Below are 40,409 nucleotides of genomic sequence, written 5' to 3' on the forward strand. Positions count from 1 at the left end.
TCGCTTTGGATAAATTAGTAAATCAACATGGAGCTGATATTTTAAGATTATGGGTGGCATCGACTGATTATCGTCATGAAGTGAGTATTTCTGAGGAAATTATTAAGCGCAATGCCGATGCTTACCGGAGAATTCGTAACACAGCCCGCTTTTTATTAGCTAACTTATTTGATTTTAATCCAGATACTGATTGTGTTAATGCCAAGGATTTGTTGGAGCTGGATAGATGGGCTCTAATGCGTTGCCAGCTTTTACAGGAAGAAATTATTGCAGCCTACGAAAATTATCATTTCCATTTGATTTATCAGAAAATCCATAATTTTTGTGCTGTCGATATGGGCAGCTTCTATTTGGATTTGATTAAAGATAGACAATATACGACTGCAAAAAACAGTATCGCGAGACGTTCATGCCAAACAGCAATGTATCATTTAGTTAAAGCCTTTGCTGTTTGGTTAGCTCCTATCTTATCGTTTACTGCAGAAGAAATATGGCAAGCGATTCCTGGATATAATAATGAATCCATTTTCATTGAACATTGGTATGATGCGTGGCCAATGATTACTGATGTGAATATGGAAGATTGGGAGCAACTACATTTAATTCGTGATGAAGTCAATAAGGCTTTGGAGGAAACCAGGCAGAAAGGCGAAATAGGTTCTGCTTTAGCTGCTGAGGTGACTCTTTATGCTGATGATAAGATATTACCCAAACTGACGAGATTAAATGAGGAATTGCGTTTTTTATTGATAACATCGGATGCAACAGTTTATCCCATCAATCAATCTCCCAAAGGATTACCCGTCACTGAATGTGGCGCCTCTATACAGGTAGTTGCCAGTGCTTATGAGAAATGTACTCGTTGTTGGCATAGACGCGCAGACGTTGGTCAGAATAAAGAGCATCCTGAGTTGTGTTCACGCTGTGTAGGTAATATTAGCGGGCAGAATGAAGAGAGATTTTACATATGAAAAAATGGCCTTGGTTTGCACTCAGTATTTTGGTAATTATCTGTGATCAGGTAAGTAAGTATTGGGTTGGGGTATTGTTAATTCCCTATAAACCGATGCCAGTTATTCCTATGTTGAATTTTACCTTGGCGTTTAATACAGGGGCTGCCTTTAGCTTCTTAAGTGGTGCTGGTGATTGGCATAGATGGTTTTTTGCCGGGTTTAGCCTCTTAATGAGCATTATTTTAGTGATTTGGCTGCTTCGCACTCCAGAACGAGCAAAATTTCAGGCTTTAGGCATAAGCCTCATTTTAGGTGGGGCCTTAGGTAATTTGATTGACAGGGGATTGCATGGTTATGTCGTTGATTTCATAGACGTCTATTATAAACACTATCATTTTGCTACTTTTAATTTGGCAGATAGTGCTATTTGCATTGGAGCTGCAATTCTGGTTCTGGATTTACTGATCCGCAGAGGATAATGGAAGCGTAGTTGCTCCATCGTATTTTCTCCCTGCCTTGATATTAGATAATTGAGTGCGCCAAGTTCGCTAAGGCATTCAATTGTTTTTTATCCGGGTTATGAATAACCACTGCTGCAACAGTAGGTATGTTTAGGTAATGCTCTGCTTCATTCCACTCAATTTCGGTAGGGAACAAACTTAATTTCGGTAAGTATTTATTTAACATATTGCAAAATACCTGGTTAGCGGGACAGGGGCGTACTTGTTGGAATCCAAGGTGTATTGCAGCCATCGCTTCTGAAAGCGTAGCAACGCCTGGGAAATAACACATGGAATAAACACTGGCTGTTTGGGCAACGGGAGGTAAAAAACCAGGGCTGGAGGCAAAAAGGACGCCAGCTTGATAACATTGTTCTAGCTGCTGGGTATCAATAATGCCGCTGGCTCCAATTTTTAGTGTAGGGTATTGATCTTTAATTTTTGCTAAAAGATTAGCATCCGTTGAATTAATTTCAACTAAATCAAAACCAGAATCAGAAATATGATCCAGGCGATCAAATAAGAAATTATCAATATCCAGAGCTATTATTACAGATTGATTACCCAACAGTTTTTCTATAATCATGTTTAATTCCGAAATTCTGCAATAACTTTTAATGGTAGAAGACTTATTGCCAATTGGCAAGTATCTTGATAAGAAAAACATCAACTTGAATGATGTTTGTATGGATTTTGAAAGTTGTTTTGTCAATGTTTGATTGAAAAATCTTCCCGGATCACGGTTTTTGCCTAATCCGGGCTAGGAAATAAACCCCTCTAAAATTTTCATTAAGAAGCTTTAAATGGGGTAGGGGTAATATCAAACGGGTTATATCGTTGCTCCTGAGCTTTGTCCGTTTCGCTTTGTATTGAGGTAACGCTAGGTTTTGTAGTATCTACTCCAAATCTTTCTAAGTTTCTCAATAGGCTCTGCATCATTTGAAAGGGGATTGGCCCTTTACGAGGCAACTGATTCATTGCGAGTGTATAGTAATTACGGGCTGGTCCAGCAGGAATTTGATTTTGAAGTTGGAGTTTCTTTAGTTGATCACGAGTGAGGCCAGAAGTTTCCGAATTCTTCATTTCTTCTATTTTGGCTTTGAAAAACATAGTAACCGAAGCGAGGCTTGGAGTTGGCTTCGGTGATGAAGCGCTTGTACTGCCTCCAGATGGGGACAGAGTGGGTGTATCCTGACTCAAATTAGGTTGATTCATTTGGCTTAAAGCGTTACTCATGGTGGCTTGATATTTACTAATGCTATTGGCAATTTCGAGCCCTTCTTTTTTATTGTCTTGTACTTGCTGCCTTGCTTCTTCAACACGTCCTTTATGTACAGTAGTTTCAAGCCCTCTGTTATGATGTACCAATTTCTTAACCGTCATTGGTGTTTCGTATTTAAGGCGATCAAAAGCTTGTTCCGCTTGCTTTTGTTTTTCCGGGCTGTGTTCTATTGATTCCCAGTTTTCATTTTGGTTCAAGAGATAAAATTTACCATCTTTTTCAAGAATCCGTTGTTCTTGATGGATAGGATAAAATTTGCCATCTATTTCAGCAAGCTTTTGCTCTTTCCCTATAACAAATTCGGCCTCTTTTAATGAGTCAACAGGATTGCCTTTAGCATCAATGAAGCGTTTTTCTCCTCGGTGCACTGCAAGCATATCCTGAAGGTTAGCTAATTTTAAATTCGCCCCATTATGACGCTGCATCAATTCAGGTACTTTTTCATTATCGGCTGGATCTCGACTAATAATAAAATTATTAAGCTCCTCCAATTGCTCTTCCATTTTCAAGGTAAGCCTTTGAATTGTTGCTTCGAGCTTAATTCCTACCATGTCTTTTTGGGCATTAGCATAATCTTTCTCAGCTTTCTCTAATGCTTCAGAGTTCCCTTTAATCGCATCCCACTGACCTTTTTGTACAAGATAAAACTGTCCGTTATGACCAATGACTTCTTGATTTTTATTGATAATTAATTTCGCATCTTTTAATGATGCAGGTTCTCCCTTTTCATTGACAAAAGACTTTTCTCCTTTATGAACATCACGCATAACTTGTAAAGCAGCAAGTTTCATTTTTATGCCATCATGTTCACGTTGCAAAGATTGAGTCATTTGCTCATCGCCTTGATGCTTGCTCATTAATTGCATGAGTTTGTCGCCATCTCTGGAGAAGAATTCCATTCGTTCTTCAATTTCATCAAGAGACAGGTCTTCAGTGTCTACCAAGAAACTGTCTAATTCTTCAGTACTGGCTTCCTGCTCATAGAGATCATATTTATCCTCTATTTCTTTTCCTTGACGTTCCAATTTATTCAGATTTTTCTCTAGATCCTCTCTTTTTGCAGCATTTTCTTGAGCACGTTTGATGAGATCATCATACTCTCTGAGCATACTTTGTAAGGCTTCATTTTGCTGTGTGGAGCTGGGCTGAGTACTGCTTGGAGTGCTTGTTTTTCCGGCATCTTTTATTGCTTTTTCATTTTGATCATGGATGATTTCTTTAACTTTTTCTGCCGCCTCTGATTTTTCAGATAGATACCATAGGAACAAAGCAGCCTTTAAACGGCGCATGAAGAGCTCATGTTCTTGTATTTTTTCCTGATGTTGCAAAAGAATGTTTTTTTCAAGCACTATGTGGTGACTTATTTCATTGACAACTTCTATGCCGGCTGGGGACATAAGAAATTTTTTTACTTGAAAGGAATTTTTTAAGCCTTCTCGGCCCAAATTGATGGTGGAACCACTGTCTTCTTTTGCCTGTGGATCAAGCAAGCTGGATTCAATCCATTTCTCAAATGAAGTTTTGAAAGGTTTGACAGATTCTTTGTCTTTGATTTCTTTTTTAGTATCAGAGGCATACGATTTCTCTTCTCTGTTACTGTCTTTTGCTGAGATTTGCTTATTGTTTTCAATTGGCACTTGTTCAACTGTTGTAGGCTTTTGTGTATGTTCTTTTTCTTGAGATTTAGTATGTGCTTTAGCTGTATGAACTTCAGGTGATTTGCTTTTTTTTACCATAAACAGGATCCTTAAATGCCCATAGTTAATTTATATTATACACAATATTGGTCAATAAAACATCAGTTTATTCATGTTTTGCCGTATTTTACATAATAAATTGCCATTACTTTAATGTTTCATCTTAGGAGTAAGTAATTCAATTTGCAAATAAAAGGTTTAAAAAATTAAAGAGTCAGTATGTTTCCTTCCCTATTCGCTTCAGTATTTTCTGCTGCATTAGTTGCGTTATTGAATAAAGTTGGAAAATGCTGATGTGGAGCAGATCCTTTTTGAGAGAGGTTGAATCTGTTATCACCTAATAAATTACGTAATAAACAATGACTGTCTGAATGCGGAATCAGTTCACAGCGCCTAGGTTCGCTTAAATAATATTGATGATCATCTAGCTTTCTATGCGTCTGCAAGTCTTCTTCATGAAATGCCCAATGATATAATTCGCTGCGATTTACCTCAATGAAAGAGAGTAAATATTGTTTTAATTCTCCGGCCTGATTATCAATTTGGTTGCAAATCAAAGTCAGCCCATGAGCGCCAGCTGAGAATAGGGTACCTACCGAATTATCCCAAAACTGTCCGAAATTATAAAGGATGCTACCGACAGCGTAGGCAATGACTCTTGAAATTGGGTTAATAATAGATAAGGTTATTCTTGTAGTTAATGACAAAGCATCAATCAGAGGGAGAACCAAACAATTTTTAATGAGTTGCAGAGGGGGTAAAAAAATCAATCGGATGCCATTAATACTGCAGTTTCTCAAAATATTGTTGGAAAAATGTCCAAAAGGGGAGGTAAAACCATAAAGAGGTGAGAATTTAAATTCAGAGACAAAGTTGCTTGTAGAGGGTCGTTCTGCGATCTCAATAAGTAATTGACCTATCTTGCTGATATTCCCCATTGTCGCGAGTGTTTTACGAAAAAAATTGGTGATCCCTCTAAAAGGGACATGAATTAAAAGAGAACTCCCTTCCAGTAAAGGGATAGTTAAAATAGCCAAAATAAGATCAGCAGTAGCAGCCACTGTTTGTTTGCTTAACCGTTTTACTAAAATGGCATTTTTTTTCCAGCCATTGATAAAACCATTTTGGTAGCCATAATAAAAACCTTCAAAAAAGGGAGCAAAAGCTAGTTTTCCAATATTAATAATGTTCTTACAGAACCATTTACAAGTTCCAAGTAACCAGTCATCACCTGGATGCATAATGGTATCATAGACAGCTGCTCCGCCTTTACCGCCGAGAGCAGCATAATTAGTGTAGGGAAAATCACCCATTTCATGTTGTAAAGAAGGAATTGCTTTGGTTAAACCATAACCAAGACTGAGCGCTAAAGCGGCAATTATGGCAATTTCTGCTGGATCTTCTTTTAAGATAGAAACAGCATCAACAAAAAATTTATCCAAATTACCGCTAACGACCATGCCTTGCCAGAGTGTTGCAGAGGCTGAGATGGCCTCTGAAGTCGTACCATGGTTCATTAAACGAGCTAATTTTTGAACGGGCTCAATTCCATGAATCAGACCACTTAAATGTAGCTTCGTTAATATATTAGCGAGAACATTAGGGGCAAGTACTGCACCTGCTCCATAGACATAAGCAGCCATAGCTAATGTCCCAATCATTGGATTTCTCTCGCTGGTGTCTATAAAAAATCCTGCCAAATGGCGCACTACTCCCAGGATTCTATGCAACGGGTTTTCATAAGTGTGGGGGCTAGGAAGATGGTTTGCTCGTGCAATTACATAAGGGCTATTATTAATTTGATCTCTAATAAATTCTTCAAGGGTTTGCCCATTTGCAAGGAATCCTTGATTTTCCAGAGCCTTATGTAAAGAATGGCTTTTATTTTTTTTTGATCCTGGATGTTTACCTGTTTCGGAAGAAACGCTCTTGGGAGCATGGCCAGCATGGACATGATTAAAAAATTCTTCATGCAGATCGTGTACAATAAATTGACTCATGCTTGTGTAGAAGCTTTTAAAAAAATCAGGTATTCGGGAAATAAATGCTCTAAGGCGAAGACTAACTCTTTCAGGAAGATAAAGATGTCTTTTACTGATTTGACTTAAAATATATAAATCTTCCCCATCTGGTAAGGGATAAAATAGTTGATCATGAATAAAATATTGGAGGGGAACTAATTTGTTTTCAAGTCGCAACAAGATTGTTTTATCTTTTGGCACAATAACCCAGTTGCCATCAGGTAATAGACTTAGCAGTTTTGTTGCTTTTTTTATACTCTTTGCTGTGATTGGTTCATTACTACTTTCTGTGAAGCTCTTAACCAGTTCAACGAGGTTGGTATAACCTTGTTGAGGGAGCCCTTTGAGTTTATAGTAAGGGGTAATTTGGGTAATCGATACGCCATTTGAGCGTTCTTGGACTTCGATTTTATGGCTAGGTTTGGTAGTAATCGCAAGATAGCGCATCCAATCTTGCCCATCACGCCATAGTTTAGTAATAAATTGCTCCAGTTTGGCAAAGCGATTAGCCGGTAAATCTTTAAGTTCTGGGGCTGGATTAAGTTGGTAAAGCTGACAAATAGACCTTAGGGCATCATCAAGATCTTGATTATTATGTCCAATGTGTATTTCACTATCCCAGATAAAACAAGGGGCGACTGGTTCACCATTTTGTGTTTTGGTGATCTTGGTGAAGTCCATTTGGTCTTGACGGGAAACAGGAAAAACTCGATTAAATTGATAATGCCGTGCTGCTTTTAGGGCACTATAAAGCTCATAACCTAAATTGCCTTCCGATACTACGGGATTATTTGCAATCAAACGATTGCCATCTTGGCAGCGTCCAAGTATGACAATCACTTGTTTTCTTAATTCTTCATGGCCTGTGTAATCGTGAGGTTTTAATTGCCTTTCTTTTTTTAATAATTTACTTAACGCAAGTACACCCGCATTGACTAGATTAATTTTTTCTTGCTGTTCAGGCTTAGCGGTTTTTTATAATTTTCAGCATGAAGTTTATAGCGATTAATGCGATTAATTATATCAGCTACTAACGAGGATGGTCTTTCTCCTGGAAGGGCTTTTAAAAATTCAGGGTTATGGGTAAATAACAATAATTGAACTGTTTTTTTATTATGGTTAGCTATTAAGCGTAATCTGTCGCCTCCTGGAAGGAGATATTCCATGGTATAGCTCCCATATAAAACCGTTCCAGCTTCATAGCTAAAAACACTGCCAGTAATGGTTGGCATGGCTTTATGGGTATATGGTGTAACTCTTAAAGGTACAACAACTTGAGTATGACCATTGTTGGTTTCAAAATCAGGCATAAAGACTTATTGTTTAAAATAAAGTAAAAGACCTGCTGTCATATTGTATACTTGTATAAGTTGTAGATAAGAAACCCTCAGCTATCTACTACAAAAAATCATTTATAATTTAGTGACAGTCAGGCAAAGGTTACTCGAATTAGAACTGAAATATCAAGTATCTATAGTGAAATTTTAGTTTCCATAATTCCTGTATGGAAGTTTTATATCATGACTGTTAAAATGTCTTAAAAATAAACAGGAATTAAGATTAATGAATAGTTATTGCGGATATATTGCTTTGGTAGGTAGACCTAATGTGGGCAAATCAACTTTGCTGAATCGTATTCTACAGCAAAAATTAAGTATTACCTCCAGAAAGCCACAAACTACCCGTCATAGCATTTTAGGTATTCAGACAGAAGGCGAATTTCAGTTTGTTTATGTAGACACTCCAGGTATTCATCAAGGGAATACAAAAGCGATTAATCGAATGATGAATAAAACCGCTATTAGCGTATTGCGTGATGTCGATGTTATTGCTTTTATTGTGGATGGGACCATTGGAAAGACGAAGATGAGTATGTATTGAACTTAATTCGACGTGCAGAAATTCCTTGTATTTTAGTAGTTAACAAGACTGATAAAATTACTGATAAAACAACGCTTCTGCCGTGGATAGAACAAATAAGTCAACGATATGAGTTTGCAGCGATTATTCCGATATCTGCAAAAACAGGTGTGCAAGTAAACGAGTTAGAAGCGAAATTAAAAACTTATTTACCTGAAGGTCCTCATTTATTTCCCGATGATCAGTATACTGATCGATCGACGAAATTTTTATGTGCTGAGCTCCTACGCGAAAAAATTTTCCGTTTTTGCGGCCAAGAGTTACCATATGCTGTGACAGTAGATATTGAATCGTTTAAAGATGAAGGGAATTTGGTTCGTATTCATGCTTTAATTCTGGTAGATAAAGAAAATCATAAGAGAATGGTGATTGGAGATAAAGGTCAAAAACTAAAGGAAATGGCAACTAGTGCTCGTTTGGATATGGAAAAAATGTTAGACAAGAAAGTTTTCCTGCAATGTTGGTGTAAGGTGAAGTCAGGTTGGTCTGATGATGAGCGTATATTAAAACAATTAGGTTATGACCATTAAATCTCTGCATGCCTGGGTGATTCATAAACAATGGTCTGGCGATACTAGTGCCAGAGTCAAGTTTTTTACGAAAGAATTAGGATTAATTAGTTGTCTTTGCAAAGGAGGAAGGACTCCTAAAAAGCAATCCTTACTCCAATCTTTTATTCCCTTATGGGTTAGTATTGAAGAGCGGTATAACCAATATTATTCAAGAACTATAGAAAACACTTCCTCTATGTTGGAGCTGGAAGGGGATTCTCTTTTTTCCGGCTTATACATCAATGAATTGCTTTATCATGCGCTAAGCTCCGACTGTAGTGACCCTGATTTGTTTGATGCCTATCAGTTGACATTAAATGGCTTGGCCTCTACACGTGAAAGGCAGAGCATTGAAGCGTTATTGCGTCGTTTCGAATGGGCATTACTTAAGGCATGTGGATATGCTTTCTCATTTCTTCATGAGGCACGCACAGAAGAATTGATTATTCCTGGGGCCTATTATCAATTCGTGCCTGGCGAAGGTTTCGTTTTGGGTAATGATAAAAATATTCCTGGCGAACATTTACTTGCTATAGCTGTAGATAATTTAAGTGAAGCAACCTATTTAAGATCAGCAAAATTAATAATGCGTCAGGCTATTGATCATCTTTTGGGCGGTCGGGAAATTAAAACACGGGCTTTGTATGGATAACGACCTCTATTGTTCTAGAATAGAGCTCTTGCCCTGTTATACAATATACTTCAATAGAAGTTTGGAAAGAACTTTAATATACTCTTCTTTTTCATATTTTTTGGTGCACAATGAATAAAGAGCTATTATTAGGTGTTAATATTGATCATATAGCCACAATAAGACAAGCTCGTGGAACTCGCTATCCAGATCCTGTTCAGGCAGCGATGGATGCCGAGGAAGCAGGGGCAGATGGCATTACTTTGCATATGAGAGAGGATTTACGTCATATTCAGGCGCGTGATGTGAGGCTAATCAAGCAAGTGCTGCAAACACGCATGAACCTTGAGTTAGCAGTTACTGACGCTATGCTTGATTTTGCAGAAGAAATTTCTCCAGAGCATACTTGTTTAGTACCCGAAAAAAGGGAAGAATTAACTACAGAGGGAGGATTAGATATTCTAACTCACCAAAAGGCTGTAGAAAAAGCAGTGCGCCGTTTACAGTTAATGGGAAGCGAAGTCTCTCTATTTATTGACCCGGATAAAGAGCAAATAAAAGCAGCTGTTGATGTTGGCGCTCCAGCTATTGAATTACATACTGGTTGTTATGCTGATGCTACTTCAGAAGAGCAACAACATTATGAATTACAACGAATTAAAGATGCGGCGGTATTTGCTGCCGGTTTAAATTTGATAGTGAATGCAGGTCATGGGTTACATTATCATAATGTCAAACCTATCGCTGCAATTAAAGAACTCAATGAACTTAACATTGGACATGCTATTATTGCCAGAGCTCTGTTTTGTGGTTTAAAAGAAGCGGTAAAACACATGCGCCAATTAATGCAGGAAGCGAGACACTATGTCAATGACTGACGTGATTGTCATCCGCATCACCGGAGATTCGGGGGACGGAGTGCAGTTGGTAGGTGAACAATTAACTATTAGTGCGGCACTAACAGGTCGTGATGTGCGCACTATGCCTGATTTTCCTGCAGAAATTAGGCTCCAGCAGGAACTGTTGCCGGGGTTTCTGGGTTTCAGCTGGCAATGGCTGAAAGAGCCATTTTTACTGCAGGAGAATCCCTGGATGTTTTGGTGGCTTTAAATCCAGCTGCATTAAAAAATTCTCTACAATATTTGAATCAAGGCGGCTTGTTGATCATTAATGAAGACAGTTTTCAAGAAAAAGATTGGCAAAAAGCTGGGGTCGAGAAGAATTTTCTGGATGGTTGTAAAGAGCATTATCATATCGTTTCCTTCCCATTAATTACTCAAACTCTAGAAGCAGTGGCCTCTGTGGAGCTCACAAAGCCACAAGCTATGAAAGCGAAAAATTTTTATATTTTAGGTCTGGTTTTATGGTTATTTGATTTGCCCACAGAAACATGTCAAAGCTTTATCGCTAAAAAATTCAAAGCTAACCCATCTATAGCCAAAGCTAATGAATTGACTTTGTTGGCAGGATATAATTTTGCTATGACGCTGGAGCTTTCTCGCCGTAATTATATGCTTGGGGAAGTCAACAGACATTCAGGGGAGTATAGGCAACTGACAGGAGTTGAGGCGGTAGGCTTGGCTTTAGCTACTCTAGCTACTTGCACTCAAATTCCTCTATTAGTGTCAGGTTATCCAATAACACCGGCTTCGTCTATTTTGCATGAATGTGCCCGATTATCTGATTATGGAGTCCAATTAATTCAGGCAGAAGACGAAATCGCGGCCATTTGTTCTTGTATTGGAGCAGCTTATGGAGGGCGCTTGGCCTTAACCTGTACTTCTGGGCCTGGGCTTGATTTGAAATGTGAAAGTTTGGGCTTGGCAATAGTGACTGAGTTGCCCCTGGTATTAGTAGATGTGCAAAGAGCTGGTGCCTCAACAGGGTTGCCAACTAAGACTAGTCAGAGTGATTTAAGGCAGGCTTTGTATGGGCGACATGGAGAAGCCCCGTTACCAGTTATTGCTGCCCAATCGCCATCGGACTGTTTTAATACTGTTATTGAAGCATTTAAAATTGCAATTAAATATATGACTCCAGTTATTGTATTGCTTGATGCTTATTTGGCTAATGCAGCAGAACCCTGGGAAATTCCTGATCTGGATACTATAAATCTGCCAAAACTGGAATTTAATCGATTTGACAAGCCTTTTCATAGAGATGAGTTTTTAAGTCGCAGCTGGAATATTCCTGGTACTGCTGGCTTTATTCATCAAATTGGTGGATTAGAAAAGCAGGGCGATGAAGGACGAGTCAGTTATGATGCTGAAAATCATCAGAAAATGGTGACTATGCGGGCTGAAAAAATCAAGGGGGTTGCTAGAGATTATTCTGCATTGATGGTTGAAGGAGACATCAATGCACCTCTGTTGGTTATTGGGTGGGGTAGTACTTTTGGTAGCTTGAAGTCTGCAGTACAGCAGTGCTTAGAGCAAAAAATACCTGTTGCTTATTTGCATTTACGTCATCTTAACCCGTTACCTAATGAGTTAGATTCTTTATTAAAAAAATATGAGAAAGTATTAGTTGCGGAATTAAATTCTGGTCAGTTATGTCAGTTACTCAGAGCGACTTATTTGATAGATGCGCAATCAATTAGTCAATGCAATGGTCAGCCTTTTAGTGTTAATCATTTAGTAAGTGTCATCAAAGCGGAAGCCAATTATGAACAACAATTATAAGCGTGAAGATTTTGTTAATACGAATGAAGTTCGTTGGTGTCCTGGCTGTGGTGATTATGCGATTTTAGCTGCCCTACAAAGAGTACTTCCCGAATTAGGCTTACCTCCTGAGCAGCATGTATTTGTATCAGGTATAGGTTGTGCCGGCAGGCTGCCTTATTATATGAATACCTATGGATTTCACACCATTCATGGCAGAGCAACGGCTGTGGCTACTGGATTAAAGGCCATGAGAGATGACTTATGTGTTTGGGTGATTACTGGTGATGGGGATGCCTTAAGTATAGGAGGTAACCATTTACTCCATATCTTAAGGCGCAATGTCAATGCGAATATTCTTCTGTTTAATAACCAAGTGTATGGTTTAACTAAAGGACAATTTTCTCCTACCTCTCAAAAAGGGCAGGTGACAAAAACATCACCAAAAGGAGTTACTACGGAGCCAATTAATCCCATGATGATAGCTCTGGCTGCAGGAGCTAGTTTTGTTGCACGAGCGGTTGATAAAGATCCTGGACATCTAGGTTCTATTCTTAAAAAAGCTTACGAACATCAAGGGTGTTCTTTTATTGAAATCTATCAGGATTGCAATATTTTTAATCATGGTGCCTTTGATGATTTTGCAGTTAAAAGTAATAGAGCAGAAAACACAATAATACTAGAAGAAGGGCAGCCTTTATTATTTGGTGCGCAAAAGGAAAAGGCATTGCAGTTATGTAACGAGCAGTTTACTCGAGTTTCAGCCGATGAAAAAAATCTTTATAAGCATGATTCAAGTAGCTTCATTGATGCTATGCGTTTAACGCGATTAACTTTCCCGGGTTATCCTGTTCCTCTGGGAATTTATTATCAAAATAGGCGTGAATTTTTTACTTTAAACCAAGAAGTGAAGAAAAAAGCCAGTGATTTGCCAGAACTTTTTAGAGCAAAGGCGAGTTGGCGGCAAGATTAGGGGTATGCACTGTAAATAAATTTAATTATTTTTAAAACATGGAAGTCATTTGTCAAACAATTGAATTTTATAGGGCGTTACGAAAAGCGCGGGATAACGTAGGTCTTATGGTTATTGATGGTGTGTCTCACCGACGAATCATGAAGTACTTATGTCATTGGTGTTTGTGGTGGAGAAGAACTGTAGCGTCGAATTGGAGTATTAACGAATTGCTTCAATGGTTATTAGATTCTTGTTGGAGGCCAAACGCCTATTGCGGTAGAATTTCTAATAGACTTTCGTTTAATTTGTCTTGTTTCTCTTGCATCAGGGACTCTTGGTTGGTTACCTGCATATGGACTTGCATTATACAGTTAATGTAAGTTATGGTCAAATTAGGGCGCGTTATAACCGGATACTGGCATTGTGTTTTTTGCAGGCTCTTTCTTGCTCATTTTGAGGTTATTGCTATAGCATGAATATCGGCGAAGCCTCATTCAAGGGGGAAAGTTCAAGGCGACATAAAAAATCTGTGCTCAATTCAAGATTGAATCGTGTCTAAAAAACTTCAGGGACGTTGCCTAATAATGTGATAAAAAAATCCCGGCATAAGCCGGGACTCAGGTAGAGGAGACGATATTAATTAGTCGCGCCCTGAAAAAGCACTTAGCAGGTTGAGCAAGCTAACAAATAAGTTATAAATAGAGACAAACAAACCAATAGTCGCTACGATGTAATTAGTTTCCCCTTCATGGATGATTGCACTGGTTTGCAATAGGATTAATCCAGATGAAATTAGTATGAATGCTGCAGAGATTACTAATTGCAAGGCAGGGATTTGGATAAATATTCCAGCTATCATGGCTAATAGAGCCACCATAACACCAACAAACAGGAAACCACCTAGATAACTGAAATCTTTTTTAGTGGTAAGAGCATAGCCTGAGAGGGCGAAGAAAATCATACCAGTACCGCCGAGAGCCGTAGCAACAATTTGTGGGCCGTTTGAGAAGCCTGTGATGTAATAGTTAAGTACAGGGCCTATGGTATATCCTAAAAAGCCTGTAAAAGCAAAAACACTAACCAATCCCCAAGCGCTATTTCTTAAGGCTTGGGTTAAAAACATCAAACCATAAACGCCAACGATCATTAGCAGAGGATTCATTGGTCGAGCGCCGCTAATAAAGGACACATAGGCAGTTAATGCGCTAAATAGAAATGTTAAGCTTAGTAATAAATAAGTGTTTCGCAATACTTTATTGGTTGCGATCACCGATTCACTACGTTGAGTAAGTAGGGTAATATCATTTCGGTTCATTGTTCAGAACTCCAGTTATTTATTCTCAGTCTAGCATATCTATGGTCAAGTTTCCTGTTTTCAAGTGAGAACATTTGAAAATTTTGTAATAAACTTTACATATGGACCAATAGACAAGTTATTATTAAGGTGAAATGACTTTCATGTCAATTTTGTTTTTGGGTTAGACAGGACGATATAGTAAGATTGATGATAAAGAATAATTTGAGGCATTAGAATGAATCGAGTCGCACTAGTACAAATGGTCTCTTCAGCCAAAATAGTTGATAACTTGGAATGTGCTGAACACTATTTAATTCAAGCTAAAGAACAAGGTGCTAAATTAATCGTGTTACCCGAGAACTTCGCATTTATGGGAAGGACGGAAGCAGAGAAGTTACAAATTGCGGAAAGTTATGGCCAAGGTCCTATCCAACAAAAAATGAGCGAATTAGCAAAAGATTTAGGATTATGGATAATCGCAGGTACAATTCCATTAAAAGGCCAAGGTTCGAAAGTAAGATCAAGTTGCATTGTTTATGATGATGGGGGGCTAATAGCTGCGCGTTATGATAAAATTCATTTATTTGATGTGAGAGTTTCTGAGCAAGAAGAATACCAGGAATCATTAACCGTAGAGCCAGGGACAGACTTGGCTCTTGTTGATACCCCAGTTGGCAAGATTGGATTAACAGTCTGTTATGATTTGCGTTTCCCAGAATTATATCAACAACTTGTGCAGAGAGGTGCGCAGCTATTTACCGTGCCTTCCGCTTTTACTGCGGTAACTGGTGCAGCCCATTGGGAGGTTTTAGTAAGAGCAAGAGCAATTGAGAACTTATGTTATGTTTTAGCTCCTAATCAGGGCGGAATTCATGAGAATGGGCGTCAAACCTATGGTCATAGTATGATAGTAGAACCATGGGGTAAAATGTTAGCACAAAAACAAGAAAACCAGGGAATAATATTTGCGGATATTGACTTACAAAGATTGCAACAATTAAGGAAGCAATTTCCCTGTGTTGAACATCATGTATTAATATAAAAGGCATTCAAATGGCACAATCTCTTACCATAGCGAAAAATATTTTATTATTGCCAGCTTCACTGGATGAAGCTGAGATAGAAAAGTTATTTAAGACAATGGCTAACCGCAATCTGGATGACGCCGATCTTTATTTCCAAAGTTGTAGTTATGAGTCTTGGTATCTAGAGGATTCGGAAGTTAAAAGTGGTAGCTTTTCTCTGGACAAAGGAGTAGGTATACGTGCTGTGAGTGGTGATAAAACAGGTTTTGCCTATTGTGATGATATATTACTGCCCCCCATGCTTCGGGCAGCAGATGCGGCGCGTTCTATTGCTATTTCTGGTTCTAAAACAGTGCCTTCTGTCCGAGTATCAACCAATCCTACCAAACGATATGAAAACTTAAATCCTCTTGAAGGAATGAGTAAACAGGAAAAAATCGCCTTGTTGGAAGCTATTGATAAAGAAGCCCGTAGCCTTGATCCAAGAGTGATACAAGTGAATGCCTCCTTGAGTGGCTGCTATGAGGTGGTTATGATTGCCAACATGTCAGGCCAGATGATGGCTGATATAAGACCATTAGTCAGCATTAATGTCAGTGTGATTGTAGAAGATAAACAAGGCAGAAGAGAATCGGCGCGTTCAGGTGGTGGGGGAAGAGTTGCTTATTCTTATTTTACAGAAAAGGAAAATGCACTGAACTATGCACGTGATGCAGTGCGCGAGGCGCTGACCAATTTGCAGGCAGAGCCAGCTCCAGCTGGAACTATGCCAGTAGTCCTCGGGCCAGGGTGGCCAGGAGTGCTGCTCCATGAAGCTGTTGGACATGGTTTGGAAGGAGATTTTAATCGTAAGGGATTATCGGCTTTTTCAGGGCGATTAGGACAGAAAGTCGCTGCTACTGGCGTTACAGTGGTAGATGATGGCACTTTATTGAATAGACGTGGTTCTCTTACCATTGATGACGAAGGAACTCCTGCGCAATGCACCACCTTGATTGATAATGGTATTTTGGTTAATTACATGCAAGATAAGTTAAATGCTAAACTAATGGGGATGAAATCAACCGGTAATTGTCGTCGTGAATCATATGCTCATGTTCCTATGCCCAGAATGACGAATACTTACATGTTATCAGGACAATATGCACCTCAGGAAATTATTCGTACAGTCAAGAAAGGACTGTACGCTGTGAATTTTGGAGGTGGCCAGGTCGATATTACTTCAGGCCAGTTTGTATTTTCTGCCAGTGAAGCTTATTTAATTGAAAACGGCAAAGTCACAAAACCAGTTAAGGGAGCTACTCTTATCGGGAATGGTCCAGATGTGATGAAAAAAATAAGCATGATAGGAAATGATTTGACATTAGATAAAGGGATTGGTGTTTGTGGTAAAGAAGGACAATCTGTTCCTGTTGGAGTTGGTCAGCCTACTTTAAAGATCGATGCCTTGACGGTTGGTGGGACTAAATAAGTATCAAAGTATTAAAATAATATCAGACTGTCAACAAGAGCAAGAAATCTCAATAGGGTGAAAATTGCAATTGCGAGTAAAGGTTAATATTTTGTAATTAACTGGTCTAGAATAACAACTAAAGATGCTTAAGGATGAGCCATGCAAAATGATTCCAAAACGAATTCATTATTTCAATTGTTATTGAGAAATGAAAAAGAGGCTGCAGAGCGGGTATATTTAAGACAGCCAAAAAATGGAGTCTGGCATGAATATACCTGGCTGAAGTGATGTTGAAAGCACGAAAAGTAGCCAGTTTTTTACAGCAATTGGGACTAAAAAAAGGAGATCATATCTCTATCATCTCTAAAAATTGTGCTGAGTGGTTTATCACTGATTTTGGAATCCATATCGCAGGCATGGTCAATGTACCTTTATTTGCTAATCAAAATGAGGAAAGTGCTCATTATGTTTTGGAACATGGAGATGTTAAGTTAGTTTTTATCGGAAAATTGGATGACCATCAGCGAGTCAGGCAGTTTATTCCCAAGAGTTACCGTACAATCAGTTTTGATTATCATAAAGATCTACAAGTAGACTATGAATGGTCTGATGTTGTTAAGAGTGAGCCTTTGGCTAATCTGGTGGAGCCGGAATCTGATGAATTATATACCATCATTTATTCATCGGGGACTACAGGTTCTCCCAAAGGAGCTATGTACACTAATCAGTCCATAGCCAATTATTTAACTGTTTTTTCTAAAGATATTCTTAGAATAAGAGATTTGGAGCATTATAAATTAATTTCATACCTTCCTCTCGCTCATGTCTATGAGCGTTCTGCGATTCAATTGGGGAGCGTCGCTATTAATGCTACTGTATCCTTTGTTGAGAGTTTGGATAAATTTGCGGAGAATTTAAGAGAAATACAACCCACTTTTTTCACAGCGGTTCCACGCATTTGGGGAGTGTTTAAGCAAAAAATTGAACAAAAATTGTCGCCAACCACACTGAATTTTTTATTAAAAATACCTCTAGTTTCCACTTTAATCAAAAGGAAAATAATTCACAGTTTGGGATTAAATCAATGTACTAATTGTTTTTGTGGAGCTTCACATTTGCCTAACTCCATTTTTGACTTTTTCGAGAAGCTGGGTATTTTTATTCAAGAAGGATACGGTCAAACGGAAAATATGGCCTATGCTACTTTATCCATGTTGGATGATAGGAAACGTGGTTATGTTGGTACACCGAGATTGGAGGTTGAGATAAAAGTTGGTAAAGAGAATGAGCTGCTCATGAAAGGCCCTTGTTTAATGGCGGGTTATTATAAAAGCGAACAAGCCACTAAAAATGCTTTTACTGAGGAGGGCTGGTTGAGAACTGGTGATGTAGTAGATGTTGATGATAAAGACAGAGTTAAAATATTGGGCAGGCTTTCTGAAAACTTTAAAAATCAGACAGGGGAGTTTATTGCGCCTTCTCCAATAGAAAAATTGTTTTCAACCAACTCAATGATAGAACAAATCTGCTTGGTTGGCAGTGGATTACCCAGTAATGTCCTATTAGTCACATTAAATGAAAGTGTACGATTAGGCATGCCAAAAGAGGAAGTTAATCATTTGTTGCTAGATACTTTAAAGCAAGTTAACTCAAAGTTGGCTAAATATGAAAAGGTGAGTCATATTATTATATTAAAAGATACATGGACAACAGAGAATAATAAGCTAACTCCTACTTTGAAAGTAAAAAGAAGAGTTATTGAAGAAAATTATGCTGATTTAATCCAAAAGGCATTAAAACAACGTCAGCCCGTTGTTTGGGAATGAGGGATGTTATTTATCAGCGGTAACAGTTCGCCGGAATGCGGCATATTTTAATATTGTGAATAAAAATTACACTATACCAAGATTCAAGTTATGCACTTTGAATAGTTACTATCAGCTTGTCATTTCAGACTGATGAGATAATTTATTTAATAAAGAATGGATTTCAAATATTCGCTCTTCTGGTGAGGTAGAGTCTAAAGTAAAACGCAAACGTTGTGGGCCTTCCATTTGATAGCGTTTGGCATGGGTTTGTATCAGGCTGATTAATGCGCCGGGATCAATAGAAGGTTTTTCACTGAAATCCAGCTTACCTTGCTGTGCGCTGGCGCTAATTTTTTGAATACCGAGCTGGTCTGCTTTTAATTTTAATTCTGTGATTAAAAATAAATGTTTCACTGGAGGGGGAAGTAAGCCAAATCGGTCTATAAGTTCTATTTGTAATTCTTTGAGTTGTTGACTGTTTTTGGCATTAGCAATCCTTTTATACATAATTAATCGATTATGTATATCTCCAATGTAATCTTCCGGAATAATAGCGCTAATCCTCAAGTCAATTTCAGGGCCTTGATGCATAGGGGCTGATAACTCTGGAATTTTACCAGCTTTCAAGTCGCTAACTGCCCTATCCAGCATTTCCATGAATAAATTAAATCCTATAGCATGCATATTCCCGCTTTGTTCTTCACCAAGCAATTCTCCTGCTCCTCGGATTTCAAGATCATGAGTTGCCAAAGTGAATCCAGCTCCCAAATCTTCCAAAGACACAATGGCTTCAAGACGTTTTACAGCATCTGGAGTTAGTGATTTTTCGTTTGGAGTTAATAGGTAGGCGTAGGCCTGGTGGTGGGAGCGTCCAACACGACCACGTAATTGATGCAATTGTGCTAAACCAAATTTGTCTGCTCTATCAATAATAATGGTATTGGCAGTAGGTATATCAATTCCTGTTTCAATGATCGTAGTGCAGACCAGGACATTAAAACGATGATGATAAAAATCCGACATAATGCGTTCTAACTGCCTTTCACGCATTTGCCCATGTGCTGTTTGGATTTTTGCTTCAGGTACTAAAGTTTGTAGATCCTGACAAATTCTATCGATAGTTTGTACATTATTGTGGAGATAAAATACCTGTCCTCCCCTCAAAATCTCACGAAGTATTGCTTCTCGTATTGTCAAATCGTTTTTTTCCTGCCAAAATGTTTTAATTGCTAAACGTTTAGCTGGTGGAGTCGCAATTAATGAAATGTCTCTAATTCCTGCCATTGCCATATTTAAGGTACGAGGAATGGGAGTAGCAGTCATGGACAAAATATCAATATGGGTACGCAAAGATTTTATGAACTCTTTTTGCTTTACCCCAAATCGATGTTCTTCATCAATAATTAATAAGCCTAAGTTTTTGAAAGATATATTGTTTTGAAATAATTTATGAGTGCCTATTACAATATCTACTTTACCTGATTGTAATGCAGAAAGTACTGCCTCGGATTCTTTATTGCTACGAAAACGGGACAATAATTCAATATTCACAGGGAAATCTGCAAATCTATCTCGAAATGATTCAAAATGTTGTCCTGCTAATAGAGTAGTTGGAGCAAGAATGCACACTTGTTTCCCATCTTGTACTGCTACGAAAGCGGCACGCATGGCAACCTCTGTTTTTCCAAACCCCACATCACCACAGATTAGGCGGTCCATGGGTTTGGATGATTGCATATCTTTAATAATTTGTTCAATAGCTTGAAGCTGATCAGTTGTTTCAGTAAAAGGAAAGCCACTAGCAAATTTGATGTATTCGGATTGATTGAAATCGTATTTATGCCCTGGTTGGGCTTCTCTTTTCGCATAAAGATCGAGTAGTTCAATAGCTACGTCATGAATTTTTTCAGCAGCTTTCTTTTTTTCTTTTTGCCATTGATCAGAACCCAATTTATGCAATGGGGCATGTTCGCTATCTACCCCTGTATATCGGCTTATCATATGTAGAGAAGTGACAGGAACGTAGATTTTATCGCCCCCAGCATAAGCAAGAACCAGGAATTCGCTTGGAGTACCATTGGTGTCGATATATTGCAAGCCTTGATAACGCCCTACGCCGAATTGAAGATGTACAACTGGAGCACCTAATCTAAGCTCAGCCATATCTCGTATAATTAAATCAGGATCGACTGCTTTTTGAGTACTTCGTCGCTGAGGTGTGCTTTGGTCACCAAATAATTGCGATTCGACAATGAGTGCAATTCGTTGATTAGTGAGTTCACAACCATAAACCAATGGCCCAGTGGTTATGTTGATAGGAGCATCATCATTAATAAAATCAAACCATGAATTTTGTATTTTCGGAGTGATATTGCTCGGTTTAAGCAGATCCAGCAAGACTTCTCGACGCCCGGCACTTTCAACAACAATAAGATAGCGACGAGTTGTATCGGCACAATAATTACGCAACTGACATAAAGGTTCAATGTTCTTTCTATCAATAGCTAATTGAGACGCTTTAGCAATATTAAAATTTAATGCCCCTTTTTTTTCTGAAGGTCTATGATATAGACGCAATTGTTCATAGGTATTCGCTTTGCCTAATAACTCTGATGGGTTAATAAAACAATGGGTTGGTGGTAAAATAGGCCGGCTGATATCATGGCGTCGTTGTTCGAAGCGTTCATTTAATTCTTGCCAGAATTGTTCGGCATTCTCTTGAATTTCTTCAATTAAGCAAATTTTTGCAGTGGTGGGAAGATAATCAAAAAAAGTGACTGTTATGTCAAAAAATAAAGGAAGATAATATTCTATACCTGATGGAAATTGTCCACTGCTGATTGCTTCATAGATTGGGCAATGGCTAGGATTCCCCGGAAAATGTTCCCTGAAAGTTCGTCTGAATTGGAGTTGGCTTTGTTCATTTAATGGGAATTCACGAGCGGGTAATAAGTTGATTTGGTTAATTTTTTCTATTGTACGTTGGGTTTCTGGATCAAACTCTCTAAGACTTTCAATTTCATCATCAAATAACTCAATGCGAAAAGGTAACCCACTGCCCATTGGTAGATGTCGATGATGGCTCCTCGTAGAGCATACTCGCCATGTTCAAGCACTTTATTAACGCAGTGGTAGCCTGCTTGCTGTAATTGATTTCTAAAGGCATGAAGATCGATTTTTTGGCCTTCTTTAAGCATTAATGCATAGCGATGCAGGAATTCTGGGGGAGAAAGCTTATGCATTAGAGTACTGACTGAGGATATGATTATGCCATTTGTAATTTGTTGAACTCGACTTAAGGCGTAGAGTCTTTCTGAGATGATATCTTGGTGAGGAGAAAATTGGTCATAAGGCAAAGTCTCCCAGTCCGGGAAAAATAATAATTCTTGATCTGCTTTAGGATCGATGAAAAATTGTAATTCATCTTGTAACTGACTGGCACTTAAATTGTCCTGAGTAATCAGTAACTTAATTCCAGGCGTTTGCTGACAATATTCCGCCAAAGCAAGTGTCAAGCTGCTACCATAGAGTTGTCCCCAAATTTGTTTGCTTTTTGTGGGTTGATAAAGTAGCGTTTTTGTATTCATCTGGGCCAATGAGTAAAACTTAAAACTGTTTAGTATACCTTTAAATTAGTTAATCTGCATCTGCTGAATTAGTCGCAATTAATTAAGCAACGAAATCGTTAAGACCTAAAAAATTATTGATTGAGTGGCAGAGCTGCTTTTGCTCTGAAATATTCATGTCTGAACAATCCCCCAAATCAATCCTGCTAAAAACTAAATTCATCACAAGGTGTCGCTTACCTTCCTTAGTCTGGTAAGCTACAATTTTTTTTACATCACTCAAGGGATAGGTTTTAACCCAAGTAATGAACCAAGTTTTTTTAACGGTGACTAGCTCTAAATTTTTATCAAAACTAACCTCGGTTCGTTTTCTACTATACAAAGTGGCAGCGATAAGACCAATAGACCATAAATACTGATCTAAGGTTCTAGGAAGAGATGGGAGATTGAATTCTTTAACATCGGTTTCTGTTAGATAGCTATTGATCCTATCCGCTATTTCTTTAAGTTCAGCAAAGTTACCACAGCTTAAATAAAAAGAGATCTTTTTTTGATTTTCAGCGGCATAAGACAACGGATTAGTTGCTGTACTCGTTACCAGAACTATTTCGCCACAGCTATTTCGTACCCTATTTTTGCGGACGCTAGGATTTATTTGAAAGCTTGCGTATTTAAGTGTACCTACGTGCGTATGCCACGGAACAATGAGGAAATATGTCGATCTTAGTACGCAGCCGGTTGCTAAAGTGGTTGTTTTCTTTTCACAATATATTTGATAAGAAGGGTGAAAGATACCAAAGAAATAGAGTAAAGAACCAAATAAAAATAAGATAACTAGAGGTTGCCACAAATATAGCGTTAAATTATTTTGGCGGTTCGAATCAAAAAGCCTAATTTTTTCTGGACTTTCAGTAACTAATTTCATTGACATCCAAGATTCCTTCTTTTTGTATTTATAATCATTATAGAGGAGATCTCGCCTGTCTACTGTCTCTGATTTACTCATAGACTCTTGTTTTGGGGCTAACCATTGTTCTTGTGCTCATATCTTAGCTCGATTCCCATGCAAAATAGAGTAATGAATATTGACAATCAAAATTCCCTGAATCATTATTTACCTTGTACTTTTCTCTGTGTGACTTTACTTATATATTGAGCGATATGATTACAATCTGAAGTAATGACAAACAGAATCAATACCTATCAAACAACTGAAAAAGGGAATTTCGAATGAAAAAATTTAGTACTTTATGCTCGTTGCTATTACTTTCTACGATTACTGTTTCCCCGGCTACTATGGCAGGACCTGTAGGTCTCGTTGTGGACATCTATTGCCCTGTTACACAAGGTGCTCCGAACGTCATTACTAACTTTGGTGATTATATTGCTGGTTATGGCATGGAAAATATCTTATCACAAAATAACCCTATTTATTTTAAAACTATTTCCATGCCCCACGATGTTCCTGCTCATCTTGGAAATTATTATAATGAAACAGTCAATTATAATAGTACTACAGGACAAGTGACTTGCAGCTATATAAGCAACAATCCAATAGAGCCTCGATTTGCTGTAGCCTATACTTTGACAAATGGCAAGGGGGGAGCTGTCCAATGGCAATCTGGAAATTCAATTAATATAATTTTTCCAGTTGGTTTAAAAAGTTAAGCAAAAGAGAGCAACGGGGTTAAGTCTTTCTTTTTTCTTATATGTTGTGGCCAGTAATATGCATTGGAGGAAATTCCTATCATATAAAGCTCGGACGCATGTGCCGATCTCTTACTTGGAAAAAAGAAAGACTTAACCCCGTGCCCCCATTATACTTGCTATTATGGGCTGACCTGGTGCAAACCATTTTTGTTCATGTGGTCATTAATTAATTGAAGAATAATAGGCTTTCGTATATTATCGTTGATGTTTATCATCATATCTGAAACAGTTCTAGCATCGAGCTCTTTGGTGGTAGGGTTAGTTTCAGTAGAACGTAGGCTTGGGTCTGCCCCATTCTCTAATAACAACTGAAAAACATCTGTGAGTAAAAATCTTGCAGAAAACATTAGTGGAGTGAAGTTTTTACTACTCTCCTGAGCATTAATATCTGCTCCATTATCTAATAAATACTTGATAAGATTAAAATGTTCTTCAGTGACCGGGCATAGTTCAGTTTTGGCATGTTTTTTTCTATTTGCAGCAAATATTGCAGCATGTAATAGATTATTACCATTAGCATATCTTCCTCTAACAATAATATCCTGCGCCATGTCTTCCTTTTTAAGCCAGTTCATAACCTGATCTGGGTACTCTATAAGCTGCTTTATACTGACGATATTATCAAGCGCTATGTTATTTTGAGTATTGGATTTTTTCATAAACCAATTAAATAGCATCATAGATTTTAACTCAAAAACAAACCTAACCTGTATTATACATTAAATCACAATAATGGTTAATATATTACCAATAATTATTAAATATAACTTCTTGGCTAGCCAACTATTAGTAATGGTAAAGTGCCAGCAAACATAGTATTAGGAGAAACCGTAATATGGAAATTGCGAGTTAAGTATTACGCTGCGTTAATACGGCTTATCTGCTAGTAGGTCCAACCCTATTTTGGGGCTGTTGCTAGCGCTAATGCAACCCATCCGGGTTTTCTCCTGATACTGATTCATGATTGATCTTCGTCAAAGTCAACTAATTCCAGTTTGGATACTTCTGGATCCTCTAATTCGATATCGACTGATTCAATTTTCTGGAATCGGGAAGTAATTTTTTTGGCAGAGGTATTCACTTCGTTGACATCCTGATGAGCCATATCAATGTGCCTGGATAATTTATCCATTCTTTTTTCGAAGCGTTGAAAATCATTCGCCAAAGCTTGTAAGTGTTTTTGAATAATGTGAACTTGTTTGCGGGTGGCGTCATCTTTTAGGACTGCTTTGGCAGTAGTTAGAACGGCCATTAAGGTACTTGGCGATACTAGCCAGACTTTAAGCCTCTGGGATAAAGCAATTAGGTCAGGGTAATTGGCATGAATTTCAGCAAATATAGACTCAGCAGGAATAAACATCATGGCCCCATCGGTAGTCTCGTTAGGAACGATATATTTTTCCGCTATGTCTCTAATATGTTTTTGGATATCTTGGCGGAATTGTTGTTGTAACGATTTTCGATCATTAGACAAAGCCTCTGTGTTAATTAGTTTTTGGTAGGTTTCTAAAGGGAATTTAGCGTCAATAACTATATTTCCCGTCGGTTCGGGCAAGAACAAGATACAGTCAGCCCGTTTCTGGTTGCTAAGAGTATATTGCATTTGATAATTGGTACCTGGGATCATATTGCTAATCAGGGTTGACAATTGTACTTCACCAAATGCCCCACGCGCTTTCTTATCTACTAAAACATCTTGAAGACTTACAACGTGATTTGAGAGTTCAGTAATTTTCTTTTGTGCTTCATCAATAATAGTTAAACGTTTGACTACATCGATAAAAGTAGAAGAAGTTTTTTCAAACCCTTCAGTTAATTTATGGTTAACTTGTTGGGTCAATGATTGTAAGTGATTACGAATTTCCTCAGTGAGCAGTTGTAGATGAGATGTGAGTGAATTAGCATGCTGCTTGAAGCTGTAGCTCATTTGCTCTCTGACATCGGTCATTTGTTTTTGAATTGCATCACTAATGAGTTGCTGAATGGCCAATTGGCCTTGAGCTATTTTTTCATTAATGAGTTGTTGACTGGTTTGATAAGATTGATTTAAATCAATATGCAGTTGATGAAGTTGAGTGATTAAAGTTTGCTGTATTTTTTCACTGATCTGTTCACTAAGCTTTCTTTGCTGATTTTGCTTTATAATGAACCAGATCAGTAATAAAAATTGGAGGGCAATAGCCAACGTTATGCCCTCAAGTGATGAGATAGAAGAAAAGACTGTCATTCATTATTCCAATTGGGTAAGCTTGACAGGTTGGTTATATTGATAAACAGTTTTTAGCTGACCATAATCTATCAAGCGTAAATAGCCTAAATAGAGGTTATCCTCTGATAATTGGTTGGAATTGTCAAAGGTAAATTGTATGAGATGTTTTCCTGGCTCAAGCCATTGGGCTTTTTGAGAGGTTTGTATAGGTTTTACCCCTCCTCTGCTATTTTTTTGAAATAATACGCTTTGCAGGGCGTATCGGCTTCCTGTAGCAACGTCTATTGTGACAACAAAAGTCAAAGGTTTGGAAGACAGTTTTTTGACATTCATAAGAGTCGCAGAAGGAATCGCATAAGAGAACGCAGTATGTCCAGATCGTCTAATAATTTCTTGCCCATATTCGGTTTGAACGTCGGTCTCTAAATACCAATTTTCACCGCGATCATTTAATTCTGAATCTAAAATGGCAGTTCCCTCAAATTCATTGGATTTTATCTTGGTCAATTTAAGAGGAACTATCTGACCTTTAGGTCCTACGAGTCTGGCATCAATATCATCTACGTTGTATTCGGTGATGTCGTTGTGGAGTGAGATGAAAGCAGTTAATTTATCTCCATATCGATAATTAAGAGAATCCGTTTCAACTTGTAGATAAGTAGCAGAAAATTTATCAAAGACATTTATCATATAAGAATCTGCGTTTTTTGCATCAATGTCTTTGCTTTTTAACAGGAATTTTCCATATCCCAATTCGGGTTTGATTTGCAACATAGTCTGATATTTGGTAACTGCTAATGGATGATCGCCAAATGCTACGTCTTGGTTATAAAGCGTGGAAGCCTCTTTTAACGTCAAGAGTTGATTTTTTGGTGTTTTAATAAATAATTCTGGAATTGATTTATTTTGTAAAGGAGTAATTCGAACGACAGCGCCAGGCGCCAAGGTTGAAATAACCACCCCGTGTTGTAATTGCTCCAAGGGAATACGCTCTCTATAACCATAACTTCTACGCACATTGCTAATTTGTTGGGTTAATGGTTCACTGGCAATTTCCCATCTATCCTGTAAGTTTTCACGAGATAATTGACTGCAATTATCGCACTCATAAGATTTGGTTGGCTGTTTTGGCAATGTAAACGCATTAGCTTGTGCAATACAAAATGCAGATATTAATATGAGATGAGTAGTTTTCATTTTACAACTCCTTCATTAGCTAAGGCATTGATAAGAATTTGATCCAAACCAAAACAAGAATGTCGACTTTGGTTGTGGCTTAAAGGTAAATTATTGTCTGTTTTATCTATGTCGTAGAACCATACTTCGCCAGCTTGAGCTTGGGAATCACAATCTAGGAAGCCATCAGCGCACTGATTAAGATAGAGCTTTGCAATTTTCAGTCCGCTATTTAGTATATAACCGTTGCAATAGCTAGATGTTGAAAAAGGTGAAGCGTATACGTCAGTGCCTACTATGACTTTGAAGGGAATAGGTAAAGAAGGACGGCCTTTGCTTCCTAATAGCAACTCATCATTATAGATAAGCATATCGCCAACACGTTGTTGCTTTACTGCATCAGAAAGATATCCTAGTAACCAGGCAAGACTTGTTTCAAATATGCCACCATTTAATACTTCATCAGCAAGCAGAGTACCTCCGCTAGAAGGGGCAATCGCAATCACCTGGCTGATTTTGCGCTTTAAAGCCATGTAGCGGCCATCATAGGTAGGATTTGAAAGAATCCAGCGCATGACGTTAGCACCGTCCGAATGTGTGTAGACAGTAAGAGAGCTCACATTTTTATCTTTAATGAATTCAAGGAGTTGATCTGCAACACACTTGGCAGCATCCTCATGCCACATATATTGACTAAAATCACAATGCACTACATAGTGATTTTCTGGATTTTCCAAGGATTGGGAGATGCTTTGAATAAAATCAATTTTCCAGTATCCCCCATAGGCATCTTCCCTGTGGTCTCGAGTGCCATGTACAAAGGCAATACCGGGGGTAGAATTCGAGTTGGGATGAGAATGGATTGGGAACGAGAATAATAAGACGAATAATGCGGTCAAGAAGCGTAGAAGTTCCATTTTCAAAATATCTCCTTCAATACAGAAACGTATCTATATCATGGTTCTGGGAGAAGATTCAAGATAATAGGTAAAGACATATAATCAAGGTGCTTATCTTTGAAAGAAATAAAAAAGTGATAAACTGGGGTTTTCATTTTGGGAACGTTCATTAATGAGTGATAAAGAAACTAAGGAAAAAATAGAGGCTTTAAAAGAGAAAATAAGGAAGTATGACTATTACTATTACGTGCGGGATGAGCCTTTAGTTCCTGATGCGGAATACGATCGATGTTTTAAGGCTTTACAACATCTGGAGGAAAAGTATCCACAGTTTTTATCACCCGATTCTCCCACGCAAAGGGTTAGTGGCACTCCTTCAGATGCTTTTATGCCGGTTACGCACAAACAACCTATGTTGTCTTTATCTAATGTATTTACTAAGGATGAGCTAAAAGCGTTCATAAAGCGAGCAATTGAAAAATTGGATGAACCCAATCAACAACTGGTATTTGCTTGTGAGCCGAAGCTGGATGGATTGGCTGTCAATATAACCTATGAGGATGGGTTGTTAACTCATGCTGCAACTCGAGGAGATGGTGCTGTTGGGGAAAACATTACTGCGAATATCAAAACCATAGCATCAGTTCCATTGAAGCTAAGAACCGATAGCCCTCCAAAATTGATAGAAGTACGAGGTGAGGTCTACATACCTAAAAAAGACTTTGAATCCTATAATGCAAAGGCTAGAGAACTTGGTGAAAAGACATTTGCTAATCCACGCAACGCAGCTGCAGGTAGTCTAAGACAATTAAACCCTGAGGTCACAGCCAATCGTCCTTTAGCCATATATTGTTATGGCATTGGTGCATGTGAAGGTTATAAACTACCTGGTAGTCATTTGGAACAATTGAATTTATTGAAAGAGTTGGGGTTTAGAGTTTCTCCAGAAACTAAAAGAGCCGTTGGTCTAGAAGGGTGCTTGGATTATTACCGACGTATGCAAGAGAAGCGGAATCAATTGCCTTTCGAAATTGATGGGGTCGTTTATAAGATCGATAGTATCTCTCTACAACAACAATTAGGTTATGTTTCTCGAGCACCAAGATTTGCTTGCGCTCATAAATTTCCTGCTACTGAAGAAATGACTCGGCTCCTGGCTGTAGATTTCCAGGTGGGCAGGACAGGTGCTGTTACTCCTGTTGCCCGCTTGGAGCCCGTCAGTGTTGGCGGTGTTACAGTAAGCAATGCGACGTTACATAATCTGGATGAAATTACTCGTAAAGACATACGTATTGGCGACACAGTCATTATTCGTCGCGCAGGAGATGTAATTCCTGAAGTAGTTTCTGTGGTTTTGGAAAAACGCCCTGATGATACCAAAGTGATTGAGCTTCCCAAATTTTGCCCTGTCTGTGGGTCTGATGTGGTGAGAGAAGAGGATGAGGCTGTCGCTCGATGTATTGGTGGGCTATATTGTAAAGCTCAATTAAAAAGAATGATGTGGCACTTTGCTTCGCGAAAAGCTATGTATATTGAAGGGTTGGGCAGTGTTCTGATTGAGCAATTGGTTGATGAGGGGATTGTACGTCATTTACCCGATCTTTATGAGCTCGATTTACAAACATTAGCTAATTTACCCAGAATGGGTGAGAAATCAGCTAAAAATTTATTGTCGGCTTTAGAAAAGAGTAAAAGTACGACTTTTAATCGATTTCTTTATGCCTTAGGGATCAGAGAAATAGGTGAAGCCGGAGCACGAGTTTTGGCAGATCATTACTCTGATGTAGAAAGCCTAAAAACTGCAACCGTGGATGAATTAATGACTTTGAATGATATTGGTCCTGTGGCAGCTTTCAATATCGCACATTTTTTTTCTCAGCATCATAATCTTGATGTCATTAAGCGTCTTCTGGAGTTGGGCATACATTGGCCTAAACCTGAGAAAAAACAGATTGATAAACAGAATCCATTTTATGGGAAAACAGTGGTGCTAACTGGAACATTGAGCAGTATGGGAAGGGAGGAGGCGAAGGCAAAATTGTTGGCTTTCGGTGCTAAAGTGAGTGGAAGTGTGTCTGCGAAAACAGATTATGTGGTAGCAGGAAGTGAAGCAGGCTCTAAATTGATTAAAGCTAATGAATTGGGGGTGAAGGTTCTAGAGGAAGAAGAATTTTTAAAACAGTTAAATTCATAAGTAGCCAGGTATTTATAGTTTGGTTTATGATGAGAATTAACTAATTGGCGCAAGGGAAAAAAGTGCAGCAATGCTCATTCATTCGATTAATAATATGTTTAATACTTTATGGCTTGAATGCTGTACATGGCGGTTCTTGTGTATTAAACAATCCATACCCTGAAAATGAAGCCAATGATAACATTTATTATTCTTCTTTTAATGAGCAGCCAAAAACTTTGGATCCGGCACGATCCTATTCATCCAATGAATATCTTTTTATAGCCCAGATCTATGAGCCACTCCTTGAGTATGATTACTATAAAAGACCCTATGAATTAATTCCATTAACTGCGGTTCAGTTACCCCGGATTCGGTATTTGGATGCTCAAGGAAATCCTATAAAAAACGGGGAAAACATTAATCCAGCTTACAGCGTATATACCATTCAGATAAAAAAAGGGATTTTATATCAACCTCATCCTGCTCTAGCCAAAAGGAAAGATGGCTCTTATCGATATCATCACTTATCAGAAGAGTATCTTGATGAGCATGATATTAATCAGTTGTCAGATTTTAAGCATACAGGGACTAGAGAGCTAGTTATTGATGATTACATCTATCAAATTAAAAGATTAGCCAATCCAGCAGTAAGCTCTCCAATATATGGATTAATGAGCCATTATATCCTTGGATTCCAAGAGTATGGGGATACTCTCCCTAAGGCTCCCCTTAACAATTCGTATCTAGATTTGCGTCAATATCCCTTAAAGGGAGTTAAAAAATTAGATAACTACTCCTTTGAGATCACACTCAAGGGACAATACACACAATTCTTGTTCTGGTTGGCTATGCCTTTCTTCGCTCCTGTTCCATGGGAGGCCGATTTGTTTTATTCTCAAAAAGATATGGATGATAAAAATTTATCATTTGGATGGTACCCCATAGGTACGGGACCTTTCATGCTGACTCAAAATAATCCTAACAGAAGTATGGTATTGGAGAAAAACCCCAATCACAGGGAAGTCTATTTCCCTGCCAATGGTTCAGAAGCGGATAGGAGATCGGGTTATTTAACCAACGAAGGTCGGCGTTTACCCTTAATTGATAAAGCAGCTTATATCTTGGAAAAAGAATCAATCCCTCGATGGAACAAATTCTTGCAAGGATATTATGATATGTCAGGAATCAGTGCAGACAGCTTTGATCAGGCTATTCACATTAATCGCTTTGGCGAGCCCATACTAAGCCAGGAAATGAAAGATAAAAAAATGTATTTAAGGCAAACACTAGAGCCATTTATTTTTTATATGGGCTTTAACATGCTCGATAATGTAGTTGGTGGAAAAAGTGAAAGAGCACGCAAATTAAGACAAGCTATTTCAATCGCAGTCAATTACGACGAGAATATCGCCATATTTTTTAACGGTCGAGGAATTCCGGCTCAAGGTCCTATTCCACCAGGTATTTTTGGGTATAGAGAGGGAAAGAAAGGGATCAATCCTTATGTTTATCACTGGGTTAATAATACTATAAAGCGCAGGTCCTTGGTTGATGCTCGCAAGTTAATGATTGAAGCTGGATATCCAGGCGGAATCGATCCTAAAACGGGTAAGCCTTTAATTCTTCATTATGATGTGATGACAACAGGGGGGCCTGATGACAAATCGAGACTGGATTGGATGCGAAAACAATTTGCAAGTATCGGAATTGATTTGAATATCAGAGCAACCCTCTATAATCGTTTCCAGGAAAAAATGCGTACAGGTAATGCGCAAATATTCAGTTGGGGATGGAATGCTGACTACCCTGATCCTGAAAATTTCCTATTCTTGCTTTACAGTAAAAATGGAAAAGTGAAATACGGTGGCGAAAATGCAGCGAATTATGAAAATTCAGAATTTGATAGATTATTTAATTTAATGAAGAACCGGGCCAACGATGAACAAAGACAAAAACTGATTGATAAAATGGTGGCTATTGTCAGGTATGATGCTCCCTGGATATGGGGGATGCATCCTGAAGACTTTGTTTTATCGCAAAATTGGGTTTCTAATGTTAAAACCAATACAATTTCTCTGAATACTTTAAAATATGTATCAGTTAACGTACCTGAGCGTAACCAACTACGAAGAGCTTGGAATCAACCAATATTCTGGCCTTTAATTGTGTTCTTGGGATTACTGATCACTTTGTTACTTCCCTTGTTAATTGCTTATCTAAAAAAAGAAAAGCAACCGGCAGAAAGAGTAAAACTAGAATGATAAAATACTTGCTACGCAGAATTCTATATGCAATTCCTATTTTGTTTGGTATTAATCTTATTACTTTTGCGTTGTTTTTTATGGTTAATTCTCCAGATGACATGGCGCGTATGCATCTGGGCAACAAACATGTGGAGCAAAACGCTATTGAGGATTGGAAAGCAGTGCATGGTTATGATTTGCCTTTATTTTTTAATCCTGAGCAAACTGGGGTTAATCAATTCAAAGATACTTTGTTTTTTCAGAAATCGCTTAAACTATTTACCTTTGATTTCGGTGTTTCTGATGCAGGAAGAGATATTAGCCATGACATAACCTACAGGATGTGGCCAAGTCTAGCAATTGCGCTACCTACTTTATTTTTTGCTGTTCTGGTTAATATCATTTTGGCTATGGTCATGGCTTTTTTCCGCACTACTTATCTTGATTTATCGGGAGTAGTCATTTGTATCGTATTAATGTCCGTTTCTACTTTGTTTTATATTATTGGTGGACAGTATGTATTTGGAAAATTATTAAAATGGTTCCCTATCTCCGGTTATGATGATGGATTGGATGCTTTAAAATTTACAATCTTGCCAGTCTTGGTAGCTGTTTTAGGTCAGTTAGGTGCGGGTGCTCGCTGGTATCGAACTTTAGTTTTGGAGGAAATTTATAAAGATTATGTGAAAACAGCGAGGGCTAAAGGATTGTCTGAACAAAGGATTTTATTTAAGCATGTATTAAAAAATGCCATGTTACCAATTCTGACCGGCATTGTAGTAATCATCCCGACCTTGTTTATGGGGAGCTTGATTTTAGAGTCTTTCTTTGGTGTGCCAGGGTTAGGGAGTTATATTATAGATGCGATACAACAACAGGATTTTGCTATTGTCAGAGCAATGGTTTTTCTAGGATCTGTGCTTTATATCGTAGGGTTAGTGTTGACTGATGTTTCTTACATACTTGTTGATCCTCGCGTGCGATTTTCATAATGACTAAGGAGTGTGGGATAAAAAATGACATTTGAACTGTTTTGGACTGACAAATGTTTCCTTACTTTGCTGGCCGTGGTTTTCTTTACTGCTCTGCTAAGTCTTAGAAAACACCATATCAAATTGTCATTTTATATTATTTTACAAAGACCTTTGGCTGTAAGTGCTGGCATAGTGTTATTGTTATTTTTGATAGTAGGAGTCTTGGATTCTATTCATATCAAGTCGACAAAAGATAATATTGAAAATACTCAGTCTCTTCTGGATAAGATTTTGGATCCGATAGGAAATATTTATGAAAAAACCTATTCTGCCCCTTTGGCTTTAACTCAATTTGTAAGTGAAACGAAATTGATTAACGGAACCATGGCCCAAATTTATCCCAGATTGAAATATCCTCCCGCTTCTATAAAAACGAAAGAGGAAAAGTATCTCCTCATTAAGTCAGTGATTATTTATGGAGCAATTTGGAGTGTTCTCATGATTTTTGGTGGCTGGTTATTACTGGCTTTAATAAAGTTTGGCCGTGGGCATAAAAGAATTTTTATTTTAAGTTCAACTCAAATTAGTGCTATAGCAACGATTGGTGTTCTTACTTTTGCGGTAATAATTGGATACAGTTTATCCAGATCGCTACATGTTTTTGGAACAGGGCAAATTGGGCAGGATATTTTTTATTTCACTTTAAAAAGCATCCGAACCGGTTTAATTATTGGTTTCCTAACTACTTTATTTATGTTGCCATTGGCCTTGCTATTAGGGGTAGGAGCAGGGTATTTCGGCGGGCTTGTGGATGATGTTATTCAATATACTTATACTACTTTAAGTTCTATTCCCGGGGTTTTATTAATTACTGCGTCGGTATTGTCTTTACAAACCTATATTACCAACCATCCTGAGCAATTTACTACTTTAGCTAAAAGCGCGGACGCTCGTTTATTAGCACTTTGTTTTATTTTAGGTGTGACAAGCTGGACCAGTTTATGTCGGCTTTTAAGAGCAGAAACTTTGAAGTTACGTGAAATAGATTATGTTTTAGCGGCGCGAGCATTGGGTAGTAATTGGTTTACTATTTTTCGCAAGCATCTCTTTCCAAATGTTATGCATATTGTCGTTATTACTTTGGTATTAGATTTCAGTTTTTTGGTCCTGGCAGAGGCTGTTTTGACTTATGTAGGAGTAGGAGTTTCACCTTTAACGATCAGTTGGGGAAATATGATCAATGGCGCGCGCCTTGAACTAGCACGAGATCCTGTGGTTTGGTGGCCTATGCTTGCAGCGTTTTTATTTATGTTTTTATTAGTTTTGGCTATTAACCTATTCGCAGATGCAGTAAGAGATGCTTTTGATCCTCATCAATCGCATTTGTAATAAATTATGGTATAAACTACTAAATTTTCTCGCACTTGCGAAGGGCTAGGAAGGTGCCACTGTATGTTGGGCCAAGGCCACCCTACAATTCTTGGTAAAACGCTAGCCCAAATAACATAATTATAAAATTTTAGGTAGATTAGAACCTGACATTTAGGTTAAAGTTTCCGAATTATTTTTAATAAATGAATCTTCCATGAGACAACGTTTTGTTCATCTAAGAGTACATACTGAGTTTTCTTTAGTGGATGGTTTAGTGCAGATTAAACCTCTCATGAAGTCTTTGCTTGGCAGGGGCATGAATGCCATTGCAGTGACAGATTTTTGTAATTTGTTTGCGGCTGTCAAATTATTTAAAAGCGCAATTGAAGCTGGAATCAAACCAATCATTGGCAGTGATTTACCTTGCCATGATCCTGAAAATCCAGACAATGTCTTTTCCTTGGTTTTATTATGTCAAGATACCCAAGGCTATAAAAATTTAACCTGTTTGGTATCAAAGGCTTATCAGGAAGGTCAATATCATGGCCAACCCAGGGTTCAAGCTCAATGGATCCAAGATTATGCCGATGGGTTAATTGCTTTATCCGGAGGAAAGTTTGGTGATATTGGCCAAGCATTACTGGCCAATGATAATGCCCTGGCAAAAAAACGCGCTTTGCATTGGATGAGTTTGTTTCCCAATCGCTTTTATTTGGAAATTCAGCGTACTGAGAGGGCTGATGAGCAGCACTATAATGAGAAGTTGGTTGCTTTGGCCGACGAGTTACAATTACCTCTTGTTGCAACGAATGATGTCAGGTTCATCGATGAGGATGATTTTGATGCTCATGAAGCTCGAGTATGCATACACGAGGGATACACTTTAGCTGATCCGAGACGGGTTCAACAATATAGTTCTCAACAATATTTGCGTTCTGCAGATGAAATGGCGAGTTTGTTTTCCGATCTTCCCAGTGCCATCCAAAATACGGTGGAAATTAGCAAACGTTGTAATGTTAAGCTCGATCTGGGACATAATTATTTACCTAATTTTCCTATTCCGGAAGGATCCACTGTAGAGGAGTATTTATCACACCTTTCTCAATTGGGTTTAGAGGAGCGATTAAAGCAAATCTTTATAGACAAGTCCGAGGGAGAGTTCCTTGCTAAGAGAGGAGAATACGATAGACGCCTTAAAGTGGAACTTGATGTAATTAATAACATGGGGTTTGCTGGCTATTTCTTGATTGTTGCTGACTTTATACAATGGGCGAAACAGAATGGAGTTCCAGTGGGACCAGGTCGAGGTTCGGGTGCTGGTTCTCTTGTGGCCTATGCCCTTAAAATCACTGATCTGGATCCACTGGAGTATGAACTACTTTTTGAGCGCTTTTTAAATCCAGAACGTGTTTCCATGCCTGACTTTGATGTGGATTTTTGCATGGAAGGCCGTGATAGGGTTATTGAATATGTTGCAGAAAAATACGGCAGGCAAAGCGTTTCGCAAATTATTACATTTGGAACTATGGCTGCGAAAGCAGTAGTGAGAGACGTTGGGCGTGTTTTAGGTCACCCTTATGGTTTCGTTGATAAGTTAGCAAAATTAATTCCATTTGAACTCGGAATTACTTTAAGCAAAGCTATGGAGCAGGAAGAAGAGCTCCGACGGCGGTATGAAGAAGAGGAGGAGGTTAAGGAATTATTTGATCTCGCGCTGAAATTGGAGGGAATTACCCGAAATGCAGGGAAGCATGCCGGAGGAGTCGTCATAGCTCCTTCTCAACTGACTGATTTTACAGCGATTTACTGTGAAGAAGGCTCGACTCAAATTGTAAGTCAATTTGATAAAGACGATGTGGAAGCAGTTGGATTAGTTAAATTTGACTTTTTAGGGTTGAGAACACTCACTATTATCGATTGGGCTTTGGCAACAGTAAACAATCAATGTCAACAAGCAGGATTGCCGTCGGTTGATATTAGCCAAATTCCTACAGATGATGAAGCTACCTTTGATTTGTTAAAAGCATGCAAAACCACAGCAGTATTCCAGTTGGAATCTCGCGGGATGAAGGAATTGATTGGCAGACTTCAACCGGATTGTTTTGAAGATATTATTGCATTGGTTGCTTTATTCCGACCTGGCCCGCTGCAATCCGGGATGGTGGATGATTTCATCGACAGAAAGCATGGTAGAGCTCGCGTAGATTACCCTCATCCTGATTTGGAACCCATTCTTAAGCCAACTTACGGGGTTATTTTATACCAGGAACAGGTAATGCAAATCGCTCAGGTGTTGGCTAATTATACTCTGGGATCAGCTGACTTGCTAAGACGCGCTATGGGTAAAAAGAAACCAGAAGAGATGGCAAAGCAGAGGGAAATTTTTACGCAAGGTGCTGTTGCAAGAGGAGTTGATGAAGCTGTTGCAACCCATATTTTTGATTTGATGGAAAAATTTGCCGGTTATGGCTTCAATAAATCACATTCTGCTGCTTACGCCCTAGTAGCCTATCAAACTGCATGGTTAAAAGCACATTATTCCGCAGCTTTTATGGCTGCGGTGATGTCCTCTGATATGGATAACACGGATAAGGTTGTTACTTTTATTGACGAATGTGCGCACATGAAATTAAAAGTACTACCGCCTTCAATCAATCATTCCATGTACCACTTTACTGTGTTCGATGAAAGAACATTAATTTATGGTTTAGGTGCTATCAAAGGAGTTGGAGAGTCTGCTATTGATTGCATCATACAAGAGCGAGCCCAAAACGGAGCCTTTGAGGATTTATTTCGTTTTTGTCAAAGGCTTGATCTGCGTAAAGTCAACAGACGTGTTATTGAGGCATTAATTAAGAGTGGTGCTTTTGATGACTGGAATGTGGAAAGATCAGTCTTAACAGCCTCTTTGGAAAAAGCTTTAAAAGTTGCGGAAAGAGAGCATCAAAATCAATCCAGCGGGCAATTTGATTTATTCTCGCTTTTGGAAGATAAAACTAATGAACAAGATTATGTAGAATGCAAGTCTTGGTCTGAGACACAGCGGTTAGATGGAGAAAGAGAGGTTTTAGGTTTTTATCTCACAGGTCATCCTGCCGATCAATATCGACGCGAATTGAGTGATTTTATTGTACCTTTAGGCCAACTAAATCCATCCCTACATAAAAAAGCAATGATTTGTGCCCAAATAGTAGCGATCAGAAAAATAATTACCAAGCGGGGTAAGAAATTAGTAATTATTGGAATGGATGATGGCACAGCCCGAGTTGATGCGGTTGTTTTTGGAGAAATTTTTGAACAATTTTCTGAGCCACTAACAACTGGCGGTATGTTAGTTATTGAGGGTGAAGTAGCCATTGATGATTATAATGGTGGAATTAAATTGACTGCCAGCCAGTTGTTTAGTGTTGCGATGGCTAGAACCAAGTTTGCTCGTTGTCTTGAGTTGCGTTTCAATCAAAATAGCAGCACGCTATTTTCTTCTATTCAATCTTTATTAAAGACACACTCAGGCCGATGTGCCGTTCAGTTTGTTTATACTAATGCTTTTGCCAAAGCACATTTAAATCTTGGTCAACAATGGCATGTCACTCCTAGCGATGATTTAATCAAATTATTGAGTAATCTGTTAGGGGAGGAACAAGTTGCGATGCGTTATTAGGTTTTTGATATGGGTATAGCGATCTGGCTGGCGCTGCAGCGACAACCAGAATATACTATTGAGGGAGATTTGCGTATTGGATAATATCTTCTTGGTTGTTATCGATTAGCACGTGGCAATCAATGATTTCGTAGAAGATTCTTCATCATCAGTTGTCTTTTCCCGTAGCTTTAATTGCTCTTTTAATTCATTAATTAGTTCAAGTGGAAGTTGAACTCCACTATCAGGAATAGTAACTGGCTTTCCATTAATAAGTAGTTTGCCATCCTCAGTAATTTCTACGCTTTGTTGTCCCTCTTCGGCTTTTATATCTGAGTTTGGATTATACTCAATAACGATGCCGCCAATCACCGATTTACCATCAGTAATACGAATGCCAGTCATCTGAGAAGTATTAGGATAGTTACTATAATAATTGATGATTGCTGCACTGGTTTTCCATAATAACCGATAGGCGAGGTCCAAAGGCATGCCTACACCTATTCCTACTCCTTGCCCAAGGATTCCCATTGCAGTTCCTAATACATGACCTAGGCTAATGCTGAAAAATGCAGTGACTAGCTTGCTTGCTATCACTTGAGAGAATAGTGCAACGCCCATAGGACCTGTAGTGCCTAGCATTAGTAAGGTGCTTCCCACCATGGTGGTGATTTGTAATTTGGTTGACATCGCTTTAGAGGATTGACTAATGACATCTCCTCCAAGGTAACCAATTGTTGCCCCTGTATAGGAAAATGCAGCTCCAAATAAAGGTTGAGTAATAGATGTAATTGGATAATTTATGTAAGGATTGCTAGATACCTTTTTAATATTTATATTGCTTACAAATTTGGAAAATTCACTCCATTCCTGTTCAGTAAATGGCTTCATGTTCTCTTTACGTAAAGCAGCATTAGCATCGCTAAATGCAGATAACGATGAGTTGATAATTCTATTGGCAGCCAGAAAACACATTTCTTTGTCTTCATCATCCAAGTAATTGAGATCAGTAATCCCTAGATGCTTGTTAATTAATCGGTATAATGCGGAGTTATTTTTGGGAGATGAAATTTGCAATTGGATATATAAACAAGCTGCAATGACCACTCGTGACGCAGTTAAATTAGCTTCCCATTGCTCAGGGGTAGTAATTTCTTCTTCTTTTGCGAGATTCGCTCTAAGGACGACGATCATTTTTTTTATAAATTTGGTTTGTTTATCCCTGGCTATGACATCGGTACCTCCGAAAAAAGTAGGTACACCAATGAAAGATGGTGGTTGATCCAAATCCACTTTCCTCTCTGCTTGATAGTCATCACGTAAGAAATTAAGACTGGTAAGTGCTCCCGCTGGTAGAATATATCGCATAATAACCTCATATCCCTTGATAATTTACTATGATTTTTTATCTTACTGGTTCATTGGTTAAATGCAATCTTATTTGATTAGTTTTTACTAAATTGTTGCAATCTTATTTGATTATGTTTTGCTAATACCATTTAAAATAGTTTTTAGAATTATGGAATTTTTTAAATTTGGATTGATTTTATAATGCAAAAAATGCTTATAGCTTTTGAAGAATTACTAAAAATACTATTGCCTTATCAAAAACGATGCTAAGACCTTTTAGCCTAAGGTTAGACATGTTAATCTTAATGTGTTGATTCAAACTAGAAAAAAGCAGTTAAAACC

At 38.2% G+C, this 40,409-nt stretch carries 23 protein-coding genes and 4 pseudogenes (1 of these 27 only partly in view); 16 read left to right on the plus strand and 11 right to left on the minus strand.

Annotated features, from left to right (window positions below):
• Nucleotides 1–971: the 3' end of an isoleucine--tRNA ligase gene (gene ileS, locus OK13_RS01880; RefSeq protein ID WP_035887119.1), read on the plus strand. 1,825 nt of this gene lie to the left of the window's left edge; only the last 971 of its 2,796 coding nucleotides appear in the window; the start codon falls outside the window, past its left edge; its stop codon occupies nucleotides 969–971.
• On the plus strand, nucleotides 968–1,432 hold the full coding sequence (gene lspA / locus OK13_RS01885) for a signal peptidase II (protein ID WP_035887120.1): 465 nt from the start codon (nucleotides 968–970) through the stop codon (nucleotides 1,430–1,432). The genes ileS and lspA overlap by 4 nt, the downstream gene beginning before the upstream one ends.
• Before the next feature lie 43 nt (nucleotides 1,433–1,475).
• On the opposite strand, the gene OK13_RS01890 is transcribed toward lspA, so the two are convergent.
• From OK13_RS01890 to OK13_RS01900, 3 genes and pseudogenes are all read right to left on the minus strand, one after another.
• Nucleotides 1,476–2,039, minus strand: coding sequence for a beta/alpha barrel domain-containing protein (locus OK13_RS01890; RefSeq protein WP_035887121.1), 564 nt, complete (start codon nucleotides 2,037–2,039; stop codon nucleotides 1,476–1,478).
• Nucleotides 2,040–2,242: 203 nt separating this feature from the next.
• A complete protein-coding gene (locus OK13_RS01895) occupies nucleotides 2,243–4,471 on the minus strand; it encodes a hypothetical protein (protein ID WP_035887122.1) in 2,229 nt (742 codons plus the stop codon).
• Nucleotides 4,472–4,638: 167 nt separating this feature from the next.
• Nucleotides 4,639–7,763: pseudogene (locus OK13_RS01900) on the minus strand (hypothetical protein).
• Between the two features lie 253 nt (nucleotides 7,764–8,016).
• Between OK13_RS01900 and era the strand changes: the two are divergent.
• From era to OK13_RS01925, 5 genes and pseudogenes are all read left to right on the plus strand, one after another.
• Nucleotides 8,017–8,903, plus strand: a pseudogene (gene era, locus OK13_RS01905) (GTPase Era).
• Nucleotides 8,893–9,576 carry a DNA repair protein RecO gene (gene recO, locus OK13_RS01910; RefSeq protein ID WP_035887123.1) on the plus strand — a complete coding sequence of 228 codons (684 nt, stop codon included), beginning with the start codon at nucleotides 8,893–8,895 and terminating at the stop codon, nucleotides 9,574–9,576. The pseudogene era and the gene recO overlap by 11 nt, the downstream one beginning before the upstream one ends.
• Nucleotides 9,577–9,686: 110 nt before the next feature.
• A complete protein-coding gene (gene pdxJ, locus OK13_RS01915) occupies nucleotides 9,687–10,433 on the plus strand; it encodes a pyridoxine 5'-phosphate synthase (RefSeq protein ID WP_035887124.1) in 747 nt (248 codons plus the stop codon).
• Nucleotides 10,420–12,236, plus strand: a pseudogene (locus tag OK13_RS01920) (2-oxoacid:acceptor oxidoreductase subunit alpha). Before pdxJ ends, OK13_RS01920 begins: the two are co-directional and overlap by 14 nt.
• Nucleotides 12,220–13,188, plus strand: a complete 969-nt coding sequence (locus OK13_RS01925; protein WP_035887125.1) for a 2-oxoacid:ferredoxin oxidoreductase subunit beta — start codon at nucleotides 12,220–12,222, stop codon at nucleotides 13,186–13,188. Before OK13_RS01920 ends, OK13_RS01925 begins: the two are co-directional and overlap by 17 nt.
• A 622-nt stretch (nucleotides 13,189–13,810) precedes the next feature.
• On the opposite strand, the gene OK13_RS01930 is transcribed toward OK13_RS01925, so the two are convergent.
• Entirely contained in the window at nucleotides 13,811–14,485 is a 675-nt protein-coding gene (locus OK13_RS01930; protein WP_035887127.1) for a Bax inhibitor-1/YccA family protein, read from the minus strand.
• 217 nt (nucleotides 14,486–14,702) lie between these two features.
• Here OK13_RS01930 and OK13_RS01935 point away from each other — a divergent pair, with 217 nt between their 5' ends.
• From OK13_RS01935 to OK13_RS01945, 3 genes are all read left to right on the plus strand, one after another.
• Nucleotides 14,703–15,509: a carbon-nitrogen hydrolase family protein gene (locus tag OK13_RS01935; RefSeq protein ID WP_035887128.1), complete on the plus strand. Its 807-nt coding sequence runs from the start codon at nucleotides 14,703–14,705 to the stop codon at nucleotides 15,507–15,509.
• An 11-nt stretch (nucleotides 15,510–15,520) separates the two neighbouring features.
• Entirely contained in the window at nucleotides 15,521–16,963 is a 1,443-nt protein-coding gene (gene tldD / locus OK13_RS01940; protein ID WP_035887129.1) for a metalloprotease TldD, read from the plus strand.
• A 269-nt stretch (nucleotides 16,964–17,232) separates the two neighbouring features.
• A complete protein-coding gene (locus OK13_RS01945) occupies nucleotides 17,233–18,771 on the plus strand; it encodes an AMP-binding protein (protein WP_241480340.1) in 1,539 nt (512 codons plus the stop codon).
• 111 nt (nucleotides 18,772–18,882) lie between these two features.
• Here OK13_RS01945 and mfd read toward each other — a convergent pair.
• Nucleotides 18,883–22,340, minus strand: a pseudogene (gene mfd, locus OK13_RS01950) (transcription-repair coupling factor).
• A gap of 82 nt (nucleotides 22,341–22,422) precedes the next feature.
• Nucleotides 22,423–23,250, minus strand: coding sequence for a hypothetical protein (locus OK13_RS01955; protein WP_035887131.1), 828 nt, complete (start codon nucleotides 23,248–23,250; stop codon nucleotides 22,423–22,425).
• A 299-nt stretch (nucleotides 23,251–23,549) separates the two neighbouring features.
• Between OK13_RS01955 and OK13_RS01960 the strand changes: the two genes are divergently transcribed.
• Nucleotides 23,550–23,987 carry a hypothetical protein gene (locus tag OK13_RS01960; RefSeq protein WP_035887133.1) on the plus strand — a complete coding sequence of 146 codons (438 nt, stop codon included), beginning with the start codon at nucleotides 23,550–23,552 and terminating at the stop codon, nucleotides 23,985–23,987.
• A 161-nt stretch (nucleotides 23,988–24,148) separates the two neighbouring features.
• Here the strand turns inward: OK13_RS01960 and OK13_RS01965 are convergent, their stop codons facing one another.
• The 4 genes from OK13_RS01965 to OK13_RS01980 form a co-directional block, all read right to left on the minus strand.
• Nucleotides 24,149–24,688, minus strand: coding sequence for an ankyrin repeat domain-containing protein (locus OK13_RS01965; protein WP_206538879.1), 540 nt, complete (start codon nucleotides 24,686–24,688; stop codon nucleotides 24,149–24,151).
• Between the two features lie 299 nt (nucleotides 24,689–24,987).
• A complete protein-coding gene (locus OK13_RS01970) occupies nucleotides 24,988–26,256 on the minus strand; it encodes a DNA recombination protein RmuC (RefSeq protein ID WP_035887137.1) in 1,269 nt (422 codons plus the stop codon).
• A gap of 3 nt (nucleotides 26,257–26,259) precedes the next feature.
• Entirely contained in the window at nucleotides 26,260–27,435 is a 1,176-nt protein-coding gene (locus OK13_RS01975) for a DUF4785 domain-containing protein (protein ID WP_035887138.1), read from the minus strand.
• Nucleotides 27,432–28,331, minus strand: coding sequence for a hypothetical protein (locus OK13_RS01980; RefSeq protein ID WP_035887140.1), 900 nt, complete (start codon nucleotides 28,329–28,331; stop codon nucleotides 27,432–27,434). Before OK13_RS01980 ends, OK13_RS01975 begins: the two co-directional genes overlap by 4 nt.
• Before the next feature lie 154 nt (nucleotides 28,332–28,485).
• Here OK13_RS01980 and ligA point away from each other — a divergent pair, with 154 nt between their 5' ends.
• The 5 genes from ligA (at nucleotide 28,486) to dnaE (ending at nucleotide 38,738) form a co-directional block, all read left to right on the plus strand.
• On the plus strand, nucleotides 28,486–30,507 hold the full coding sequence (gene ligA / locus OK13_RS01985) for an NAD-dependent DNA ligase LigA (protein WP_035887141.1): 2,022 nt from the start codon (nucleotides 28,486–28,488) through the stop codon (nucleotides 30,505–30,507).
• A gap of 62 nt (nucleotides 30,508–30,569) precedes the next feature.
• Nucleotides 30,570–32,750, plus strand: a complete 2,181-nt coding sequence (locus tag OK13_RS01990; protein WP_035887156.1) for an ABC transporter substrate-binding protein — start codon at nucleotides 30,570–30,572, stop codon at nucleotides 32,748–32,750.
• Entirely contained in the window at nucleotides 32,747–33,724 is a 978-nt protein-coding gene (locus OK13_RS01995) for an ABC transporter permease (RefSeq protein ID WP_035887142.1), read from the plus strand. The genes OK13_RS01990 and OK13_RS01995 overlap by 4 nt, the downstream gene beginning before the upstream one ends.
• Nucleotides 33,725–33,748: 24 nt before the next feature.
• A complete protein-coding gene (locus OK13_RS02000) occupies nucleotides 33,749–35,095 on the plus strand; it encodes an ABC transporter permease (RefSeq protein WP_035887143.1) in 1,347 nt (448 codons plus the stop codon).
• 196 nt (nucleotides 35,096–35,291) lie between these two features.
• The gene (gene dnaE, locus OK13_RS02005) at nucleotides 35,292–38,738 is read left to right on the plus strand and encodes a DNA polymerase III subunit alpha (protein ID WP_035887146.1); all 3,447 of its coding nucleotides are present in this window, start codon (nucleotides 35,292–35,294) and stop codon (nucleotides 38,736–38,738) included.
• Nucleotides 38,739–38,843: 105 nt separating this feature from the next.
• On the opposite strand, the gene OK13_RS02010 is transcribed toward dnaE, so the two are convergent.
• Nucleotides 38,844–40,085 carry a hypothetical protein gene (locus tag OK13_RS02010; RefSeq protein WP_035887148.1) on the minus strand — a complete coding sequence of 414 codons (1,242 nt, stop codon included), beginning with the start codon at nucleotides 40,083–40,085 and terminating at the stop codon, nucleotides 38,844–38,846.
• Between the last annotated feature and the right edge of the window lie 324 nt (nucleotides 40,086–40,409).

Origin of the sequence: Legionella norrlandica, assembly GCF_000770585.1 — a bacterium.
In the GTDB taxonomy this organism is placed as follows: domain Bacteria; phylum Pseudomonadota; class Gammaproteobacteria; order Legionellales; family Legionellaceae; genus Legionella; species Legionella norrlandica.

Excerpts from the sequence above, each read along its gene's own strand:
- lspA (WP_035887120.1), top strand. The coding sequence starts at position 968 with ATGAAAAAATGGCCTTGGTTTGCACTCAGTATTTTGGTAATTATCTGT.
- OK13_RS01890 (WP_035887121.1), bottom strand. The coding sequence starts at position 2,039 with ATGATTATAGAAAAACTGTTGGGTAATCAATCTGTAATAATAGCTCTG.
- OK13_RS01895 (WP_035887122.1), bottom strand. The coding sequence starts at position 4,471 with ATGGTAAAAAAAAGCAAATCACCTGAAGTTCATACAGCTAAAGCACAT.
- recO (WP_035887123.1), top strand. The coding sequence starts at position 8,893 with ATGACCATTAAATCTCTGCATGCCTGGGTGATTCATAAACAATGGTCT.
- pdxJ (WP_035887124.1), top strand. The coding sequence starts at position 9,687 with ATGAATAAAGAGCTATTATTAGGTGTTAATATTGATCATATAGCCACA.
- OK13_RS01925 (WP_035887125.1), top strand. The coding sequence starts at position 12,220 with ATGAACAACAATTATAAGCGTGAAGATTTTGTTAATACGAATGAAGTT.
- OK13_RS01930 (WP_035887127.1), bottom strand. The coding sequence starts at position 14,485 with ATGAACCGAAATGATATTACCCTACTTACTCAACGTAGTGAATCGGTG.
- OK13_RS01935 (WP_035887128.1), top strand. The coding sequence starts at position 14,703 with ATGAATCGAGTCGCACTAGTACAAATGGTCTCTTCAGCCAAAATAGTT.
- tldD (WP_035887129.1), top strand. The coding sequence starts at position 15,521 with ATGGCACAATCTCTTACCATAGCGAAAAATATTTTATTATTGCCAGCT.
- OK13_RS01945 (WP_241480340.1), top strand. The coding sequence starts at position 17,233 with ATGTTGAAAGCACGAAAAGTAGCCAGTTTTTTACAGCAATTGGGACTA.
- OK13_RS01955 (WP_035887131.1), bottom strand. The coding sequence starts at position 23,250 with ATGTCAATGAAATTAGTTACTGAAAGTCCAGAAAAAATTAGGCTTTTT.
- OK13_RS01960 (WP_035887133.1), top strand. The coding sequence starts at position 23,550 with ATGAAAAAATTTAGTACTTTATGCTCGTTGCTATTACTTTCTACGATT.
- OK13_RS01965 (WP_206538879.1), bottom strand. The coding sequence starts at position 24,688 with ATGAAAAAATCCAATACTCAAAATAACATAGCGCTTGATAATATCGTC.
- OK13_RS01970 (WP_035887137.1), bottom strand. The coding sequence starts at position 26,256 with ATGACAGTCTTTTCTTCTATCTCATCACTTGAGGGCATAACGTTGGCT.
- OK13_RS01975 (WP_035887138.1), bottom strand. The coding sequence starts at position 27,435 with ATGAAAACTACTCATCTCATATTAATATCTGCATTTTGTATTGCACAA.
- OK13_RS01980 (WP_035887140.1), bottom strand. The coding sequence starts at position 28,331 with ATGGAACTTCTACGCTTCTTGACCGCATTATTCGTCTTATTATTCTCG.
- ligA (WP_035887141.1), top strand. The coding sequence starts at position 28,486 with ATGAGTGATAAAGAAACTAAGGAAAAAATAGAGGCTTTAAAAGAGAAA.
- OK13_RS01995 (WP_035887142.1), top strand. The coding sequence starts at position 32,747 with ATGATAAAATACTTGCTACGCAGAATTCTATATGCAATTCCTATTTTG.
- OK13_RS02000 (WP_035887143.1), top strand. The coding sequence starts at position 33,749 with ATGACATTTGAACTGTTTTGGACTGACAAATGTTTCCTTACTTTGCTG.
- dnaE (WP_035887146.1), top strand. The coding sequence starts at position 35,292 with ATGAGACAACGTTTTGTTCATCTAAGAGTACATACTGAGTTTTCTTTA.
- OK13_RS02010 (WP_035887148.1), bottom strand. The coding sequence starts at position 40,085 with ATGCGATATATTCTACCAGCGGGAGCACTTACCAGTCTTAATTTCTTA.